Source organism: Actinoplanes auranticolor (assembly GCF_018332655.1).
Lineage (GTDB): Bacteria > Actinomycetota > Actinomycetes > Mycobacteriales > Micromonosporaceae > Actinoplanes > Actinoplanes auranticolor.
Window position 1 is genome coordinate 1 of the sequence record NZ_BOQL01000099.1, and the last position, 57134, is coordinate 57134.

Consider the following 57134-nt stretch of genomic DNA (forward strand, 5'->3'; position numbering starts at 1 on the left):
ACGCTTCATCGCCTCGTTCGTCGAGATCTGAGCTGCCGCCGGCATCGCATTCACCGTACGAGGAAGGTCGCGCAGTGCGACTCCTTGTCATCGGTGGCAGCGATGCCGGCATCAGCGCCGGGCTGGCCGCCCGCGAACGCGATCCCAGCGCCGAGGTCACTCTGCTGGTCGCCGACCGGTATCCGAACTTCAGCATCTTCGGCATTCCGTACCACGTCTCCGGCGACGTGCCGTATCGGCGATCACTGTCGGGCGGGGCACACGGCGAGCAGTCGGCGTCGGGGGTTCATGCTGGTCGCCGCAGGCGTTTGTCGACCGCCACGACCAGGCTGGCCGCGACGGCGATGCCGAGGATGCGCAGCCAGACGTCACCGCCGATGGGGGCGGTGCCGAACAGGGTGTTCATGGCGGGCAGGTAGGTGATGGCGATCTGGCCGATCGCCTGCACGGTGACCCCGACGATGATCCACCGGTTGGAGAACAGCCCGATGCTCCACGCCGAGTGGGTCAGGGAGCGGCAGCTGAACAGGTAGAACGCCTCGACCACAACGAATACGTTCATAGCCGCGGTGCGCGCTTCGGCCAGACTCGCACCGTGCGTGCGTTCGAACTCGAACAGCCACCATGAACCGGCGACCAGCAGCGCGGACACCAGCAGGATCCGCACCATCAGCGCCCTGGTGAGTAACGGCTGGTCCGGCTCCCGAGGCGGCCGGGTCATGATCCCCGGCTCCTTGGGCTCGAAGGCCAGCATCAGCCCGAGCGCGACCGCGGTGGTCATGTTGATCCACAGGATCTGAGTGGGCAGGATCGGCAACGCGGCGCCGAACATGATCGCGGCCAGGATGACCAGACCTTCACCGATATTGGTGGGCAGGGTCCAGGTGATGAACTTGGTGAGATTGTCGAACACGCCGCGGCCTTCTTCGACAGCGGCTTCGATGGTGGCGAAGTCGTCGTCGGTGAGGACCATGTCGGCGGCGTCCTTCGCCACCTCGGTGCCGCTGGCGCCCATGGCCACGCCGATACCGGCCTGCCGCAGTGCGGGGGCGTCGTTGACACCGTCACCGGTCATCGCGACCACATGCCCGCGGGCCTGCAGCGCTTCGACCAGCCGCAGTTTCTGCTCCGGGGACACCCGGGCGAACACTGTCGCCCGGTCGACCGCGTCCGGGAAGTCCTCCGCCGGCAAGGCAGCCAGATCGGCGCCGGTCAGCACCATGCCCGTGGTGGCGTCCGACCGGGGGAGGAGGCCGACCTGCGCGGCGATCGCGGTCGCCGTGGCCGCGTGGTCCCCGGTGATCATCTTGACTTTGATGCCGGCGGTGTGGCAGGCGGCCACCGCGGTTGTCGCCGCCGCGCGAGGCGGGTCGAGCATGGCTTGCAGCCCGGTCAGCACCATGCTTCCCGGCAGGCCGTCCTCGTCGAAGTCGTCGGGCCCGGCCGCCGGGCGCATGGCGGTGGCCAGGACCCGCAGTCCTTGCCCGGCCAGGTCGGCGGCCGCCTGCAGGACGGCCTCGCGGTCCACGGGCTGGACGGTGCCATCGGCGTCCATCTGAGAGCCGCTCAACTCGAGCATCCGCTCGACGCCGCCCTTGGCCAGCAGCACCTGCCCATGCGCCGCGCCGCTGGTGGTGTCGTGGTGCAGGGTGGCCATGTACTGACGTTCGGAGCTGAACGGGATCGTCGCCACGCGGGGAAGCAGCGTCTTGACCTGATCGGCTCCGAGGCCGGCCTTGCCGGCGACCACCAGCATCGCCCCTTCGGTGGGATCACCGGTGATACCCCACCGCCCGTCCTCCTGGGTCAGCCCGGCGTCGTTGCAGGCCCCACCGGTCAGCAACGACCAGCGCAGCGCCTGATCGGCATCGACGGAGACTTCCGTACCGGCAGCGTTGTGCAGGTCGCCGTCCGGGGCGTAACCGGAGCCGGTGACGTCGTAGGCGCCCCCCGGAGTCCACACGATCCGTACGGTCATCTGGTTCTCGGTCAGGGTGCCGGTCTTGTCGGAGCAGATCACCGTGGTACCGCCCAGCGTCTCGACCGCCGGCAACCTGCGGATCACCGCCCGCCGGCGCGCCATCCGCGCCACCCCGATCGCCAGAGTGATCGTGACCGCCGCGGGCAGTCCTTCCGGGATGGCGCCGACCGCGAGCGCGACCGCGGCGGTGAAGGTGTCTACCGCGTCGTAACCGCGGATCAGGCCGACGGCGAACGTCGCCGCGGCCAGGGCGAGGATGCCCACGGTGAGGATCTTGCTGAACCCGGCGAGCTTCTGCGTCAACGGGGTGTCCAGGACCTGCGCGGCGCCGACCAGGCGGTGGATCTGCCCGAGTTCGGTCTCCGCGCCGGTGGCGATCACGATGCCGGCGCCGCTGCCGGTGGTGACCAGTGTGCCCGAGTAGGCCATGTTGTGCCGGTCGGCGACCGGTATCGCCTCGGGCAGCACGACCTCGTCCTTGGTCACCGGGACGGATTCGCCGGTCAGTGCCGACTCGTTGATCCGCAACTCGGCCAGCCGGGTCAGCCGGAGGTCGGCGGGGACCTTGTCGCCGGCCTCCAGCAGGACGAGATCGCCTGGGACCAGGTCGTCGGAGGCGATGGTGCGCCGGTGGCCGTCGCGGATCACCGTGGCCTGCGTCTGCGCCATCGACCGCAGGCCTTCCAGTGCGGCCTCGGCCTTGGATTCCTGGATGAAGCCGATGATGGCGTTGACGATCACGACGCCGAAGATCACCGAGGAGTCGACGTATTCGCCGAGGGCGGCGGTGATGACCCCGGAGGCGATCAGTACGTAGATCAGCGGATTGTGGAATTGGCTCAGGATCCGCATGAGTAGACCGGCGCCCTTGGCCGGGGGCAGCGTGTTGGGGCCGTACCGGGCCAACCGCTCGCTGGCCTCCTGGTTGGTCAGCCCGTGGTGCGCGTCGGTTTCCAGCAGCAGGACCACCTCGTGGGCGGCGAGCCCATGGTGGCCGTTGGCGGCCGGTAGCACGGACGTGGTCATCGTGTCGCCTTTCCATGAGCGGTCGGTCTCCGCCGCCGCCTGGTCGTCGGATGGGGCGCAGCTGTCAGGTGGTGTGGGCGACGGTGGGCGTACGCTCGGCTGGTGCGAGGGCTCCGACGACCGGGACCGGCTGACGCGCCACCGCCTGCCTGCCGCGCCAGTCGTCGTCGGCGGTGTCGTAGTCGACCACCTCGACTGCGATGAGCCGGCCCAGGCGGCCCTGCAGCAGATCCAGTACGGCGTGTGGCGCGGCGTCGGATTCCGGCGAGCCGTCGATCCCGACGAGCACCCTCGCCCCGGCGAGGGCTGACTCCTGCTGCGGTTCGGCTGACGGTAGCCGCGGGGCGCGCTGGATACGTTCCGGGGTCATCACCGGCAGTACCGGGCCGAAGACCACAGCACTCAACAGCCACAGCGGGTCCCGGTGACCACGCCGGGCCATCCACAGCGCCGTGGCCAGTCCCGCGCCGACCCATAGCGCCAGAACCGCGGTGAGGATCTGTCCGCGCGTCATAGCCCTACCTTGACCGTTCCGCTTGCCCGGCGGGCAGAGGCGAAAGTCCCATCCGAACAGGGGCAAAGGCCGTTGGGAACCAACGACACGCACCGACAGTTCAACTGTGGTTGTCCCAGTCGTCTGGCTTCGGCGACGCCGCTGATTTCGTGGCCACTTGTCTCACTGCCGCTGTAGCGGACTCGTGTCGCACAGGTCGAGCTATCGAGTGTCCCGCAGCGAACAAGCCCATATGACAGGGCCGGTTGCCCCTAGCATAACGACCGATGCAGGACGGATGCTCGAGAACGACGATGGCTCGATGAAGACTGCTGGAAAGGAAATTCCATGGGTGAGTCCGCCGTGCGCGTGTTGGTCGGCTATGACGGGTCATTGGCGTCAGGCGCAGCGATCGAGGAATGCGCTCGGTTGCTTCCGGCCGCGCACGCTCTGGTTGCTCATCTCTGGACGCCTCCGTTCGCCAGCGAGCAGTTGCGGCGGCGGCTCTGGAAGGGAACGCGGCAGGTCGACGCTTTCGTCGACGCTGTCGAGCGTGAAGGGCAACGTGAGGCCGACCGGATTGCCGGGATGGGCGTCGCGTTGGCGCAGACCGCAGGGTGGACGGCCGAGCCGATGACGGTGCGCTGCTACGGTGGTGAGGGCTTGGAGTTGACCGAGCTCGCCCGCAAGATCGACGTGGATCTCCTGCTGTTGGGATCCCGCGGGCTTGGCGGCGCCCGCGCCGTGCTCGGCAGTGTGTCCGACATGGCGGTGCACTACGCCACCCAGCCGGTGCTGGTGGCACCGTACCCGTTGCTCGCCGCTGACGACGACGCCCTGGCCCACGGACCGGTGCTGATGGCCTGGGACGGCTCCGCGGGCGCGAAGACAGCGCTTGACGCCGCCGGGCGGTTGTGGCCGCAGCGACAGATCATCCTCACCAGCGTCGATCACCACGTCGACCCGCCTACCTCGCCCGGCGACCCGCAGATGACGACGCTGCAGGTGAACAGCCGGCATGAAGGTTCCCCGCCCGCGGTCGCCGACACGCTGGCCGCGGCCGCCCGAGACCACACAGCGGCGGTGGTGGTCGTCGGGTCACGGGGCCGGTCCGCGGTGCGCGAGATCATGCTCGGCAGCGTCGCCATGAGCATGCTGCATCGGGCCCACCGCTTGGTGATGGTCGTTCCCGGCCACCACACGGCCGACGTCACGCAACCGGATTCGTGACGGAGGGTGGCAGGGTGACCGGTCGTGTCGTCGGCGGGTACGACGGATCGCCCGCCGCGATGCTGCGCTGCGATGGGCGGAGGAGGAAGCCCGGCTACGCCGGGGCCCGCTCGTCGCACACACCATCACCAGCCACCACCACGACGGTGTCCCCGAGGCGCCCTGCCTGCACATCTCACCGGCGGATACCCGGTACGGGTGCAGCGCGAATCGGGCGATACCGCGACCTGCCTGCGCGCCGCGTGCACACCGCACGACCTACCCGTACTCGGCACGAAGGCCGGCCGACGCGCAACGAGCTCGTCCTTGGATCGGTCAGCCGGGCCCGCCTGACGCATGCGCCCTGTCCCGTCGTGGTGATCCGGGCACCTGACCAGCACTGCCGCACGCCAGGCCCAGCTACCCGCCGGAGTGCTTATCGCCATCCACGCGCAACCACTGGGCGCCGCCGACGCCGAGTTGTTCGCCGCCGCGACAGTACGACTGCGGCAAGAAGGCCATCAGCGGCTGGCCGCTGAGCTGACGGCCACCGGCGTGCATGCCGTACCCGAGGTCGTCCTCGGCCCCGGTCGTCGAGGCGCTGCTGCGCCGCAGCGCCCACGCGGAACTGCTGGTACTCGGCGGTCACGAGTCCTCCGCGTTCGCAGTCCTTGCGCGGCGCGGAGACTGTCGGCAGAGCCAGTCGCGGCTACGACGCCGGGAAACGGGTCAACGGACGAAAACGCCACGTCGCCGTCGACACCTGCGGACCACTCCTCGCGGTCCCGGTCACCGGCGCCGGAGTGCAAGACCGCGACGGCGCCCGCCCACTGCTCTGGGCCCTGCACGCCTGCTTCCCCGGCATCCGCCTGGTCTGGACCGACTCCGGCTACGCCGGGCAGCTGGTCGCCTGGGCCACCCAGCAGCTCAAACTCACCCTGCAGATCGTGACCGAACTCGCCGGGCAGACGCCTTCGTCGTCCTGCACCGCAGATGGGCCGTCGAACGGACGTTCTCCTGGATCAACCGCTGCCGACGCACCGTCCGTGACTACGAACGCTTACCTGAGCACCACGCCGCGATGGTCCAGTGGGCAATGATCATCATCATGACCCGCCGCCCCGCCCGCCACCACCACACCTGAAAGCCTTACTTACCAGGGTCTAAGAAATGGAACCTACCGTCGGCTCATGAGCAGCGGAGGACCAGGTGACCAGCATCGCGCCCGGCAGCCAGACAGTAGATCTTCCGCGCCGGTCACGGTCGCTCGGCGTCCCCAGGTGGCTGCCGCGCCCAACCCTCATCATTCGGCGACTGCTGCCATTTTGATCCGGTGCTCGCTCGGTGCCTGACATCCATCCCGATGTCCGCTTCCCAGCCGGCCGGTTCGCGCCCATGACATCGCCTACGCGCCGTGGCGGCTCCTCATCCGCCATCGGCGGTTTCGGACATCGTCGGCACCTGCATGATCCGGACGACCGACGCCAGCACCTAGGAGAAGAACGATGATGCTCGACTACCTGACGCCGTTGCTCTCCTCGCCCTGGCTCTACGTCATCGTCTTCGCGGCCGTGGCCATCGACGGATTCATCCCGGTCTTGCCGGTCGATGTCGCCGTCATCGGCCTGGGTGCGCTGTCGGCGACCGGCTCGCCGAACCTTGTCGCCCTGGCCGCTGTCGTGGTGGCCGGCGGGATCGCCGGCGACCGGGTCTCGTACCTGCTCGGCCGGAAGGCCGGCGGCCGGATCACCGACGGCAAACTCGCGGTGGTCAAGAAGAAGGCGGAGCGTGCGTTGATGCGGTACGGCGGAGTCGTGATCCTGGTCGGCCGGTTTCTGCCGTACGGGCGTACCGCCACCGCCCTGACGGCGGGCTCGATGTCGGTTCCCCTGGGTCGGTTCCGGCTCTTCACCGCGCTTGCGAGCGTGGCCTGGGCGGTCTATGCCATCGGCCTGGGCCGACTGGGTGGGGCGACCTTCGCCGGCTCGCCGCTGCTGGGCGCTGGGTGCGCGATGGCGTTCGGCGCGATCCTGACCAGCGGGTTCGCCCTGGCAGGGAAATGGCGCGGCACTGCGACCAACCAGCGGGCCGTGACCGGGACGGCGTCCCCCGATCCCCGCCCTGGTGGGAGATCCTCACGGCGCTGATCGGCTGGGCCAGAAGCTGGACTCTGCGTACCATGTTCCCTCGCGCGGAACCGCCTGCCTGGCGACTCCGGTGTCCCCGGCCGAACCAGGCCGATATGCCTGTTCCCCATCTGGTACAGATACAACGGCTCCGGCGACATCAACAACGCAGCCTCTTCGCCTGCGCTTCTAGATGACATCTGGATCGCAGATTCTCGGCGTCTGGCGTCTGGCGTCCGGCGTTCCGGTCCTGGCCCATGCCCGCGACTAGGGACGACTCCCGCAGCACCACGCCGCGATGGTCCAATGGGCCATGATCGTCATTGTGGCCCATTGGTTGGCCCGTCACCACCACCCCAAACCCTTATTTACCAGGGTCTGAGCGCCGTATTAACGGTCGCCTAAGGTTCGCTCGGTATGAATTATGCATCAGATAAGCGATGTAATCCGTATGGAGGAAGAAATTGATGGCAGCCAACGCAAAGCCGTTCGGGCATGTGTGGAAGTTCGGAGCGGCCACCATGGCGCTGGCGACGGCGTTCGCTGTCGCCGCCTGCGGGTCGGATGCCGACAACAGTGCGGCGCCCGCCGCGCCCCCCGCGGCCGGCTCGCACGGCGCGCACGCGGGCGCGTCGGCGGGTCCACCGCAGCCGCTGCGCGCCGGCGAGCGGTTCCTCGACCTGAAGATGGCTGAGGCCTACACACCCGCGCCGCCGGAGGGCGCCGTGGACGAATACCGGTGCCAGGTGCTCGATCCGGGCCTGACCAAGGCGCAGTTCCTGACCGGGACCCAGGTCATGCCGGAGAACGCCGCCATCGCCCACCACGGCATCGTGTACGCGGTGCTGCCGGGCAAAGCTGCCCTGGTGCGCGAGCAGGACGCGAAGTCCCCCGGCCCCGGCTGGCAGTGTTTCGGCGGGACCGGCGTGGACGGCGCCGACGTGGAGGGCGACGACGAGGGCGACGACTCGGGCGCGGCGTGGGTGGACACCTGGGCGCCGGGTGCCACGGAGACGCTGCTCGACCAGGACGCCGGCTTCAAGCTGGAGCCGGGCAGTCTGATCGTCTTCCAGATGCACTACAACCTGCTCGCGACCGACGGCAAGCCGGGCGGGTCGGACCGCTCGGCGGTGCGGCTGCGGCTGACCGACGGTACGCCGCAGACCCGGGAGCTCGAGACGTGGTCGCTCGGCGCGCCGACCGATCTGCCCTGCGCCGCCGACGAGTCGGGTCCGCTCTGTGATCGGGCGGCCTCGATCGCGGACGTGACGAAGCGGTTCGGGCCGGATGTCGGCGGATTCGCGGACGAGCAGGTGGAGGAGTGCAACAAGGGCGGCGCGCCGAAGCCCGGTGACACCCAGACCTGTGACCAGAAGGTGGAGGAGCCGGTGACGGTGTTCGCCGGTTTCGGCCACATGCACATGCTCGGGCGGGCCCTGAAGGTCGAACTCAACCCGGGCACGCCGAAGGCCAAGGTCCTGCTGGACGTGCCGCAGTTCGACTTCGACAACCAGCGGATGCAGAAGCTGCCGTCGCCGGTGGAGGTCGGTCCGGGGGACACGCTGCGGACGACGTGTACGCACGACGCGGGGCTGCGCAAACAGCTGCCGCAGCTGAGCAAGCTGCCGCCGCGCTACGTGGTGTGGGGCGACGGTACCGGCGACGAGATGTGCATCGGCATCATGACGGTCTCCCCCCGCACGTCCTGACGAAGCATCGAACGTGTGTGGGCTCACGGAGGTCAATCAGCCGGAAACAGCTCTGAGCTCACACACGTCCGCGCTGAACTCACAACCGTGCGGCGCCGTGGCGGTCGGACGGGAGGTGATGGGGACGACTGCAGGCCGGCCCGGCGCTTGACCACGAAAACCCACTCCTCACGGCACCCTCGAACGCCGCTGTTTCGGCTCGGGGGTGTTCGTCATGAGCGGACCGTCTGAGCCGCCGTTGATCCCCGCGGTAGTCCTGGCAGATCGGTTGGACACACCTCGCGCCGGAGTCCCTCCTCCGCCGGGCCGAGGGACTCCGTACCGTCGGTCATCCGTTCATCCTCCCGCCGCCGCGGGGCGCGCGACGTGGTACGCGAGACGGTGCAGCCGGCCCGCCGGCCGATGTGACTCGTGCTGCACAGGCGAACCTGGGGGTCGCCGCGCCGTCGCACTGTACGAGTGGCTCGAATCGTGGGCCGGCCCTGATCGGAGGTACACGTGAAGATCTGGATACCGCATAAGCTCGGCTTGACCTACCTGCACGATGTGCCGTACGACGTCCAGATCGAGGTGGCGGACGACCCGGCCGCCCTGCCCTCGGACCCGGGATCCGTCGGCTTCCTCGTGCCCACTTTCCTCAACCAGCCGCAGATGCACGACATCGTGCCGCGGATGCGCTCGCTCGAGGTTCTGCAGCTGCCGAGCGCCGGCTCCGACGGGTGGACGCACCTGCCACCGCCCACCACCGTCATCTGTGACGCGCGCGGGCTGCACAGTGCCGCGACGGCTGAATGGGTGCTGGCGGCCATGCTCGCCCAGCTCCGCGAGTTTCCGTTCTTCCGCTCGGCCCAGCTCGCCGGTGCGTGGACGCCGAGGCCCGGGCGCGACCTGGCTGGGCAGCGAGTGCTGCTCATCGGCGCCGGCTCGGTGGGCAGGGCCGTCGCCCGGCGCCTGAAGCCCTTCGAGGTCGAGCTGACCGTCGTGGCGCGCTCGGCCCGGCCGGCCGAAGGCATCCGGGCGATCGCCGAGCTGCCCGGTCTGCTCCCGTGCGCCGATGTGGTGATCCTGGCGGTCTCGTTGACCGAGGCGACTCGGCATCTGGCGGGACGGGAACTCTTGGCCGCCCTGCCCGACGGGGCGCTGGTGGTCAACGCCTCGCGGGGCCCGGTGGTGGACACCCCGGCGCTGCTCGCCGAGCTCGAGCGTGGCCGGCTGCGCGCCGCGCTGGACGTGACGGATCCCGAGCCGCTGCCGACCGGGCATCCACTCTGGTCACAGTCGGGCGCCCTGATCACGCCGCACGCCGGCGCGGTGACCGAGAAGCTGCCGGAGCGGGTCTACCGCTTGGTTCGCCGGCAGGTCGACCGCTGGCTCGCCGGGGAGCCGCTGAGAAACCGCCTCGCCCGCTAAAGGCGTCGGGGTGAACACCGAAGCCGGTGGAGCGTCCTGGTAGGCAGGCACGAAGGCGCATCGGGGCGGGGGTTACGCCATGACCGCCATGGAAAGTTCCGGCACCGCCGGGTCGATCGGCTGTCCCGACGTCGGTGGGAATGAGGAGACCGCCGCCACCACGGCGGTGACCGACTGGCTCGATGGCAAGGGACGGGCCTACGACACCGTCGGGGAGGTTGTCCGCGCCTCCGGGTCGGCTCGTCGGGCCGCCATGTGGGGCGGAGGGCATCCGTTTCTCGGAGGCGCTCGGCCGCGCGGGCGTCGACCGGAAACTCCGGCTCACTAGTGCGCCTACCCGGGTCCGAGGTGTGGTCATCGAGCATGTCGTTGACGAACACATACTCGCTGCCCTGCTGCGGCGGCGCCGCATCCGTCCGGGTGGGGCTCGTCCGGACCCGGACCAGTGGCGTTACCTACGCAGGGTCGTGGACGGCGACTCGCCGAAGCGGTTCCGGTACTCGCCGGCGAAGCGGCCCAGGTGGGTGAACCCGTGCCGCACCGCGATAGTCGTCACGGATTCCCTCGGATCCGCCACGGACAGCGCGCGGTGGACCGCGTCGAGCCGGCAGGCCCGCAGGTACGCCGTCGGTGTGGTCTGCATCTCCCGACGGAAGCAGTCCTGGAGTGCGCGGACGCTCACCCCGAGCGCCTCCGCGACGTCCGCGACCGTCAGTGCCTCGTCGTGGTGGTCCCGGATCAGGGCACATGCCCGCCGCGCCAGGCGCCCAGGGCTGTCCAGGTGAGCCGGCCGGGCTAGCAGGTCGCTGTAGGAATGGCGGTGGGTCAACAGCAGCTGGCTCAGGAGTCCCTGCTCGAAGCGGCCGGCGACCTGCGGATGGTCAAGGAGACACCCGCCCGCCGCCTGCGACAACTCGTCGGCGAAGAAGTCCACCCCGCGGAGCCACGCCTTCGCTGCGGACGTGTTCGTACTCATCCCGACGTCGAAGCGGACCGGGGCGTCCACCGGGCTGCCCAGCAGGCGGGCGAGTTCCCGGTCGACGGCGTGCCGGTCGGCGTAGAAGATCCGGTGCGGCGAGCCTTCTGACCAGTGCATGTCCGAGGCGTCGTCGGGCGACAGGACGGAGGCGAGGGCGGGCGTCGAAGCCACGGTGTGACCCCCGTGACGGACCACGGTGCTGCCCCGCAGGGGGACCTGGACGAGGTAAAACGTCTCCAACGCGGCGGGCCGGATCCGCACCGCCTGTCCGTAGTCCAGGTCGATGATGCCGATGCCGCCGAGGCGCCGGGCGGTCATCCGCAGTTGCACCCGGTGGACACCGAGCTGCGGGGTGAGCCGGTGCGGACAGAAGACTCGCCCGACCTCCGTACGAGCGCGCTCGATGTCGTCCGTGCTGACCGTCACGGCGTTCATCCAGCATCCTCCTGAACGGCACGGGGCGCGCGTCGGTCGTGTAGCTCGTGGCCGGCCGGTGGCCTGAGCCTGCTGCACCGAACATAGGACACGAGGGTGCCGGCTCGTGGCGTTGAGCGCAGATCCGACACGAGAAAGGTGCCGCCGGGTCGGACGCGCGTCGGATACGGCTTGCGTTCAGCGGATAGCGACCGTCCCGCCCCGATCGTTAACTTGCTGAGGCCGCGCCGCCCCTGCCGGCCCGGCATTCCGATCGGTCACCACCTGGAGGTTGTCATGAGGATCGCTGTTGTGGGTGCTGGATTCGCCGGACTGAGCACCGCGAAGGTGCTGCGGCAGAGCGGTTTCGACGTCACCGTGTTCGAGCGCGCACCGGACGTGGGAGGGGTGTGGAGCCGGACCCGCCGGTACCCCGGACTGCGTACCCAGAACAACAAGGACACCTACCATCTCAGCGACCTGCCCATGCCCGCACACTATCCACAGTGGCCCAGCGGCGAGCAGGTCCAGCAGTATCTCGAACGCTACGTGGAGATGTTCCGGCTCGGCGGCGTTCTGCGACTGTCCACCGAGGTCGTGTCCGCGGAACTGGTGGACGGTGAGTCGGCGTGGCTCATCACATCGCGACCCGCCGGCCACGAGGGTCCCGGAACCCTGGAACGGTACGACCACCTCGTCGTGGCCAACGGCATCTTCTCCGATCCCCTCGTCCCGCCCTTCGAAGGTCGCGCGGCCTTCACCGCGGCCGGTGGGCGCGTCCTGGCCGCCAGCCAGTTCCACGACCTGGAGGCGGCCCGGGGCCGGAACGTTCTCGTGGTCGGGTATGGCAAGTCGTCCTGCGACGTGGCCGTTCCCGTCAGCGAGGTCGCCGCCCGGACCAGTGTCGTCGCCCGTCAGCTGCTCTGGAAGATGCCCAGGAAGCTCGGCGGCGCGCTGAACTACAAGTACCTCATGCTTACCCGGATGGGTGAAGCCCTGTTCCGGTACATCAGGCCGAAGGGTTTCGAACGTTTCCTGCACGGTCCCGGCAACGGTCTTCGCCGCACCATGCTCGACAGCGTCGGGTCGGTCGCGACCAGGCAGCTCAAGCTGTCCCGGCTGGGCCTGGTGCCGAACGGAACCTTCGAGGACATCGCCCGCAGCACCGTGAGCCTGGCGACGGAGGGCTTCTTCGAGCGCGTCGCCGACGGCCGGATCAGCGTCCACCGCGACCAGGTGGTCAGCGAGCTCCTGACCGACGGCGGACGACCGGCCGCCCGCCTCGCGGACGGCACGGTGCTCCCCGCCGACCTGGTGATCTGTGGTACCGGATTCCGGCAGTGCGTGCCGTTCCTGGACCCGGCACTGTGCGCCCGTCTCGAAGACGGCGCGGGCAACTTCGAGCTGTACCGCCAGATCCTCCCTCTGGGCGTCCCTCACCTCACCTTTGCCGGCTACAACTCCTCGTTCTTCAGCCCGCTCAGCGCGGAGATGGCGGCTGTGTGGACCGCCGCCTACCTGCGAGGAGGGGTCACCCTGCCCCCGGAGGACCGGATGCGCGAAGAGATCCGGGCCCGCTTGGCCTGGATGTCGGAGCGGACCGACGGCCGGCACGCCCGCGGGACGAACATCATCCCGTTCTCCATGCACAACATCGACGAGGTGCTCGACGAACTCGGGCTCAACCTCGGTCGTTTCGCCCGTGCCCGGCAGTGGCTCCTACCCGTCGACCCGCGTTCGTACCGGAAGGTGACCCTCCGCATGATCCGGCGGACCGCCGCGACAGCGAACGGGCCGTCGCCTGCACCCGTTCCGGAGTCCGTGAGTGCTGCGTCGGCCGCCGGACGTCCTTGAGCTGGGCAAGGTCCGGCAAGTCGGTCAACGCGGCGAGAACGCCGGCGCCGGTCTCGGTCTTTCGTCCGCCTGCTGGAGTACGGCGCTCGCGACGTCATAGGTGCCGGCTGGCGTAGCGCCCGGGGTACGGAGCACGGCCATGCCGGTGACGGTCCTGCTCGTCCGGCTGGACCGTCGCGCCCGGCGAGGCGATGAACTCCGCATTCCTGCATCAGGTCGGCCGCGGGCACCGACGCCCGGCTCCGTACGCAGGTTCCGCGCACCATGGGCGCCACGATGCTCGCGGTGTCCGCGGTGCTGCTTGCCGGAGCCTTCCTCTGTGGCGTTGCACAACTCGTGCTGCGGCTCGCCGCGGTGGTGATCGAGGGGTGACCATCCGGCTGACGTCGCGTGGCGGTGCCTGGCGGCTGCCGTCCGCCGCCCATTTCGCTGAGCGCCACCAACTGGTCGTGATTCTCGCCTGGGCGAGTCCATCATCTCGATCAGGTCCGGTGCGCGCATCCACCACCTCGACGCGGGCGTCTTGGCCTCGGCCCTGCTCGCCGTCGGGCTGTCCGTGGCCATGTGGTGGAACGATTTCTCGGGCCTCGCGGGGGCAGCCCAACGTGCGGTGGCCAGCCGGGGGCGCGAGCCGGGCCTCCCTGGCCACCGCCGGCACGTACCTGCACGCCGGCATCGGCGGCGGCATCCTGATCGTCGCCGTCGGCGGTGGTTCCGTCGTCCGAGCCGGCACACGAAACAGGGCGCGTACCAGGCCGGAGCCGTGGGCTGGAAGCGGTGGGCGATCAGGCTGCTTCTGTTGCGTCAAGCCCCGAGTCCGTGGACACGGTGGCCCACACCACCTTGCCGCTGTGCGCCGGTACAGCACCCCACGCGGCGGCGATCGCATGAACCAGTCTCAGGCCCCGCCCTCGGGCGGCGACCGGCGCCGACCGCATGGTGTCCGCAGCTGCGTCCATGAGCGGATACCGGGAATCGCCGTCGCGGACGGCCAGATGCAGCCGGCCACCACGTCGGAACACGGTCACCACGAAGTCGGTGGAGGCATGGTCCACGGCGTTGGAAACCAACTCGGACATGATCAAAGCGGCGTCGTTTCGCAGGTCGGGCAGTCGCCAGGTGTGGCAGGCCTGGGCGACGAGGTCACGAGCCGCCCGCACGGATGAGGGCCGAGGCGCCAGGCGGACCTGCAGCCGGTCGGCTCGGGACACCTTGCCGGCGATCGCGATGCGGGCCTGCGACATGGTCGCGAACAACAGCGGGCTGGTCCCTTCCTGGTGCCGCAGCCGGTAGTTCAGCATCGTCGCCGGAGGCGAACAGAACGCCAGGTGTACCGGCGCCGGCCCGAGCCGTGCGGTCCGCTGCGCCGCCAACCAGTACGGCAGGCTCGCTCCGTGCAGATCGCCCACGTTGTGCATGTCGATGATGACGGCCTCGCAGGGACCGGCCAGGCACCGCCGCAGGCCGGCGGTGACCTGGTTGCCGAGCTGCTGCGACCATTGACCGCGCACGGTCATCTCGACGACCGTGGTGCTCGCGTCAGCGGTGACGTCTACCGACACCCCGCCCTGGTGCGTGCCGGTGGTGACGAAGTAGGGAGGCACGAGTGGCTGCAGCCACTCACGTGGTTCCATGGCGGTCACTACTGACTCTGGTTGCAGGTGAGGCCGTAGACGATCGATATATCGCCGAGCGGTGTGGTCAGCTCAGCGCTCCGTGCTTGATCACGGGTCCTCCTGCCGTCAGCAGCCGCGGGGATCTGGTCGGCGACGCAGCGGAGGTTACGCGGTCGGACCACGAGCGTGCCGGTCGGCGGGCACCACGCCGGCCCCGGCCGGGCAAAATGGGTGATAACGCCGCCTCGCGGATCCGGTTGCGGGCGGGCATCTAGCGTTGCGACGATCACTGCTGCTCCAGCTGCTCAGGACGGAAGCGCCACCGAGGTCTGGAGCGGCCAGCGACGATGAAACCACACCGGCACTACTGGGAACGGTATACCCACCGGAGGAAAACCGCTGGTGACAGCGATCCACAACGGGGGAAGATGCGTGCAGGACGACTCTGAGGCCCACTTCGGCCGGGAGTTCATCTGCGCTTGTCCGCAAAGTTGCCAACAGGGCGATGTGGATGACCCCGTATGCGGGACAGCGTCTGTAGCGGGGTGGTTTACCCTCGATGAAGGCGTTGGGCGTCATGTCCGTAGCCCGCTACCCCGGACCCCGGTAGTGCACCCGTCAGCGCAGGTGCCTATCAGGAGTTGCCGTGACCGCTGAGACCCGCGCCGGCGCCGCCCGGCCTCTGCCGTACCGGCCGGTGCAGCAAGACCCGTACGGCGACCACGTCGGACATCGCCGCGTTGATCGACTCGTCGCCGCAGTCACCCCGGGTGACCGGACCGCGTTCGGCATTCTGCACCGGGCCACCGAACAGCTACGCCTGATCAGTGCCGGTCCGGCACGGACGTGGCAGGCGGCGATCGACGATGCCCGCGATGGGCAGCGGTACGCGGAACTGGCGGTCCGGCTCGCCGCGCCTGTCCCCGCGGCTGACGAACGCCGTCCCCGCACTCGCGCCTGATGGCCACCGCGGCCCGCAAGGAGATTGACATGCAGGTGCGCGCCCCGTATCTGTTCAACGCCGACGACCGACACCACACGCTGAGCGTCACCGGTGACGTCACCACCGGCGTGGTGGAGATGGCGGTGCACGGTCGATGGTCGCAGCGTCTGGGCATGGACGTGTCCACCGCGATCCGCAAATGCCTGGCCGAGCACCCGGCGGCGGTCATCGCCGACCTGCGGGACACGGACGACCCGGACGGTGCCAGCATGCCGATGTGGCTGGCCGCGGGCCGGGCCGGAATCGTCATGCAGCCACCGGTGCCCCTGGCCCTGTGCCTGCCCACCGCGACGATGCTGGACCGCCGCCTACGGCGCCTCGGTGCGCAACACCCGTCCGTGTTCACCACCATGCCCGAGGCCCGCACCGCCGTGATCAGCCGCCTGTCACCGACCGTGACGCTGCAGGCGACCCTGCTGCCGCAGCCGGCCTCGCCCGACACGGCCCGCGACCTCGTCACCCATGCATGTCAGGACTGGCACCTGCCGAAGCTGCGGCAACGCGCCCAACTGGTGCTGTCCGAGCTGGTGGCCAACGCCGTGCAACACGCGGGCACCGCCGTGCTCGTCACCGTGTCGCAGCGCGGCACGGGCCTGCACCTGGCGGTCCGCGACGGCACCACCCGGCTACCGCGGCTGCTCGGCGCTACGCCCTCGGTCGCCGGGCAGCCGCCGTACGAGCGAGGCAACGGCCTTCGCATGGTGCACGTCTGCGCCACGGCGTGGGGTGCCATGCCAACTCCCGGCGGCAAGGTCGTCTGGGCCACCGTGCTTGCCGGCCCACCGGTGACGGCATGAGCGTGCGCAGGGCCGCCACTGCGGGCCGGCACCAGGCAGGGCGAGAACCGGATTCGTCGAGGGGCACGCGGCGTCGCTAGACTTCGACAGATCCGGGAAGGTTCCGTCCTCACTGCCCGCCCGTGTCGTGGCCCCTGGCGTGGAGGTACAGCGGTGTCACATCCAGTGCAGCGTGTTTCCGCTGTTCCAGCGGCGTGTCGGCGTGCCGGTGAGGGCGTGGCGTCGGGTGGTCGCCATGGATGATCGCGTCGCCATGATCCGCCACCTGATCGAGGGCGAGCCGCCGCCGCCGGACAACGGCGCAGGGTTGCTGCCTCGGGTCTGCGCCGTCGCCGCGCGCACGCTGGCGGCCTCGGGCGCGGGGATCAGCATGATGAGCGAGGCGGGGGCCCGGGGGGTCTACGCCGCGTCGGACCCGCTGACCGAGCACATAGAGGAGCTGCAGTTCGTTCTCGGGGAAGGACCGTGCTGGGATGCGTTTTCCACCCGGCGGCCGGTGCTGGTACCGAACCTCGACGGCGAGTCGGCGGCGCGCTGGCCGATGTACACCCCGGCCGCCCACGACAGCGGCATCCGGGCGGTGTTCTCGTTCCCGCTGCAGATGGGTGCCGCTCGTCTCGGGATCCTTGACATTTTCCGCCAGCGGACCGGGTCGCTGACCGGCGACGAACTCGCCACCGCGCTCGCCTTCGCGGACGTGACCATCACGGCTCTGCTGGACCAGCACGAGAACGCGGCGGTGAACAGTTCCGGTGAGGGCCTCGCCGAGGCGGTCGAGTACCGCGCCGAGCTGTTCCAGGCCCAGGGGATGGTCATGGTCCAGCTGGGGGTGCCCATCGGTGAGGCGATGGCCCGGATGCGGGCGTACGCGTACGCGCACGGCCGCCGCCTCGACCAGGTGGCCGCCGATGTGCTCGCCCGCAGACTGCACTTCGACCGGGACCGCCCATGACCGCGCACGTTACCGCCGGCCAGGCCGGGAGGCAGGCATGAAAACCGTATCCGCGCAGCAGCTCGCGAAGGTCTTCGTCGAGATCGCCGACACGCTGGTCGACGAATTCGATCTGCTCGACTACATGCACATGCTGACCGAACGGGTCGTCGAACTGACCGACGCGGCGGCCGCCGGCATGCTGCTCGCCGACCAGCGGGGCCGGCTCGAGTTCATCGCCGGTTCGGACGAGAACGTCAAACTGGTGGAACTGTTCCAGTTGCAGAACGAGCAAGGGCCCTGCCTGGAGGCGTTCGACTCCGGCGAGCCCGTCGTCAACGTGAACCTGGGCGAGGCCGGCGCCCGGTGGCCACGTTTCGCACCGCGCGCCGCCGCGGCCGGGTTCCAATCGGTGCACGCCTTCCCGATGCGGCTGCGCCGGCAGGTGATCGGAGCGCTGAACGTCTTCGGTGACACCTCTGGAAACGACTTCCAAGACGACGACATCGCGATCATGCAGGCTCTGGCGGACGCCGCCACCATCGGCCTGCTGCAGGAACGCACCGTCAGGCGCAGCGAGGCGCTCACCGAACAGCTGCAAGCAGCCTTGAACAGCCGGGTGATCATCGAACAGGCCAAGGGTGCGGTCGCGCAGGCCCGCGGCATCAGCGTCGACGAGGCGTTCACGGCCATCCGCGGCTACGCTCGGCGGCACAACCGCCGGTTGACCGAAATCGCCCAGAGTATCGTCACCGACCCGGAGACCCTGCAGCAGATCTTCCCGCAATGAGCCGGTCCGTGACGGGTGCCGGTCAGGCGCGCAGCGCGGGTGAGCATCGCCGGCCGCGGTGAGCATCCGGCCGATCTCGGGTCGTCGGCTCAGCGTGAGCGGCACAGTCCGGGCGACGTAGCGCAACCAGCTCCGGTCGTCGAGGCGGCGGAGCAGCAGCATGCGTGGGTCGTCGGCTGTTCGCCTGGGTTCCCCGCCAACGGACCCGGTCCGGAGAAGGTTGTCATGGACTGCGGCGTCGATGTCGGTGCTGGACAGGTCTCAGACTTGAGGCGGAGTAGGCCAAGGTTGGATTCCCATGCGCCCGGGCGATGTCTCGCGCGCTACCGCTGCCCTGGATCACAGCAGCGCGTTCTCGTAGGCGTAGATGACGGCCTGGACCCGGTCGCGCAGCCCCAGTTTCGTCAGCAGGTGTGAGACGTGCGTCTTGACCGTCTGTTCCCCGACGTACAGGCGCCCCGCGATCTCCGCGTTGGAGTAGCCGCGGGCCACCTCCAGGAGAATCTCGCGTTCCCGGGTGGTCAACCGGTCGAGGTCCAGGGGCCGGCTCACGGTTGCCGGGGCGAGGCCGTCGGCGAATCGGGTCACCAGACGGCGGGTCACTGACGGGTCGATGAGTGCGTCTCCGCGGGCCACGACCCGGATGGCGTTGAGCAGTTCCTCGACGGGCATGCTCTTGAGGCAGAAGCCGCTGGTCCCGGCGCGCAGGCCCCGGTAGACGTAGCTGTCGTCGTCATAGGTGGTGAGCAGCATGATGCGGGTATCAGTGCCGCGGGACAGGACGGTCTCGGCTGCGGTGAGGCCATCCATCCGGGGCATGCGTACGTCGAGGACCGCGACGTCCGGGCGTAGCCGTTCGATCTCGGTCACGGCGGCTTGTCCGTCGCCGACGTCGCCGACGCATTCGAGATCGGGCTGGGTCTCCAGGGCATTGCGGAACCCGGAGCGGAAGAACTCGTGGTCGTCGGCGAGCAGGACGCGGATCGAGATCGACAAGCTGAGGCGGTGAATCCGAAGGGGTCCTCGGTGGCTGTCGGCCACGACATCATCGCTTGACGCATGAGGTTAACGTCATTAACCTCTAGCAAACGCCGTTAACCAATCCTGCGGAGGTTGTCATGCCCGAGTCCTTGAGCATCGCCGGTAATAACCTCGCCTACGAGGTGACCGGGCACGGCCCGCTCGTCGTCCTGGCACACGGCATCGGCGACAGTCGGCATTCCTACCGGTTCCTCGCTCCAGCCCTGGCCGGCGCCGGGTACCGGGTCGCCAACGTCGACATCCGCGGCTGCGGCGACTCCAGCCTGGGCTGGGACGGCTACAGCCGCACCGACATCGCGGGCGACCTCATCGCCGTCGTGCGCCACCTCGGCGGCCCCGCCGTGATCATCGGCCAGTCGATCAGCGGCGGCGCGGCGACCATCGCGGCGGCCACCGCGCCCGACCTGATCAACGGCGTCATCGAGCTGGCGCCGTTCACCCGCGTACAACCCTTCGACCTCGGCGGGCTGATGCGGGTGAAGCGCTTCCGGACCGGTTACAGCCAGATGGGGCAGGTCATGGTCCTGGGAAGGCTGGCGAGCTGGAAGAAGTACCTCGATGTGGCATATCCGGCCAAGCCCGCCGACTGGGACGCCGAACTGAAGCGGATCGAGGCGAAGCTGAGCGAGCCCGGCCGGATGAAGGTCCTGCAGGCCATGTGCAAGACCAGCCCGACCGACGCCGGCGCGCAGCTGGCCAACGTCACCTGCCCGGTCCTGATCGTCGAGGGCAGCCTCGACCCCGACTGGGCCGACCCCCGCGCCGAGGGCGAAAAGATCATCGCTGACCTGCCCAGGGGTCTCGGCCAGCTCGCCGTCATCGAGGGTGCCGGCCACTACCCGCACGCCCAGACACCGGATCAGGTCCTCGCGCTGGCCCGGCCCTTCCTCGACAAGACGCTGGCCAATGCCTAGGGCCCGGCTCACCCCGCTATCGGTCACCGAGGCCGGCGCCGCCCTGATCGACGAGATCGGCTTCGAGAACTTCAGCATGGGCCTGCTCGCCGAACGACTCGGAGTCAAGACTCCCGCGCTCTACAAGCACATCACCAGCCAGGCCGATCTGGTCCATCGCATCGCGGCCCGGGCCCTGGCCGAGTTCGCTGACGCCATTCGCGACGCCATCCAGGGCCGGGCCGGCAGCGACGCCCTTGCCGCCGGAGCACAGGCGATGCGGACCTACGTGCTGGAACACCCCGGCCAGTACGCGACCGCCGATGCTGCCGCTGCCCGCCCGACCGGACCCGACGACCCGATCATCCCCGCCGTCGAGCGGGTCGTCGCCTCCTGGGCGGCCATGCTGCGCGGCTACCACCTGGACTCCAGTCAGGAGATCCACGCCCTGCGGATGCTCCGCAGCGCCCTGCACGGGTTCTCGACCCAGGAAGCAGCGGGCGGGTTCCAGATCGACGCATCCATCGACGACAGCTTCACCTGGATGATCAATTTTCTCGACCGCGGCCTGCAAGACATCACCGCCACCGCCACCGCCACCACCACCACCACCAGCAGCAGCGCCCGCTGACGGATCGTCGACGAACACGACCACATCCTCGCGGAGGACCGACATCAGCATCACCCGCGCACCCACGAGCACCCGGACACCACCACTCGGCGGCCACTGATGGTGAACATCGACGAAGAGCCCGAAGAGACCCGGATCGAGCGGCACGCGAGCTGGGCCGAGCTGTTCTTCGACCTCGTGGCGGTGCTGTTCCTGGCTCTGTGGCTGGCCTGGACGACGTTCATGCTGTACGGCAACGTCGCCGCCGGCCGGGCCAGCGTGCTGCGGCTGATGGTCGCCATGTTCGGCTTGTCCGTCGTCTACGGATACGCCGGCCTGCCGCACCTACGCGCCGGCGGGATCCCCACCCGCGCCGCCCTCGGTCTGCAGGCATCACGACCCCGCTCCTGCTCGGTCTGCTCGCCACCGCTATGAGCGGTCGAACGCTCGTGATCTACCTGGCCCTGACAGTCCTGGCCCACCTCTGGTTCGAACGACGACTCACCCCCCGATCCCGACCGATGAAGCTCCCGGCCGCCGGGTGGCTCATGAGCCCCTTCCAGTGAGCCGGCCGTCGCAATCGTCCAGGCGGGGCTGTACGAGCTTGACACCTCCTGGGCGCAAACACCCTCACCCGCGACATCCGCCACCTCTGAAACCGCCGTGGCTCACCCTCCGAACACACCTCTCCCTTCAAACGCGACTGACCAATTGGTTACGTAGACGGAAATGGAACACATCATGAAACCGCTCCGCCCCCTCGCCGCTGCCACCTTCATCCTGGGCGCGGCAATCTATCTCGCCGCCGAAGCGATCACGGCCGCGGCATGGAAATCGCCCAGCTACAGCTACGCCGACAACTGGATCAGCGACCTCGGATCCGCAACGCCCGGCGTGTTCCAAGGCCGCGAACTCAACTCGCCGCTGAACGTGGTCATGAACACCGGATTCATCGTTCAGGGCCTCCTCTTCGGGATGGCCGCCGTGCTGCTGTCGCGCACAATGAGCGGGCGGTCCCGGACCTTCACCGCAGTGACGGGGGTCGTGACCATGATCGGCTACATCCTGGTCGGAACCTTCCACGGCTCTCTCCAGGCGCAGCAGAACGGCACGCTTGCCCTGCACTTCACCGGAGCCACGCTGGCGATCGTCGGCGGGAACGTCCTCGCGCTCGTCCTGGGCATCCACTGGCGCAAGACTCCCGGGACGCGGCTGATCGGCCTCGTCAGCATCGTCCTCGGAGCGTTCGGCCTGGTCTCCGTAACCGCTCTCTTCCTCACCTTCGATGCCGGCCTGCCCTCGGGTGCGATCGAACGCGGCTCCGTCTACACCATCGTCATCTGGCAACTCGCCGTCGCCGTCGCCCTCCTGCGCACCCGGGCCGACTCCGGCGCACCCCACGTAGGCGCGACCAAGGCATCCACCAGCAACTGACCCGCCCCCTCCCCATCTCGTTCTCCGGCCAGGCCGTCCGTGAATCTCGGGGCTCATCTCGGTGCCTTGTCCGCGGTGGGTGGTCCTCCGGACCGCCCCGCGACGTCATCAGATGGCGGTCAGGGTGAGGACGCCGGTGTAGGTGCCCGCCGCGGTGTCGGTCGGCACACTCAGCTTCAGGGCCGCGTCGAGCTGGGCAGTGCCCCGGCCGGCACCGCCCGGCGCAGTCGCGAGCGGGGCACTGGCGCCGAGACCCGCGGTGGGCCGGCCGGAAACATCCGGTGCGGTGACCGGCCCGGCCACCACGCCCTGCTGATCACCCTGCTGCACGACCGACGGCGTCCAGCCGAGGTAACCGCCGGTGAACGCCTTGCCGTCGGAGGTGCGGAATCCGTCGGCCATCTGCCCTGAGGCGCTCCAGCCGGGCCGGCCGGAACGGGTGTCGGTGACGGTCACCGGCTTCAGCGCGCCGGTGCTCTCCCACCGATCACCCGAGGCGTTCAGCTCAGCCGCCGGCAGTGTGACAGCACGGTCCCCGTCGTCGACGCTGATCACCAGCGCACCGTCGGTCTCGCTGATCGTCGCGGTCACCGACTTCGACGCGCTGCCGCCCTGCTGGCCGGCGGCCACCTTGAGGGTCACCGCCGTGCTGGTGGCCACCACCGTGTCGCCGTCGTACAACGTGACCTGGTACTGGGCTCCGCTCAGTTCCCGGGTGGCGGTGAAACCGTACGCCGCGCCGGTTTCGCCGCCGACGGGGGAGAAGTCCGCGTCGCCGGGCCGCTTGGCGAACCACTGGTACGTGGTCAGCGGGCCCTGCGGGGACTGGACGGCCTGCAGTGTGACTGCGTCGCCCGGCTGGTACTCGCCGTCGGACAGCCCCGATACGGAGAGCGTCGGGCCCGGCTCACCGGCGCCGGTCACTCGCAGCACCACCGGCGTGGACTCGACGTACTTACGGCCGTCGTCGAAGGTGAGCCGGGCGAAGACTGTCGCGCCGTCGAGCTCGGCTGCGGCGGTCAGCGACAGCTGCGCGCTGTTCTGACCCGGCACCACCTGCGGGGTGTCCTCGCCGCGTTTCTGCGCGTACCACTCCCAGCGGGTCAGCACCGACGCCGGCGAGACCGAGGCGGTCAGCTGCACGTTCTCACCGGCCCGGTAACTGTCGGCCAGCCCGCCGACGGTGACCTTCTGCCGCGGTGCCGCACCGTGGTCGTCCACGTAGATCGTCGCCGGCTCGCTGGTGGCCAGCAGCTCACCGGCGGCCGTACGCAGCTCGGCCTTGACCTGAGTGCCGTCCAGGGCCTGCTCGGCGGGGACCTCGTGGGTCGCTGCCGTGATCTTCTCCATCACGACGAAGTCGGCCTGGTCGGCGCGCTTCCACAGCCACCGGTAGGTGTCGGTGTCACCGGCCGCCGGGTCGGCGGAAGCGCTGAGCCGGACCGGGCTGCCCTGGTGGTAGTGGCCGGAGAGGGAGTCCAGGAACAGCATCTGCTCGCCCGGCGCGGCGTCGGTGACCCGCAACTGCTTGTGGGCGCCCGCGACGGAGTACCCGCCGGCCGCGTCCATCGCCCAGACCGACAGCCACTTGCCGTCCAGGTCCGCGGTGACCGGCAGCTCGAGCGACCCCGAGGTGGCGTCGGGGATGGGGGTGAACGCCGTGTCGTCGCTGAGAGCCCATTCGTAGACCACGTCGTCGCGGGCGGGGTACAGCTCGGAGCTAGCTTCCAGGGTGTCCCCGGCACGGTAGACCGTGCGGACGCCGGACAGCATGAGCTCCCGGTAGAGAATCTCCGCCAGGAAGGCGGGGGAGCGGCCGATCACCGTGCCGGCGGCGTCGAGGATCTCGTACGCCCATTCGTTCTGGTTGAGCCAGCCGGAGTCGATCGTGTAAGCGCCGGGAGTGCCGGGAACAGGTTCGGGCAGCCCGTACTCCGGCACAGGCGTCCACTCGGCACCGCCGGGCACGATGCGGCTGACCCATCGGCTGGTCTCGCCGTCGGTCAGCGGGCGGTGCTCGACCGAGACCCGCACCGGGTCACCGCCGTAGTAGCGGGCCTGCAGGCCGGTGATCACGACCGGTTCGCCGGTTCCGGTGTTGGGCCCGTCGACGCGCAGGGTGCGCCGACCGCTCTCCTGCACCGTCTTGTTCTTCGCGTCGACGATCTCCACCCAGACCTCGGCCTCGTCGAGCGCGACGGTCGCGTCCCGGCGGAACCGGTCGGTCTCGCCCACGACGTATTCGGTGGTCTGCCCGGCGGTGCGGATGATCCACCGCCACTTCTCGCCGTCGTCCAGAGTGGCACCCACGATCCGCAGATCGATCTGCTCGCCCGCGGTGTAGCGGTCCGCGACGCCGGTGATGGCGAAGACCTCGCCGCCGGCCCGCTCGGTCACCGTGACCGTCACCGGATCCGAGGCCGACCGGGCGAACCGGTTGAGCACCTGGGGCACGAAGCGCGCGCTCAGCGACCGGCTGCCCAGCGGCAGGTCGCCGGTGGCCAAGGTGGCTTGCCCGCCGGATACCGCGGCGTGCCCGAGAACGGTGCCGCCGTCGAGGAACTCCACCCAGCCGGGGGCGTCCTGGGGTGTGACCGTGGCGTCGAGCGTGACGCGGTCACCGGCCACGACGGTGGTGGCGCTCGCCCGCAGAGCGACCGTGGTCCCGGCCGCCGCGGGCAGTCCGCCGACCACGAACGTGTAGACGGCCTGCGCCGTCTGCTGTTCGCCGCTTACGGTGACTGTGGCCCGCACGCTGATCCGGTAGGTGCCCGCGGTGGTGAAAGCCCAGTTGGCGTGCATGTGCGTGCGGCCGACGGCGAACGACTTCAAACCGTCCTCGTCGGAGGACCACAGGCGCTTGGCCCCGCCGAAACCGCCGGCGGTGAACAACTCGACGCTGCCCGGCCCCTCGAGGCCGGTCAGGGTGAACGTGGTCTGGTTGCCCTCGATCGCACCGGCCGGCACCGACTCGGTGGAGAAGCCGGGCCACAAGCGTCCGGGTCCGGGGTTGGACTCCGGTGCGATCCACACCTCACTGCCGGCCGGAGCGAGGAACTCGTACCCGGCCGGCACGGTGGCCTTCGCGTCGTCGGCCAGGTGGAACCAGATGTCCTCGGCGGCGAAACGGGTGCCGTTGCCTTCCGCGACGTCGGCTTTCGACGCCAGGGCCAGCCGGCCGTCGTCGAGGAACGTGGAGACCGCGTCGGTGTGCACTCCGGCGATGATCCGGTGCTCACGCGGCTGCGGAGCCGGCCCTTCGGCTGCGGTCGCGGTCGACGCCGGAGACAGTACGACGGCGACACCTACGGTGATCACCGCCAGAGCCCCCGCTCTGCGGCGGGGCAGAGCGGGCGCCCGGCGGCGCAGTGATTTCATGACGGTCACCAGGACCTGCTTTCGGTGAAGGGTGGGTGAAGGGGTGCGAGGAGGCGTGACTGGTCGCGGGCTCGTCAGGCGGCGAGCCGGGCGAGCACACCGTGGCGTGGCGCCACGAGGCTGGCGACGAGGAAAGCCGCGGTCAGGGTGAGCACGATGGTGCCCCCGACCGGCAGGTCCCAGGACCACGACAGGTAGAGGCCGATCACGGCGCAGCCGGCGCCGATGGCCGGGGCCAGCGCCATCATCACGCTCAGCCGGTCGGTGAGCAGCCGGGCGGTCGCCGCCGGGGTGATCAGCAGGGCGAGGACCAGGATGTTGCCGATGGTCTGTACCGCCATCACCACGGCGAGGGTGACCAGCACGTACAGCAGCAGGTCCAGCCAGAAGACGCGCAGGCCGAGGGCGCGGGCCATCTCCCGGTCCAGGGTGACGGCGACGAACTCCTTGTGCAGCAGCAGCACGGTGAACAACACGGCGATGGTGGTGCCGCCGACGACGTACAGGTCGCGGTCGGGGATGCCGGTGATCGAGCCGAACAGGAACTGCTGCAGCGATCCGGCGTAGCCGGGCGCCCGCGAGATGATCACGATGCCGAGGGCGAACGCGGCGACGAAGAAGATCCCGATGACGGAGTCCTCCTTGAGCCGCCGGTTCTGGGCGAACACGGTGACCAGCAGGGCGGTGACCACGCCGGCGACAGTGCCGCCGACCACGAGGCTGCCGGAGAACAGGAAGGCGATGGCGAGCCCGGGAAACACGGCGTGGGCGACGGCGTCGCCGATGAAGGCCATGCCGCGCAGCACGACGTAGCAGCCGACGACACCGCACATGATCGCGGCGAGGGTGGCGATGATCAGAGCCTTGGGCAGGAAGGCCAGGTCGGGATTGACCAGGTCGGTGAGGAACTGCAGCGGGGACACGTCACGCTCCGGCCGGCGTCAGGGAGAGGGCTTTGAGCAGGTGGCTACCGGGGCCGACCTCGAACGTCTCCATCCAGACGGCCGGGTCCTTGAGATCAGCCGCGGGACCGGTGGCGATGACCGTGCGGTTGAGCAGGATCAGCGTGTCGCAGGTGTAGGCGGCAGCGGCCAGATCATGGGTGGCCATCACCACCGCCCGTTCCTTGGCCAATGTGGTGAACAGCTCGGTGAGGTTCTCCTGGGCGGGCATGTCGAGACCGGTGAACGGTTCGTCGAGCAGCAGCACCGGCGGTGACACCACGAGGGCGCGAGCCACGAGCACCCGCTGGCGCTGGCCGCCGGAGAGTTCGCCGACCGGACGTTTACGCAGGTCGGCCAGTCGTACCTGGTCGAGGGCGGCCCAGACGGCCTGCCAGTGGGCGACGCTCGGGCGGCGGAACAGGCCGATGCGGCGGACCAGGCCGCTGAGCACGGCATCCTCCACACTGGCGGGAAAATCCCAGCTGAACTCGTGACGCTGGGGGACGTAGCCGGCGCCGGAGCTGATCACCGTTCCGCCGCGCAGCGGGATCAGGCCGAGAGCAGCGCGGATCAGGGTGGTCTTGCCGGCGCCGTTGGGGCCGAGCAGCGCGGCGAACTCGCCGGTGTCCACGCGCAGGTTCACGTCCCGCAGGACGGGTCGGCCACCGAGATCGGCGTTGACCGCGATCATCTCCAGGGCGGCGGTCATCGGCCGGCCTGGCGTTCGGCGCGACGGCGCACGGCGACCTGCCGCCAGACCAGGACGGCGATGAGCAAGGCGGCCAGGAGGCCCCCGGCGGCCAGGACCGGGAGGTAGCCCGTACCCGGGGAGGTTTCGTCGTCGGCCGCCGGTGCCGCGGCCGGGGCCGAGCCGGAAGGCAGTGGGGCGGTGAAGGCGGCGTTCAGCGCCTCGTCCGGGTCCGTGGCGTCACCGACGGCGAGGCGCAGGACGGTGCTGCCGCTGACGGTGGAGCCGTCGGCGAGGTCGGCGGAGATGTCCATGGCGACCAGGTAGGTGCCGGGCTTGCCGAAGACCCAGTTGGCGTGGGTGTGGGTGTTGGTCTCCACCCAGATCGGCTGGGGGTAGGGCTTGGCCGAACTCCAGAGGACCTGCGGGGCGCCGAGATTGCCGGACTGCAGGAAGACGGTGACGTCGCCGGGTCCCTGCACGCCGCGCAGGGACATGGTGACGCCGCGGTCGATCGCGTCGAGGACGCCGGGATCCTGGGTGTTCCAGCCGATCCAGACGACGCCCTGCTTCTCGGTCTGCGGGACGACGTGCACGTTCGTGCCGGGTGGGGCGCCGAGGAACGCGTAGACCTGGTCATCCGGGACCGGCTGGCGCGCCGTATCGCGCACCCGCAGGACGGTGTCGGCCGGTTCGCGCCAGACCGAGGGGACGGCGTGGTCGTCGTGGATCTGGATGGTCCACTTGCCGTCGCGGTAGCGGGGACCGATGTCGACGTGACCGGTCTCCAGGACGGCCCGGCCGGTGGCCTGGCCCTGGTTCGCGTCGAGGGTCTGGTCCAGGCCGCTGCCCGGTGGGGGCACCGTCGGCGTGGTGGCGAGCAGGGCGGCGGTGACCGCCGTGGCGATGTGGGTCAGCAAGAGAGGTTTCCTCAGGTCAGGCAGTGGTGGAGGGAATCGGCGTTGAAGCGCATCATCGCCACGTAGGAGGTCACCCGGTCGTCGAAGGCGTCGCCGTAGATGTCGCAGACCCGCACGTCGTTCTCGCGCGCCACCTCGACCAGCGTCGACGAGCGGGCACGCAGGTTCGGTTCCAGGAAGACCGCTCTGACATGCAGGTTGCGCAGGGTCTCGGTGAGCCGGCGACGGTCGGCCAGACTCGGCTCGACCGCCGGGTTGGGGGTGACGAAACCGGCGACCGGGATGCCGTAGGCCTTCGCCAGGTAGGCGAAGGCGTCATGGGTGGTCACCAGATGCCGGTTCGTCGCCGGTACGGCGTCGATCCGCTGCTGGACGTACGTGTCCAGGGCGCTGAGTTCGGTCAGGTACCGATCGGCGTTGGCCCGGAATTCGGCGGTGCCCTGCGGGTCGGCGGCGATCAGGCTGTCGCGGATCAGTTCGGTGTAGGCCTGGGCATTGCGGACGTCCTGCCACAGGTGGGGGTCGATCTCACCGTGCACGTGCCGGCCGAGGACGGCCTGCGGCAGCTGGTGGATCTGGGTGCCGGGGCGGCCGAGGAACCGGAAGCCGGGCCCGGCGGGCACCTCACGCAGGGCTTTGGCCGGGACTTCGATCACCGTACGGGCGGGATCGTGCCGCTGTCCGCCGTGCTCCTCGTCGGCCAGCAGAACGATCTCGCCGGTGTCGATGTCGGTGGTGACGTCGGTGTGGCCGTCGCGCAGCACGGTGGCCCCGCCGATGACCGAGTGCGGGTCGACGCCCACCGCGAAGGTCAGGCTCTGTTCACCGATCGGTACCGGTTTGCTGTCGGTGGTCACCGCCAGCTCGGCTCGCAGCGTCAGCCGATAGACGCCAGGTTCGGTGAACGCCCAGCTCATGTGGGTGTGGGCGTCCGGCGGCAGGTTCATGGTGTCGTCGCGGTAGCCGTTGGTGGGGTCGAAGCCGTCGCCGGAGTCCAGGAACGTGTCCGGATTGCCGAACGACTCGGTCAGATACGCGATCATCCGGCCGGGTCCGGTGACGTTCGTCGCGGAGAGGTGGATGTCGGAGGAGCGGGTGACGCCATGGCGTGCACCGTCTCCCTGGGCGCGCAGGCCGAGCCAGATGGTGTCCAGGGAGACGTCCTCGACCAAGGGGATGATCTCGGCGGCGTACTTGGTGGCCCCCTCGGCCAGCGAGATCTGCTCGACGCCGTCGGGCAGATTGGCGTCCAGCGTCTTGATCACGCTCTGCGCTTCCAGCAGCAGGTAGTTGCTGAAGGCGACGTCGGCGTAGACGATGTTGCGCACGTCGCGCAGGGTGGGCTCGTAGGCGTGCGCGTCGGCGTTGTCGGGGACGATCGAGTCGACCAGCACCCGGTCGCCGCCGACGTTGCGGACGAGATCGGCGAGGATGCCGGTGGTGGTGACGACCTGGACGCGGTGATCGGTGTCGGTGAGGGCGGGCGGTGCCGCACAGCCGGCGAGGGCGAGGGCGGCCAGCAACGCTACCGGCTTTCGGGTCATTAAGATTCTCCCAGGTGGGCCCGCTCCAATTGAGGTGGAGCGGGCCCACCCTGCTCACGGCAGCGTTACGGCAGGACAGTGAAGGTGAAGGCCTTCACCCCGGTGGTGACGGTGGCTCCGGTGGACAGCAGCTTGCCGGTCACCTCGAAGTTGACGGTGTAGGTGCCGGCCTTGGTGAAGCCCCAGTTGGCGTGGGTGTGCGCGTTGTAGGTGACGGTCCGGGTGTCCGGCAGGCCGTCGCTGGAGTCGAACAGCCGGGTCGGGGTGCCGGACGCGACGGTGTAGACGCTGACGTGCCCGGGGCCGCTGAAGCTGTTCAGCCGGAACGTCACCGAGTTCGCCTGGAAGACACCGGACGGGACCTCCGTGGTGTTCCAGCCGGCCCACAGCAGGCCGCTGGTGTTGCCCTGCGGCAGCACCCAGGCGGTACCGCCCGCGGTGCCGAGGAACGACCACGCGCTGCCGGCCGGCACCGTGATCTTCGCGGCCGCCGGAACCTGGAAGACCACGTCGGCGGGGGCCCGTTCGACCAGAGTCCCGCTGGTGCTGTCGCCGACGTTCAGCGTCAGCGTGCCGGGAGCGGTGTAGTCGACGTCGAGGACGTCGACGTGGCCGCTGGTCAGCGTGGTGGCCGCGTACGCCGGTGAACCGGCCGCCACCACCAGGGCGCAGGAGATCGCAGCTGCGGTCAGGATGCGCTTCACGGCTGCACCACGACCTTGTAGACGGCCGGGTCGGAAGTCACCCTGGTGCCGTCGGTCAGCGTTCCGGTGGCCTTGACCTTGATGAAGTAGACGCCGGCCTTGGAGAACGCCCAGCTGGCGTGCAGGTGCGAGCCGGCGTCGAGGGCCACGGCGTCGGGCAGGCCATCAGCGCTGTTGACCAGAACGTTCGGGTTGCCGACCGCGTCCTCGGTGAAGACCGCAAGACGGCCGGGGCCGTTGACCTTCTGCACCGCGAGGGTGACCGTGTCGCCGGCGAAGACGCCGGCCTCGATCTCCTCGGTGGCGATGCCGGGCCAGAGCAGCTCCTCGTTCTGGATCTCGGGGAGGATCCACGTCGTTGCGCCGGCGGCGCCGAGGAAGCCGAAGGCGGGATTGTCGGGAACGGTGGTCTTGGCGGCCCTCTTGACGAGGAAGACGACGTCGTCGACCTCGCGCTCCACGTCGGGTTCGACGGTCTCGTCGTGGACGCCGATCTCGAGGGCGCCGTCCTCGTAGGCGATGTCGACGATGTCGACGTGGCCGGCGCTCAGCACCACGGTGTCGGCGGCCTGGGCGGGCAGGGCGGTGCCCAGCAGGGCGGCGGCGAGGAAGCCGCTGCCGAGCAGCAGTCGAAGCGGTTGACGCAAGGGAATCTCCTCAGGCTGTTCCGGAACTGGCGAACCGGATGCCGGGATCATAATGGTTTTCATTTTCATGAGGAAGGGTCTGGAGTGGACACGTGACCAGCCTCGCCCCGTCGGCGCCGGGTGAGCAGGACGGCGGCCGTTCCCGCGACGAGCAGTAGTGCTCCGCCGGCGGCGATGGTCGTGATGTTCGCGCCGGTCCGGGCGAGCAGGCCGCTTCCGCCGTTCTGGCCGGCAGATCCCTTGCCGGTGGCGCTGTCCGTCCCGTTCCCGTTCCCGGCGCCGGCGTCCGTCGAGTCGCCGACCGCGAGGGTGAGCGTCCTGGTGTCGGACACGTTCTTGCCGGCGGTGGTGGTGGCGGTCATGTCGAACGTCAGCTGGTAGGTGCCGGCTCGGGTGAAGGCCCAGTTGCCGTGTGCGTGGGTGTTGGGTGCGATGCCGAGGCGCTGCGGCAGGGACTTGTCCGAGTCGAAGATCACCTCGGGAGCGCCGAACGAGCCGGTGAGGAAGAGCTTGAACTTGCCCGGTCCGCTGACCTGCTTGAGGCGCCAGTTGACAGTGCCTCTGGTGCCCTTGACCAGCGACTCGTGCTGGGTGTTCCACCCGGGCCAGACGATGCCGGACTGCTGGGACTGGGGCAGCAGGTAGACCTTGTCGCCGGCCTTGCCCAGGAACGCGTATCCGGGGCCGGCCGGCACGTCGATGCGGGCCTTGTCGGTGACCTTGAGCGTGACGTCGCTCAGTTCGCGCCAGGTAGCGGGAGTCGTGGTGTCGTCCTTGAGACGGATCCGCAGAGCGCCGCCGCTGAGCTGCGGTCCCATGTCGACATGCCCGTCGGCGATCACGCGCCGTCCGGTCGCGGGGGTGTTGGCGGCCGCGGCGGCTGTCGTACGGTTCGGGGCCGCGGCGGCGGCGCGGGCGGGTGCGGGGATCCGGGGTGCCGCGGCGGTCTCAGGTGCGGCGAGTGGCCGGGTCGGAACCGAGACGGCGTAGACGGCCTCGTCCTTGAGCGTTCGCGAACCGGTGCGCGCGGTGGCGCGCAACGTCACGCGGTACTCACCGGTGGCGTCGAACAACCAGACCACGCCGCCCAGCCGCTTTCCGGCGGGCAATCGGGCGCTGGTCCGGCCGTCGCTGTCGAGCAGCAGGGTGGGGCGTCCCCACTCGGACAGGGTGTAGGCCGCGAACGATCCGGGCCCGTCGACGGTGAGCAGGTCCAGCGTCACCGCGCCGCCGGCGACGTCGTCGGTGTCGATCGCGGTGGTGTCGAACGTGGAGAACGGTGAGCCGTCCTGCAGGGACCACACCGGTGCGCCGGGCCGGCCGAGAAAGGCGAAGGCGGGGTCGTCGGGGATCACGCCGACCGGGGAGCCGGAGGCGGTGAATCGCAGCGACTGCGGGTCGGTGACGGCTCGGCTCTCACTCCGGAAGCTCATCCGGAGCTTGCCCGATTTCACCGACAGCGCGACGAGATCGGCGCCTTCGGCCTGCGGCGTACCGGGCGCCGCGACCGCCGGGGCACCGGCGGTCAGCGCGACCACGAGCGACGCCGCGGCGACGGCGACGGTCCTGCGGATCATTTGCTGCCTTCCTTCTCCAGGATTGGGTTCTTCTCCGCTGAGCTCGCCTGGTCGCGGCCGCGCTGTTCGGCGGCGGAGAGGGCGGCCTGCATCCGGCGCGTTCGGCGGCGCCGGGTGAGCAGCCAGGCGGCGAGCAGCGCGGCGACGAGCGTCAGCAGGGCCAGTTGCGGCCACGGCACCAGCCAGAAGGTCCGGGTGGCGAGCGCGCGGACGGGGGCGGGATCGATCGATCGCCCGTCGGCCGGCCCGGGTGTGATGTCCACGGTCAGGCGCTCACGGAACAGCGGCGGCACCGCGTCGAGGGCAGTGGTGACGCGCAGCGTGCCGCCGGGCAGGATCTCCGGGATCACGGCCATTTCGGTGGTCCGGCCACCGAGCCCGAACGGCCCCTCGACCCGGGCCGTGGGACGCCCGCCGAGGCGTACGTTGCCGGTGTTGCCGATCGTGAAGGTGGCGGTGACGTGCGGCAGTCGCAGCGGGTTCCACGACGTCGCGGCATTGATCTCGACGTCGGTGATGCTGAGCGCGGGCTGCAGCGGCCCGGTGACGCGCAGGTAGACGCGGGCACCGACGCGATGGTCCACGGAGACCTGGTTGCCGTCGCCGTCGGTGGCTTCAGTGAGGATGGAGGCGACCACTCCGGCCGCGTGGTCGCCCGGTGTGGCGTTCGCCGGCACGGTCACGGTGAACGGCACGACGATCCGCGACGACGCCGGCAGCGCCAGCCGGTCCCGCGAGACTTTGATCCAGCTTCCCGCATCAGTGGCTTCGGTGTTGCCGGCGCGCAGGTCGAAGCCGCCCCCCGCGGTCGTGTAGGCGTCGTTCGGGTAGAGGCGCAGGGTGAGCGGGCGCTTCGAGTGGTTGGTGACCGCGACGTGGTCCGTGATACCGGCGCCCGGGTCCAGTTTGTAGTCCAGGGCCGGTCGTCCGTCCGGTCCCTTCGGACCGGACGGAGTGACGGACCAGGTCAGGGAGTCGGTCCCCGGTGCGGCCTGGACGGGCGCCGGGAAGGCGATGAGGGCTGCGACGGCCAGCAGGGCCGCGGCGGTACGCGTACGCATGAGGGGGTCTTTCGCATCGGTCGCGGGACGGCGCACGGCCGTCCCGCGACGTCGTAGAATTGCGGTCGGGCTCAGATGGCCGTCAGGGTCAGGGTGCCGGTGTAGGTGCCGGCTGCCGTGTCGGTCGGCACGCTGAGCTTCAACGCCGCGTCGAGCTGGGCGGTGCCCAGGCCCTTGCCGTTCGACGCCGTGGCCAGCACCGCACTGCCGCCCAGCCCGGTGTGCGGCTGAACGGTTCCGTACGGGTGCGAAACCGGTCCGGCCACCACGCCCTGTTCGCTGCCTTGCGTGGTGATGCTGGGTGTCCAGCCGAGGTAACCGCCCGTGAAGGTGGTGCCGTCGTCGCTGCGGAATCCGTCGGCGACCTGACCGGACGCCGTCCAGCCGGGCCGTGACGCGCGGGTGTCGGTCACCGTGACGGGCTTGAGAGCGCCGGTGCTCTCCCACCGGTCACCTGCCGGGGACAGCGCGGCGGCGGGCAGGGCGACGGTACGGTTCTCGGGATCGACACTGATCACGAGTGCGCCCTCGGACGCGTTGATGGTGGCGGTCACCGATTTGGCGGTGCTGCTGCCCTCGGCCGGGAACGCCACCCACAACCACACCTCGGCGCTGCCGGCCACGACAGTCTGGCCGTCATAGAGCCTGACGATGTACTGACTGCCGTTGAGGGCTCGCGTCGCGGTGAAGCTGTACGACGCGCCGGTCTCGCCCTCGATCGGCGAGAAGTCGTCCGCGCCGGGCTTCTTGCTGAACCACTGGTACTTCGTCAGCGCTCCCTGCGGTGACTGCACGGCCTGCAGGGTGACGGCGTCGCCGGGCTGGTACTCGCCGTCCGACATGCCGGTGATGCTCAACGCGAGGTCGCCGCCGCCGGACTGGAGGTCACCGACCACGAACTTGTAGTCCACCGGGCCGGTGGACAGCGTCGTGCCGTTGGCGAGGGTGGCGTCGGCCTGGAACTTCAGCGTGTAGGTGCCGGTCGCGGAGAACACCCAGCCGGCGTGCGCGTGGGTGTGCACCGGGACGTCCAGGCGGTCGGGCAGGCCGTCGTTGCTGCGGAACTTGATATTGGGCGTACCGAGGGAGTTGGTGTCGAACAGGGTCACGTCGCCGGGGCCGTCCACGCCGACCAGGCTCAGCGACACCTTGTCGCCGGTGAACACTCCCGAGCCGAGCGTGGTGGTGTTCCAGCCCGGCCACAGCAGGTTCGAGTCCTGGACCTGGGGCAGCATCCAGATCTTGCTGCCCGGCTGTCCCAGGAAACTGAACGCCGGCAGGTCGGGCACGGTCGTCTCGGCGGCGGGCAGCACCTGGAACGTCACATCGGCCGGGTCGCGTACCACCGCGGGGCTCACCGTGTCGTCCTTGACCTTGAGCTTCAGCGCACCGTTCTCGTAGTGCACGTCAACCGCGTCGGTGTGGCCCTTGCTCAGCACCACCGAATCCGCGGCGAGCGCGGGCGCGGCATGGAAGAGGGTGGCCGTGGCCAGGGTGAGACCGGCGATGGTGGACGCGACCCGTACGGAGGGTCTCTTCATGCACCGCTTCCTTTCTGGACAGATATTCTTAATGAAAACGAGTCTCATTTTCCAGAGGAAGCTAGCACGCGGTCGCCGGTACATGAAAACGATGTCGCTTTTCATCTGCGTGCGGGGGGTGCACGGCAGGCGCGACCTGGCCGAGTGGGCTGATTCGATGACGAAGCGCGACGGATCTGCCCAAGTGGGGCGACTGTCGATCGCTGCTGGAGCGGGTCGACGGCGGGCTTCCTGCCGGACCCCGCGGTCATCGCGAGGTCGCACCGTTGACCGTGGTTCAGTGAACCGCTCCGCTCGCCGGGGCGGTAGCCGGTGGCTGGTGGGATCGAGGCGGATCCGATGCTCACCGGTGCCTTCAGTCGAGCCGGGGTGCTGTGGTGGGCGACGGACGGCGGCGATGCCATCGCCTGGCAGACCCTCGGCCTGCGAACCGTATGACCCCGACGTCAGTGGTCGCTCGACGAGGCACAGCTGTCGCAGAGGCCGAAGATCTCGATGCTGTGGTTGACCTCGGTGAATCCGTGCTGCCGGGCGACGGCTGAGGCCCAGGTCTCGACGGCCGGTCCGGCGACTTCCACGGCCCGGGCGCAGGAGCGGCACATCAGGTGATGGTGGTGGGTGGAACTGCAGTGCCGGTACACCTGCTCGCCGTTCGGCTGGCGCAGGGCGTCTATCTCGCCCGCGTCGGCCAGCGAGCTCAGGGTGCGGTAGACGGTGGTCAGGCCGACCTTGATGCCACGGGCGTGCAGGTCGGCGTGGATGCGTTGGGCACTGCGGAACTCCTTCGTCTCGTTCAGCAGCGCGTGCACCTCCGCTTGCTGACGGGTGTGACGTGAAGGGCGCCGTGAGTCAGTCATCGTTCCTCCCGCACTGCCGGCAAGTCGCTCCCACCGGAACTGTACCGAAACGATAATCATTTCCGGCTCTTCGGGGCGGGGCGGGGGAGCGCCCATGAGTGAGGCATCAGGCGCGCAGATGCTGATGAGAGCATGTGTGCATGCCAGGGCGCCGATCGGTACGAACCTGCCGGGGAGCTGTTCAAGGCCCTTGCCTCGCCGGTTCGTCTGGCGATCGTGGACCTGCTCGCCGTGCGGCCCAGGTACGTGTATCAGCTCGTCGAACTCACCGGCCTGACCCAGCCGCACGTCTCGCAGCAACTGCGGATCCTGCGCCATGCCGGGCTTGTTCACGGTGTTCGGCAGCACCGCGAGATCGCCTATACGTTGCGCGACGACCATGTTGCTCACATCGTGCGTGACGCTCTCGCCCATGCCCGGGAGGCGCGTGCGGTGCCCGAGAAGCCCGGCCGGGGAGCGACGCCACGCCGAACTCGCTGAACCGTCCCGTGCACGCATGGTCACTTCACTATTAGACGATGTTAAGTGAAAACGATTACCGTTCCGCTTCTCAGGAACGGAGTTTTCTCGTGAATCACGTGCATCGATCTTTTGTAGCCGCGGCGACCGCCGCGGCGCTCGTCCTGCTCGGCGGATGCGGCTCGGGTGGCGACGACGCCACCTCGGGCGGCGGCAGCGCCTCCTCCGGCACCAAGCTCGCCGTGGTGGCCACGACGCCGGAGGTGGCCGACTTCGTGCGCACCATCGGCGGCGGTGACGTCGCCGTGACCCAGATCATCAAGCCGAACGTGGACCCGCACGACTACGAGCCGACGCCCGCCGACATCAAGGCGATCGGCGAGGCCAAACTGGTGGTGAAGAACGGCGTCGGCCTGGAGGAGTGGCTGGATCAGACGATCGAGTCCGCCGGCTTCAAGGGCACCGTCGTCGACTCCAGCCAGGGTGTGAAGCTGCGCGAGGGCGGCCACGAGGAGGAAGAGGGTCACGCCGAGGAGGCCGAGGCTGAGCACGCCGGCGAGGAGCACGACCCGCACATCTGGCACAACCCGCAGAACGCCAAGATCATGGTGACCAACATCGAGAAGGCGCTCGCCACGGCGGACGCCGCCCATGCTGCTGCGTTCGGTAAGAACCTCACCGACTACGCGGCCAAGCTCGACAAGCTGGACGCCGACAACGAGGCCGCCTTCGCCAAGATCCCCGCGGACCAGCGCAAGCTGGTCACCAACCACGACGCGTTCGGCTACTACGTGGAGCGGTACAAGCTGGAGTTCGTCGGCTCGGTCATCCCCAGCCTGGACACCTCGGCCGAGCTGTCGGCCAAGCAGCTCACCGACCTGGTGGCCAAGATCAAGGCGACCGGCACCAAGGCGATCTTCACCGAGAGCTCGCTGCCGCCCAAGAGCGCCGAGGCCATCGCGAAGCAGGCCGGCGTCAAGGTGGTCGGCGGCGAGGACGCGCTCTACGGCGACAGCCTCGGCGCCCCCGGCACTCCGCAGGGCACCTACCTCGGTGCCGAGGAGCACAACACCCGGGTCATCGCCTCCGGTCTGGCCGGCTGACATGGGCGAGGCCGCTCTTCGCTACGCCGGGGTCAGCGTCGGCTACCACGGCACACCGGTGCTGCGCGAGGTCGAGCTGACCCTGGCCGGCGGGCAGCGGCTCGCTCTGGTCGGCCCGAACGGCGCCGGCAAGTCGACACTGATCAAATCGATTCTCGGCCTGGTGCCCGTGCTCGCCGGTACGGCCACCGTGCTGGGAGGCACTCCGGCCGGTGCGCGACACCGCACCGGTTACGTGCCGCAGACCGACTCCCTGGACGCCGACTTCCCGATCACCGCCGCGCAGGTGGTCATGATGGGCCGCTACCGGCGCATCGGCTGGTGGCGGCCCACCCGGGCGGTCGACCGTCGCGCGGTCCGCGAGGCGCTCGACCGGGTCGGCCTGGCCGACCGCGGCGGGAGCCACTTCGGCATCCTGTCCGGCGGGCAGCGCCAGCGCGTGCTGCTGGCCCGCGCCATCGTCGCCGAGCCGGGGCTCCTGCTGCTCGACGAGCCGTTCAACGGTGTCGACGCGGTGAGCCAGGACGCCATCGTGCGGGTGCTGCGCGAGCTCAGCGCCGCCGGGACGGCCCTGGTGCTCAGCACCCACGACCTGACCGTCGCCCGTGAACTCGCCGATCTGGTGTGTCTGCTCAACGGCCGGCAGTGGGCGCTGGGCCCACCGGCGGAGGCGCTGACCGGGGAATCCCTGCGCCGCGCGTACGGCGGGCACGCCATCGACGTGGGCGACGGCCGTACCGTGCTGGTCGAACCATGATCGAGCCGTTCACCGTCCCGTTCATGGGCCGGGCCCTGGCCGAACTCGCCCTGCTCGCGCTGATCTGCGGCCCGGTCAGCGTGTTCGTCTTCGTCCGCCGGTTGTCGTTCGTCTCCGACGCGTTGACCCATACGGTGTTTCCCGGTGTCGTCATCGGTTTCCTCGCCGGTGGCATCGAAGGCATCGTCGTCGGGGCGCTGGTCGCCGGGGTCGTCACCGCGGTCGTGCTGACCCTGCTGACCCGCGGCGGGGCGCTGTCCGACGACGCGTCCACCGCCGTGGTGCTCACCGCCATGTTCTCCATCGGCGTGGCCCTGGTGTCACGGCGCTCCTCGTACACCTCGGACCTGACGAGTTTCCTGTTCGGGCGCATCCTGACCGTGACGACACGGCAGCTGGCCGAGACCGCCGTGCTGGCAGTCGTCATCCTCGGTTTCCTGCTCATCGGTGCGCGGGCCCTGATCTTCCGAACGTTCGATCCGGCCGGGGCCGCCGCGGCCGGTTACCGGATCGCGTGGCTCGACCTGTGGCTCAACATCATCGTCGCGCTCGTGGTCGTCGCCGCCGTCCGCGCCGTCGGCACCATCCTCGTCGTGGCACTGCTCATCGTCCCGGCAGCGGCCGCCCGCATGCTGACCGCACGGCTGACGGGCATGGCGGTCCTCAGCACCGGGCTCATCCTGCTCGCCGGCTACGGCGGCCTGCTCGCCAGCTGGACCGCCTCGGTCGACTACGGCGTCTCCCTGACCTCGGCGTCGGCCGTCGTGCTGCTGCTCGTGCTCGCTTACCTGCTGCTGCTCCCGATCGGCGTCCTGCGACAACGCCGGGTCCGACCGGTTCCGGCGAGAAGGGGATCACCACATGAACTGGTGGGATGACGCGCTGCACCGCGCCACGGCCGAAGTCGTGCTGGTCGGTGCGCTCGCCGGACTCGTCGGGGTGCAGGTCGTGCTGCGCCGGCTGTCCTTCTTCACCATGGCGCTGACCCACGCCACTTTTCCCGGGGTGGTGGCCGCCTCCATCATCGGCGTCAACATCTACCTCGGTGGCGTGGTGGCGGGCGCGATCATCGCGCTCGGCGTCGCCGCGCTCAGCCGCCGCAGCGGTCAGAACGCGGCCGCGGCGACGGGCGTCATGCTCTCCGGTGGCTTCGCGCTCGGCGCCGGGCTGGTCGCCACCCAGAGCGGCTTCAGCCGCGACCTGTCCTCGTTCCTGGTCGGCTCGGTCCTCACGGTGAGCCCGCAGGACCTGGTCATCACCGCGGTCGCGCTGGTCGTCGTCGCGGCGATCCTGCTGGCCTGCGCCCGCCCGCTGCTCTACACCGGCTTCGACCAGGGCGGGGCCCGCGCGGCCGGCTACGCCACCGGAGCCTGGGACGTCGTCCTGCTGCTCACCATCGAGGTAGTGGTCGTGACCGTCGTCCCGGCCGTCGGCACCATCCTTGCTCTGGCCCTCATCGTGGCCCCGGCGGCAGCGGCCCGCCAGTGGTCCACCCGGCTGGGCGTCATCACGGCCCTGGCCGTCACCTTCGGCATCCTCAGCGGTCTCGGCGGCCTGTACGCGTCGAGCCATGGGAACGTCGCCGCCGGCGCGAGCATCACTCTGACCGCCACCGCGATCCTGGCGCTGTCCACGGTGCTGTCCCGTGCGGTCAGAACCCGCGTGCCGGCGTCCCTCGGTTCCTCCGCGGTGCCCGCATGAGCGCCGAGGCGGTGGACCACATGGGGCCGGTACTGGAGCGAGCGGTGATCGTCCTGCGCGGCATGGCCTACGAGCACCGGCTGCACATCCTGATGCTGTTGCGAGGCGGCGAGAAGTCGCCCGCCGAACTGGCCGAGGCGCTGTCCGCGGACGTCACGTCCGTCGCCCACCATCTGCGGTTCCTCAAGGACGCCCGGCTCATCCGCCGTCAGCGCCGCGGTCGCAACGTCTACTACACCCTGCACAACGAAGCCACCCGGCAACTCGTCGCCGACGTGCTGCGCTACTCCGAGAACTCCGTCTGAGACCCATGGCTAGCCCGGCGGAACCGGCAGGCCGGCCCGGAACAGCCCCTGCTCCAACCACACCGCCGCGCGGACACCGTCGGCGGCGGCCTGGCTCACCAGGGTGAGGCCGTCGGGCAGGGCGGGGTGGCGGGCCAGGTCACCGACCGCGGTCACGCCGGGCACGGAGGTCTGGGCGAACTCATCAACACGGACGTAGCCGTCCGGCAGCAGCTCCACGGCGAGTTGAGTGGCGAGCGCGGTCTGCAGGCTGACCGGCGCGCGGTGAAAGACGACCTGCCGGGTCAGGCTCGTGCCGTCGGCGAACCGCAGAGTGAGGTCGTCGAGCTCGCCGCTGAGCTCGGCGACCGGCTCGGTGAGCACGGTGATGCCGAGGGCCTCCAGGTTCTTCAGGATAGGCAGGGGCAGTCGATGCCGGCCGTGGGTGGCCACCACGACGTCGTCGCTGTAACGGTCGGCGACGTAGGCGGCGAGCATGACCTCGGCGGGTTCGCGGCCCAGGACGGCGATGCTCTTGCCGCGTGCCTCCCAGCCGTGGCAGAACGGACAGTGCAGCACGCTGGTGCCGAAGCGTTCGGGCACGCCGGGGACATCCCAGGGCTGGTCGATCTGGCCGGTGGCCAGCATCAGACGGCGGGCGCCGTGCCGGGTACCGTCGTCGAGGGTGACGGTGAAGTCGTCGATGCTGCCCGCGAGGTTGGTGGCCCGTGCTTGCCTGATCGTCACGCTCGGGTAGGCCTCCAGCTCGTGACGGCCGGTGCTCAGCAGGGCCAGGGGCGAGAAGCCGTCCCGGCTGAGATACATGTGGATCCCGTCGGCGCGGCTGTTGCGCGGGGCCCCGCCGTCGACGATCAGCGTGCGGCGCTGCTGGCGGCCCAGGACCTGTGCGGCGCTGAGGCCGGCTGCCCCGGCGCCGATGATGATGACCTCGTGCCTGTCGGTTTCGCTCGTCACGTCCGCTACCCTATCTGAAAACGATTATTGTTTCCAGTAGTGATGTGGGGGCGGGCTGATGAGCGACGTGTACGAGACGTCGGGCGAGTTCATGGATGTCCTGAGTGGACCGATGTGGCAGATGCTGCGCGAGCCGGTGCTGGCAGCGCTCGGTGAGCCCCGCTCCGGACAGGGGCCGGTCGTCGACATGGGTGCCGGCACCGGTCTGGGCACGAGCGTGCTGGCCGCGGCCTGGCCGGACGCGGAGATCCTGGCCGTGGAGCCGTCCCCGATACAACGGGCCGTGCTGCTGGCGCGCGTCGCCTCCGACGCGGACCTCAGTGAGCGGGTCACGGTCGTGGCAGGCGATGCCACCGGCGTGCCGCTGCCGACACCGCTCGGCGCCGTCGTCGCACTCAACATGCTCGGCCACCTCGACCGGGCTTCCCGTGCCCGGTTCTTCTCCCGGGTCGGCCGCCGGCTGGCGCCCGGGTCGCCGCTGGTGCTCAACGTCCAGCCGCCGGCGACACCGACGGCCATCCCGTACTCCACGTTCGGCACAGTCGGGATCGGCCGGTACCGGTACGAAGGTGGCGGCAGCGCTGAGCCCCAGGGTGACGACACCGTGATCTGGTCCATGCGGTACCGGGTGCTCGACGATGCCGGAGCCACCGTGCGCGAGACGGCCGTGGACTATCCGTGGCATGTTCTGTCGGTCACGGACCTGCTCGCCGAGCTGGACGACGCCGGGCTGCACGGTGAAGCCGATACGTTCGACGTGGTTCTCCCGGAGCCATTTGCGGTCGGCATCCTCTTCGCGTTGTCCATGACGATGGGGATGTACTCCGTGCGCAAGCTCGCGAGCGGAGGCGACATCCCATACCGGTGAATGCGGCACGGGTAACAGGTGCAGCAACTTTGCGAGCCGCGGCGGCAGGAAGTACGGCAAGGTCCGGACTCGCTTCGCGTACCCTCCGGGCATCCGGCGCCAGCCGGGGCGCGCCGCTCGCCGGCCGCCAGCTCGTCGTCCGACGGGGTGTAGGCATGCGCAGGTAGCCGCAGAGTACGTTGATGCACCGCTGCCGCGCCGACTTTGCCCATCGACCCGATCATGTGGTGCTGGTTCAGAGCGCGGACGAATTTCCGGCTGCGAAACTGCGACCCGCGGTCGGTGTGCAGCACGCAGCCGGCCACCTCACGGCGCCGGGCGACGGCGTGGCGCAGGGCGTTGACCGCCGGCCTCGACTTCATCCTCGAGTCGATGGAGTACCCGACGATCCGGTTCGACCACACGTCCTTGATCGCACAGAGGTAGAGCTTGCCCTCGCCGGTGTGGTGTTCCGTGATGTCGGCCAGCCACGACTGATCCGGCCTGTCGGCGGTGGTGTCTCATGAGCGTGGTGCGGCTGTGCGGACGTGTGCGCGTTCGCCCTGTTTACCGACGAGGCTGAGGAACTCGACGGGTCCGGCGCTGGTGGCTCCGAACCAGTGGGGGGTGCGGGTGTCGAACTCGGCGGCCTCGCCGGGGCCGAGGATGAGGTCCTGCTGTCCGAGGACGAGGCGGAGTTTGCCGCTGAGGACGAAGGCCCAGTCGTAGCCTTCATGGGTGCGCAGGCGGGGTTCGTCGTCGTCGTGCCCGGCGGGCAGGACGAATTTGTAAGCCTGGATGCCGCCGGGCCGGCGGGTCAGGGGCACGATCGTCCTGCCGTCGGTGGTGGGTATGGGGCGCATGTTGATGCGGGGGTCACCGGTCTGCGGCGCGTCGACGAGTTCGTCGAGGGTGACACCGTAAGCGCGAGCCAGGGGTAGCAACTGTTCGAGGGTGGGCAGCCGGAGGCCGGCTTCGAGCCGGGACAGTGTGCTGATCGAAATACCGGTCTGCTCGGCGAGGTCGCTCAGAGTGATGTCGCGTTGTTGGCGGAGCTGCTTGAGTCGTGGTCCGACGGCGCCGAGGGTGTGTCTCGTCTGGTCTGTCATGCCGTCATTTTTCCATTCGGCAAATCTCTTTGCCACATCTCTGGCTGGTCCCGCATGCTCGATGAGCCAGGTGCCGAAGGCAACTGTGCTTCTGACGGGAGGTTGACCAGTGGCAGCTCAGATGGGTGAGATCCGCGATGTGGTGATCGTGGGAGGTGGCGCGGCCGGGCTCAGTGCCGCCGTGACGCTGACCCGGGCACGTCGCGCGGTGACCGTGGTCGACGCGGGTGAGCCGAGGAACGCCCCGGCCGACGGCGTACACGGGCTTCTGGCCTTGGACGGTGTGAAGCCCTCGGAGTTACTGGCGCGGGGACGCGAGGAAGTCCTCGGGTACGGCGGTGAGATCGTCGCGGGCGAGGTCGTCGACGTCTCGTGCACCTCGTCCGGGTTCCTGGTCGTGCTCCGCGACGGCGCGGTCCTGCAGGGTCGCCGGCTGCTGATCGCCACCGGTCTCGTCGACGAACTGCCGGACATTCCCGGAGTACGCGAGCAGTGGGGACACGGCGTCCTGCACTGTCCGTACTGCCACGGCTGGGAGGTTCGTGACCGCAGGATTGGAGTCCTGGTAACCGAACCGATGGCGGTGCACAAGGCGTTGATGTTCCGTCAGTGGAGCGCCGATGTGGTGCTGTTCGCCGGGGGCCATCAACTCGAGCCGCAGCAACGCGACGAACTGGAGGCGCTCGACGTTGCGGTGGTCGACGGCGGCATCTCACGCCTGGAGATCGCCGACGACCGGGTCAGCGGTGTGCGGCTGGACGACGGGCAGGTCGTCGCGGTCGACGCGGTCGTCGTGGCCACGCGGATGGTCGCCCGCACCGCACCCTTCGCCGGGATCGGCATCGAGCCGGTCCTGCACCCGGCCGGGGCGTTCATCGAGTCCGACGCGTTCGGCAAGACCGCGATCCCGGGCGTCTGGGTCGCCGGTAACGCCTCCGACATCTCCGCGCAGGTCAGTGGAGCGATCGCCGAGGGGGCCCGTGCCGGCCAGCACATCAACGCCGACTTGAGCAGGGAAGACCTGGACCGCGCCGTAGCAGCACGCGCCACCACGGCCGGCAACGAGGGAGACGTTCGATGACGCACGCGTTCGACAAGCCATACTGGGACCAGATCTGGCAAAGCGACCGGGCTGCGGCCATGGCTGCCGGACAGCCCAACCCGCATCTCGTGCGCGAGGTCGGCGATCTGGCACCCGGGACGGCCCTGGAAGCGGGCTGCGGTGCCGGAGCAGAGGCGATCTGGCTCGCCACCCGAGGCTGGCAGGTCACCGCCGCCGACATCGCGGCCGCAGCGCTCACCCACGCGGCCGAGCGCGCCACCGCTGCCGGCGTCGACGCGAAGGTGGACTGGGTCGAGGCAGATCTGTCGACGTGGGAGCCGGACGCCCGGTACGACCTGGTCACCACACACTATGCGCATCCCGCGATGCCCCAGCTGGACTTCTACGAGCGCATCGCGTCCTGGGTCGCCCCCAAGGGCATGCTCCTCATCGTCGGCCATCTCCACCACGATCAGAATGCCAGCTCCGGACACGGACACGGACACGGACACGGACACGGCGGGACCGAGCCGCCCGCGGCGGCATCGGTGACAGCAGCCGACATCACGACCCGCCTCGACCCGAGTGTGTGGGACGTCGTGACCGCCGAGGAATCGCACCGAAACCTGATCGGCCCCGGCGGCCACCCGGTTTCCGTCCACGACGTCGTCGTCAAAGCCAGCCGCCGCTAACCCTTTCCCCTGACAACGCCGGAGCCGGTCGGCTCCCGGCGTGCTTCCCCCTGCCCTCACGAAGGAATCCCATGAGCATCAACCCGCCCATGGCCGGTCACGCCGACCCCACCATCGACGACCCACGCCGGCGCCGCACGATCCTGATCGCGGTCTGCATCGCGCTGATGGCCGTCACCGCCTCGGTGACAGGCCTGAACGTCGCCCAGCCCGAGCTGGCCGTCGAGTTCGGCGCCTCGCAGAGCGACGTGCTGTGGCTCATCAACATCTACACGATGACGCTGGCCGCCCTGCTGCTACCGCTTGGCGCGCTCGGCGACCGGCGGGGACGCAAGCCTGTGCTGCTGATCGGCCTGATCATCTTCGGCGTCGCGAACGTGGCCGCCGGCCTGGCGACCTCCACCGAGATGATGCTCGCCTCGCGGTTGCTGTCCGGTGTCGCAGCCGCGATGATCATGCCGGTCACGCTTGCCGTGATCACCTCGACTTTCCCAGAGAGGGAACGTTCCAAAGGCATCGGGGTGTGGACCGCCGTGGCCGGTGGCGGCGGCATCCTCGGAATGTTCCTGTCCGCTCTGCTCGTCGACGTCGCCACCTGGCGGTGGCTGTTCGTCCTGCCCGTCGTACTCGTCCTGGCCGCGGTTGTGCTGACCGTCCGGTCCGTTCCGAACTCCCGCGAGCACATCGAGCACAGCTTCGACACCGTCGGATCGGTGACCTCGGTCATCGCCGTGCTCACCCTGATCTACGTCCTGCACGAAGGCCCGGTGAACGGGTGGACCGAGCCCGCGACGATGATCGGGCTCGCCGGCGGTCTGCTCGCCATGATCGGCTTCATCGTGTGGGAACTGCGCCACCCGGCACCGCTGCTCGATATCCGGCTGTTCGGCAAGCGCGGCCTGGCCAGCGGGTCGCTCGTGCTCCTGGCCGTCTTCGGAGTGCAGGCGGGCATCCTCGTCGTGCTCTTCCCGTTCCTGCAGGCAGTGCTCGGCTGGTCCGCGCTGCAAGCGACCTTGGGCATGATGCCCATGGCACTGGTGATGATGCTCTCCTCCGGCCTTGCTCCCAAGCTCAGCGCCCGGATCGGAAGCCGCTCGACCATGGCTGCGGGCATTCTCCTCGGCGGCGCCGGCCTCGCCCTGATGGCGATCCTCGTCTCCGTCGACGGCGGCTTCCTCTCGATCCTGCCCGGCATGCTCGCCATGGGCTTGGGCATGGGCCTGTCCATGACTCCATCGACCGAAGCGATCACCGGCTCGCTGCCACGCGAAAGTCAGGGTGTCGCCTCCGCGCTCAACGACGTGACCCGAGAGTTCGGCAACGCCCTCGGCGTCGCCCTGCTCGGCGCGGTCCTCTCCGCCGGCTACCGCAGTGCGATCGATCCCCGGCTCACCGGGGTGCCCGATGAGGTGGCCGACACCGCCCGCGAAGGCGTCGCGAACGCCGTCGCCATCGCCGGCGACGCCGGACCGCAGACCGGAGCACTGCTGCGGGCCGCCGAGCAATCATTCGTCGAGGGCTGGCAGCACTCCATGTGGGCCGGAGCCGCCGTCATGGCCGCGCTCTTCATCTACGTCCTCGTCCGAGGTCCCCAACGGGTGGCAGCAGCCGACGAACGAACCGAGACCAACTCAAACGTCCCTGACATGATCACCGGGTAACGCTGTCGGATCCGGTCAACTCCAACGCGGGCCGGCCTGCGTTGGAGTCGCCTTGTTCACCGAGCCCGACAGGTCTTGACCAGCTTCGAGCCCGAGCAACCTTAACCGGCTGCCCCGCGAGATGCTCACTGCATGACGAGAGAGTATGTGGGTTCCGTGCCCGACGCCGAGTGGCGGCGGATACTCACCGATTTCCTGGCCCGGGCAGACGAGTTCCGAGTGCATATGCCCGACGGCTACGGGGAGCTCTGCTATGGCCGAGCGGCCTTCCAGGCTCTGCCGGGGGTGAAGGTGCGACCGTGGAGCGGCATGCGCGACGCCATCGAGATAGTGGGTCCCCTGACGCCGGCCGCGACGGACCTGTTCCTGCGACTCGAGGTCTCTCTCGAGTCCTTCGACACGGACGAGAAGCTGTGGGATTACGAGCTCGTGGAGAACGGAACGGTGGTGCTCTCGATCGGCGACTTTCACGACCTCATGATCGAGGTCGGGGACTGAGGTCGTGCGTAGGCGATCGGGGCGCCTCATGACGAGGTAGTCGTCCCTGGATCCACCGGACGCACACGCTCGGAAGTCCGTCATGCTGGGCCACCACCGGGCCGTGGCGCTGATGTCGGCCGCTTCAATCCTTCGAGCATCTGCCGCAGCGCCTGCAGGCACTCATGTCGTGCGGTCGCCGGGTCGGCGGCCGTCACGATGTACCGGGTGGTTTCATCGAGTGCGCCCATGATGAGGTGTGCCAGTGGATCGACCGGCCGCGGCGAGAAAGCGCCGGCCTCCATCTCGGACCGGAGCGCGGCCTGGATGAGGCCGAGCCCGTACCGGGCACTGAGCTTTCGCCACGCCGATGCCCCCAGCACGGTCGGCGCCTCGTGAATGATGCGCTGCACCTCGGGCCGGGCGCAGACCACGAGCAACTCGTGGGCCCCGGCTATCAGGCGGTCGACGGGGTCGGTGGTCGAGGCATCCAGCCTGGAGGCGACCTGCGTGACAGCTCATCGTTGCGGGCACCGGCCGTGCCGGCGGTCACGTCGGCGAACGTGCGTCATCATAGGGCGGTCGCGCAGGAAGAACGGTTTGGCAGGGGTTGACCAGGCCGTGAAGCAGTCCCGCGCCGCACCCGCGGGCGACGACACCCGAGCACGTGGATCCGGTTAGTCGGTCAGCGTCGATCAATTATGGCTCGGGGTGGCGTTGAAGAGCCTCGGTGAACCAGGTGAAGATCGGGGCGAGCGAGGTCGTGGTGGGCGAGCCGTTAATGGTGGCGATCAGGTGCCAGTACCGCTCCACCCGTGGATCGTTGGCGATGGCCAGTCGGGTCGAGAGTTTGGCGCGGTACTCGCCGCTGTCGTTGGCCCCGAATGTATCCGCGTACCGAGCGACCAGCTCGGCGACCACCGGCGCAGCCTGTGCTGACGCGGGCTGGACCCCGTCGGCTATCGCCGCTGCAACCCGGTCGGCGACGTGGATGGTCAGCTCGTGATGCAGCCCTGTCTGGTCACCGTCGGCGCGTTCGGCCGCCTGGTATTCGGCCATCCGCCGGACACTGGCTCTGAAATCGGTGTCCTGTACCAGCTCCGCCAGCTCGATCCAGCACTCGACCTGCTCGGCCGTCGGCTCGTCCGGCAGGTCCGGCACCGCCGAACGCAGCAGCTCCACCAGCTGCGGGTTGGCGTCGACGCCGCCGTACGTGCTGTCGATGAAGTCGTGGATGAGCCGGTGACGTTCGGCCTCGGACAGTTGCACGATGCGGTGCATGAGCTCCATCTCCTCAGGGCTGGAGTTCCGTTTCGCCACCACACGAAGAACCGCTCGGCGCAGTCGAAGTAACCGGATCTGCACGTCGAGCGCCTCGGCGTGGGCGGCTGCGGCCTGCGACACGGTGATCTCGTCGGCGAGCACCCGGTGGATGCTGGCCAGATCGACGCCGAGCTCGCGCAAGGTGCGGATGAGATCAAGACGAGCGACCGCGGTCAGGTCATAACGGCGATGGTTGGCGGAACTACGGTGTGTGGGCGGCAGAACGCCGGCATCGGAGTAGAACCTGATCGTGCGTACCGACAGACCGGTCCGCCGAGCCAGGTCCCCGATTGAGTACAGCGTCCCGTGATCCACGCCGATGAGCCTCCAACCTCCACCAGGTGGAGATACAACCCCGCGATCATCTCCGACGAACGCGTCAACCCACCTCCGACGAGGAAGGCCCGTCCGGAGACCAGCCTGGTCACGGTTGCCATGGAAGCTGTTTCAGCGCTGTGTCTGACCGGCGGACTGTCGGAGGCGATGGTCCAGCACCCAGAACCGATTCCCCGGGTGTCCCGTTCGTCGTTACGGCATCCGGGTTGGCTGCCGATAGTAGTAGCGATGACTGACGCCGAGGGGGCCGAGCGCGACGCCGGGGCAGTGCGGCCCGGTGGCACCGTACTGTATGAGAGCGAACGCGCCCGGGTGATCCGGTCGCCCGCCGCGGGCGGGGAGCCCGGTGGCGTGATCTGGAAGGAGCCCCTGGGCCCGGGCGCCGCCGAACGGCTTCGCCGGGAGGTGGCCATTCTCTCCCGGTTGGCCGGCGTCCCGGGGGTGGCCCAACTGGCGAAGGCGGCTCCGGGCGCGACCGGATTCGCGCTGATCGATGTCGGTGGCGTCTCGCTCGCCGACTTGCGGGGCCTGAGCCGGGCCGGTCACGGGGTGCGGACCCGTACCGAAGTGCTCGATCTGGTCTCCTTCGCGTTGAGCCTGGTCCAGGTGCTGGCGGGGGTGCACCGCGCGGGAGTGCTGCACCTGGACGTCAACCCCGCGAACATTCTGGTGGCCGGGCCCGGGCAACAGCCGTTCCTGATCGACTGGGACCTGGCGTCGACCGCACCGGAGCAAGTGCTCGGCTTCGTGCACGAGACCACGCTCGCCGGGACGCCGGCCTACCTGGCCCCCGAGCAGACGGGCCGCACCGGCCGAGGCGTCGACCACCGCACCGACCTGTACGCCGTCGGTGCGACCTTGTACGAGCTGGCGGTGGGCGCGCCGCCGTTCGGGGAGCAGAGCGCCGACATGCTCGCACTCATCCACGATCACCTGGCGCGCATCCCCACCGCGCCCAGTGAGGCGAACGAGGCGGTGCCGACGATTCTCTCCGACATCATCCTGAGACTGCTGGAGAAGGAACCGGACCGGCGGTACCAGAGCGCCTCAGGGCTGGTGCACGACCTTGCGCGGCTGCGGGCCGCTCTGCTCGCAGCCGACCCCATCCAGGACGTCCGGTTCGTCCTTGGCGAGCACGACTTCCCGATGCGGATCTGCGCGCCGTCCCGGCTGGTCGGCCGGGAGGCCGAGCTGGATGCGCTGCGGAGGGCCTTCGACCTTGCCATGACCGGTCAGGAACGGGTCCTGCTGATCACGGGCGGTCCCGGGGTCGGCAAGACCGTGCTCGCCGGGGAGCTGCGGCCGATCGTGGCGGCAGCGGACGGTTGGTACGTCCAGGGCAAGTTCGACCAGTACCGGCAGGACGTCTCCACAGACGCGGTGGCGCAGGTGATGCGGGCCCTCGGCCGGCTTCTGCTGGCCGAACCGGAGGCGCAGGTGAGCGCGGTGCGGGCGCGGATCGCGCGGACCGTCGGCGCGGACGCCGGTCTTGTCGCCGCGGTCTGCCCCGAGTACGCCATCCTGCTCGACGTGGTGCCCGCGCAGCTCGATGTCGGCGACACCCGTCGATTGGCCGTTCGGTTGCGCCAGGCCGCACTGGGCGTCCTTCGTGCCGTGGTCTCGCCCGAACGGCCGATCGTCATGGTGATCGACAACCTGCAGTGGGCGGGCGCGTACCCGATCGAATTCCTGGACGCAGTCCTGACAGCCGAGGATCTGCCCGGCCTGCTGTTGGTCGGTGCTTACCGGGACTGCGAGGTGGACGGTTCCCCGTTCTCGGCCATGCAGGCACGCTGGGCGCGACTCGACGTGGCCCCGGCGCGGCTGAACCTGGTGAACTTGCCGCCGGCGCACCTCGGCACCCTGCTGGCGGGCATGTTGCGGATGCCTGACGAAGGGGCCGCCGACCTCGCCGACGCGATCAACGTGCACACCGCCGGCAATCCGTACGACACGGTGGAGTTGGTCAACGCCCTACGTCGCGAGGGGATCCTCAGAGCCGACGACGCCGGCTGGCGATGGGATGCCGGCGAGGTCCGGACCCACATCGGCATCGGTGACATCGCCCATCTGCTGGCCGAGCGGATCGGACATCTACCCGCCGGCACGGCGCAATTGCTCGAGGTCCTCGCCTGCCTCGGCGGGGAGGTGGAGGTAGCCCTGTTCGCGGTCGCCACCGGCCTCGACGTGGCCGACGCGGTCGAGTCACTGATGCCGGCCCTCGAGGACGGTCTGCTCGTGATGGTCCACGACGCTGCGCAGGCGGTCCGGTTCCGGCATGAGCGGGTCCAGCAGGCCGCGATCGCCCGGCTGGGCGCGCAACCACGCTCCTTGTTGCACGTGGAGCTGGCCCGGCGGCTGGCCGCGCACGCGCACCTTCAGGAGGCCGCAGCCGAGCAGTACCTGGCCGGTGTGGCGGACGTGACGGACGCGGCGGAGCAGTACCGGGTGGCCCAGCTGTTCCAGGCGGCGGCGGCGCAGAGCCGGCTCATCAACCAGCCGCAGGCAGAGCGTTTCCAGGCAGCCGCACTCACCCTGCTCCGGACCGGCCCGACCGACCCCTCGGGCGCGGCGAACGAGCTGGTCACGCGTTTGTTGATCGACCGGCACGCGTCGTTGGTCAATCTCGTGCGCCTGGAAGAAGCCGATCAGCTCTACGAGGAGATCAAGCGGCGCGTACCCGACCCGGTTGATTCGGCCGTGACCGCCGCTCTGCAGATGACGAGCCTGACCCGACGGGCCCGCCCGCACGAAGCTGTGACTTTGGGTATCGATCTGTTGACCGAACTCGATTTTCCGCCACCTGCCCCGGACTCCATCGCCGCGGAGCTGGAGCGCGGCATGGACGTGCTCTACCGCTGGGTCGCCGAAGGCCCGTCACCCGACGAGCTCGACCGGTCGGAGTCCGGCGATCCGCGGGCCGTGGCCGCGGCCCGCCTCATTGCACGGATCGTTCCCGCCGCCTTCTACTTTCAGCATCCGCTGTTGCCATGGTTGATGTTCACGGCACACCGGCTCTGGGCCGAGCACGGCCCCAGCCGGGAGCTTGTGCCCTGCTTGGGCGCCATCTCCGTGCTCGGCATCTCGATCCGGCAGGACTACGCGCTCGGCTACCGCGTCTGCCGGCGGGTCTTGAGCGTCAGCGAGGCCCACGCCTACGAGCCGGAGACCGCACAGCTGCGCGACACCCTCGCCACCTTCGGCACGCCTTGGTTCGAGCCCCTCGAGGAGGTGGCCCGGCTGTCCCGGACCGCCCGCGAGTGTCTGCTGCGCTACGGGGAACTGCAGTTCGCCTCCTTCGCCTACATCAACACCTTGTGGGCGATGCTCGACTGCGCCCCGACCCTCGATGACTGCGTGGTCGAGAACCGCGCGGCGATGGCTCTGTGGGCCCGTAGCGGCGACGAGAGCCTCACCGCGGGCGGCCGGAGTTACCAGCAGTTCCTGCGCTGTCTGCGCGGCGAGACCGATGCGCCGGGGAGCTTCGACGACAGCGAGTTCGACGAGCTCGCGTACCTGGCCGAGACTTCCGAGAACTCGGCCGCCGTCTGCAAACTGCACTACCTCCGAGCGCTCGCGGCGGCCGTCTTCGGCGATGTCGCAGGGCTCACCTCGTACTCGGCGTCAGCGATCCGCCTGGTGCACCATCGCCCAGGGCTGTACTCGTCGGCGATGATCTATCTCCTGCACGGACTGGCTGTGGCGGCGGCAGCCACCGCGGCGCCACCGAGCGAGCGGCCCGCTCTGCTGGCCGAGTTCGACGCCGACCGGAGCTGGCTGGCGGCCCGCGCCGGCACCGCCCCCGAGAACTTCGCACACCTGGTGAGCTGGCTCGACGCCGAGCGTGCCTGGGCCCAGGACGACTTCCGCAGCGCCGTCCGGCACTTCGACGCGGCGATGAGCCGGTCCGGAAGCCGCCGTCCCGGGCACGCGGCGATGATCACCGAACGGGCCGCACGCTTTCACCTGGCCCACGGCCTGGACCAGGTCGGCCGGATCCTGCTCGCGGAGACCCGCGACCGGTACGACCGCTGGGGAGCCGACGCCAAGGTCGTCGCGCTGCACCGGGAGTTCCCGTCCCTGCGGTCGTCGCACGGCCGGGCCGGCAACCGGTTGCGCGGCTCCGCACACAGCACCATGGCCTCGTCCGACACCATCGACCTGCTGGCGGTGGTGAGGGCCTCGCAGGCACTCAGTTCCGAGACGAACCTCGACACCCTGCGGATCCGCGTCGTGGAAGTACTCACCGCGCTGACCGGCGCGACCTCCGTGCGGCTGCTGCTGTGGAACGAGGACGCGCGGGACTGGTTCCTGCCGGCCTCCGACGGCCAGAACGGCCGGGATCCGGAGGCCGCCCTGCGCGCGGGAGAAGCCGGCGCGGCGGGAATGATCTGCCTTTCCGCCTTCCGGTACGCCGAGCGCACCCGGGAACCACTCGTCGTACCGGACGCGACCTGCGACGACCGCTTCTCCCGCGACCCGCACCTGAAGGGCATGAGCAGTTGCTCACTGCTGGTCATGCCGATCATCAGCCGGGGCACGCTCCGGGCGATGCTGCTGATGGAGAACACGCTCAGTCCCGGCGTCTTCAGCAGCTATCGACTGGACGCGGTCGTCCTGATCGCCGGACAGCTCGCGGTCTCGCTCGACAATGCCCTCGCAGAGCGGTTCCGGTCGCTGGTCCAGCGCTCCTCCGGGCTCACGCTGGTGTGCGATCGCGAGGGGATCCTGACCTACGCCAGTTCCGCGTCGGCGGACATCCTGGGAGCCCAGGACGTGTCGCTGGTCGGTCGCCCGGTCGTCGAGCTGGTTGATCCGCAGGACCGCGACGGGTTCACCGCGTGGATCGGCGACGGCGGGCCGGACAGCCAGTTGCTCGAGTGCCGGGTGACGCGCACCGATTCGGGCCCGCGCTGGGTGGAGATCAGCCGCACCGATCTGACCGCCGATCCCGCGGTCGCCGGGTTGGTCCTGCACCTGCGGGACGTGAGCGAGCGGCGACACCTGGAGAGCGAGCTGCGGCACGCGCAGAAGCTGGAGTCCGTGGGACAACTGGCCGCCGGCGTGGCCCACGAGATCAACACCCCGATCCAGTTCATCTCGAACAACCTGCTCTTCATCGCCGAGTCCATCGACGGCATCACCGCACTCCTGGAGGAGTACCGGCAAGCCATCGCCGATCCGATCGGCCCGGATCGGCTGGAGGCGCGGCGGCAGGCGTTCGCGAAACGGGAGGCGGACCTCGACCTGGAGTTTCTGCGCGAGGAGCTGCCGTTGGCGGCCGGTCAGGCCCTGGAAGGCACCGAACGGGTCTCCAAGATCGTCCGCGCGATGAAGGCGTTCGCGCACCCCGGCGGCGACCAGAAGAGCCTCGCCGACGTGAACGAAGCGATCCGCACCACCCTGACCATCGCGAACAGTGAGATCAAACTTGTTGCGGACGTCGTGCTGGACCTCGACGACCTCCCCCCGGTGTGGTGCAACGTCGGAGACATCAACCAGGCCGTCCTCAACCTGGTCGTCAACGCCGCCCACGCGATCGGCGAAGCCGGTGCGACCGGACGCGGACGCGGCACCCTCACCGTACGAACCCGCGCTGAAGAGGGGGTCATCGTCATCGAGGTCGAAGACACCGGGAACGGGATCCCGCCCGAGATCGCCGACCGGGTCTTCGAGCACTTCTTCACCACCAAGCCCGTCGGCGTCGGTACCGGGCAGGGCCTGGCGCTCGCCTACACCCTCATTCACGACCGACACGCCGGCACCATCACCTTCACCTCCGAACCCGGGATCGGCACCACCTTCACCATCCGCCTACCGCAACCTGCCGGCAGCAACCAACCGTCCTCAGCTCAGACCAGCCGCCCCCTCTTGGCTGGGCCGCACCCTTCAACCCGCTCGGGTTGAACCTCGTGCTGTGCAACACCGCTACCGGGGCCGTCCACCTCAAGGCGCTCAGCGCCGGTCCGCGCCGCTGGGCTGCGGGCACCACGACCCACACCCGTTCCCGTCCGCCGTGTTGGCCGGGAGAAGCCACCGCGTGCGTATCCTGCGGTCAGGGCCTTTCGGCTCCACGACGATGCGGCGGTGGGTCATGCTTCACATCTCGTTCCTGCGGGGACTGAACGTGCCCGGTCGGTCGGTGAAGATGGATCACCTGCGCGGCCTCTTCACCGATATGGGTTTCACCGGGGTTCGCAGCTACATCCAGAGTGGCAACGTCTTCTTCGAGTCCGACGAGACCGATCAGGACGTGCTGGCGCGGCGGATTCGTACCCGGCTGAGTGAACGACTCGGCTACGACGTAGCGGTCTGTCTGCGTACGGTGCCGGCCCTGGAGGCCGTGGTGGCGCTCGACCCGTTCCAGGCCGTGACGCTCGCTGATGACCTGCGGTTCTGCGTCGTCTTCACCACCGCGCCGGTGCCGGACGATCTCGATTTGCCCCTGGTCTCGCCGAAGGGCGACATGGAGATCGTCGGGGTGAGCGACCACGAGGCGTTCGTGGTCTGGCACCTGATCGGAGGACGGGCGCCCGCGGCCAAGGGTTTCCAGGAGCGGATCCTCGGACGGGACGCGACCACCCGCTACTTCCACACGGTCGTCAAGATCTTGGCCGCGGCCCGGTGGACCTCGCCTGCGTGCACGGATGGGGTCGATGACCGCGGGTGAGGCGGGTGCTCGGGTCAGCCGAGGCGTGGTGGCAGGTCAGCGGGCCGAGCGACTCACTGGATTGCGTGTTGTCGAGTTCCTTCTCCCGCAATCGGTAAATGATATGTTTTGCCCACAATACTGTTGAGGTCGTCTTGACGTTTTCATCGTGTCCCGCCTTGCCCCTGGACCCCGGACGGACGGACACGCGCTGTCGACGGCGATCGTGTGGGGGATCACCTTCGGGGTAGGGGCTGTCGTTGTTCAAGATCTTGGTGGTCGACGACGAGCCTGACCTTCGCTACCTCCTGCGCAGAATTCTCAGCCGGGCGGGTCATGAGGTCACCGATGCCGGTCACGGTGCCGCCGCGTTGCAGGCCGTGCGCGCGTGCGCCCCGGATCTGGTGATCACCGACATGATGATGCCGGTGATGGGCGGGGCCGAGCTGATCCACCGGTTGCACACCGACCCGGCCACGGCGCGGATCCCGATCCTCGCGGTGACCGGGGACGCCCACCTCGCCGGCGGCGCGGACGCGGTGCTGCCCAAGCCCTACCGGTCGGCCGAGATCCTGGCGGCGGCGAACGCACTACTGGCACAGAAGGCGGACCACGAATGATGCGCATGACAACCGGTGTTGCCGGCCTCGACGTGGTCCTCGGGGGTGGTCTCGAGCCCGGCTCGGTCACCGTACTGGCCGGCGCACCGGGCGCGGGTAAGACGATCCTGGCCCAGCAGATGTGTTTCGCCAACGCCAGCGCCGAGCGCAAGGCGATCTACTACACGACCCTGTCGGAGCCGCATTCCAAACTGGTCCGGCACCTCGATGCGTTCGACTTCTTCACCCCGCAGGCGTTGGGGTCAACGGTGGAGTACCTGCACCTGGGCGATCTCATCCGCGACGACCGGCCCGGCCGGATGGAACCGCTGGTCGACGAGGTGGTCCGCAAGGCGATGGACGAGCAGCCCGCCGTGGTGGTCATCGACAGTGCGAAGGCGCTGCGGGACTTCACCGGCGAACGGGAACTGCGGATGGCGTTCTACGACCTGACCAGTCGCCTGGCGCATACCGACGCGGCGCTGCTGCTGATCGGTGAGTACACCCCCGCCGAGATGGCCGCCGACGTCGAGTTCTCCCTGGCCGACACCATCATCCACCTTGTGTATGAGCCCCGCGAGCCGATCGACCGGCGGTGGCTGCGGGTGCTGAAGATGCGCGGCACCAATCACCTGGAAGGCAAACACACCTTCCGCATCGGCGCGTGCGGCTTCGAGGTGTTCCCCCGCATCGAGACCGTCGATCCCGGCGCCCCGGCACAGGTCACAGGCCGGATCTCCAGTGGGGTTCGCGGCCTCGATGAGCTGATGGGCGGCGGGATCGGCGCCGGTGAGGCCACCGTCCTGCTCGGCCCGTCCGGGATCGGTAAGACGATCTTCGGGTTGCGCTTCGTCGCCGAAGGCGTGGCCCACGACGAACGCTGTCTCTACGTCACTTTTCAGGACACCCCCGACCAACTGATCAAGATGGCGGCGGGATTCGG

50 protein-coding genes and 3 pseudogenes (1 of these 53 running past the window's edge) are annotated in these 57134 nt (G+C 69.4%); 31 read left to right on the forward strand and 22 right to left on the reverse strand.

Annotated features, from left to right (window positions below; all coding sequences use genetic code 11):
• From Aau02nite_RS44885 to Aau02nite_RS44895, 3 genes and pseudogenes are all read right to left on the reverse strand, one after another.
• A partial coding sequence (locus tag Aau02nite_RS44885; RefSeq protein WP_212994819.1) for a hypothetical protein occupies nucleotides 1-205 on the reverse strand: 205 nt, incomplete at its 3' end.
• Nucleotides 206-286: 81 nt separating this feature from the next.
• On the reverse strand, nucleotides 287-3007 hold the full coding sequence (locus Aau02nite_RS44890) for a cation-transporting P-type ATPase (protein ID WP_212994820.1): 2721 nt from the start codon (nucleotides 3005-3007) through the stop codon (nucleotides 287-289).
• 133 nt (nucleotides 3008-3140) lie between these two features.
• Nucleotides 3141-3521, reverse strand: a pseudogene (locus Aau02nite_RS44895) (universal stress protein); the annotation flags it as partial.
• A gap of 327 nt (nucleotides 3522-3848) precedes the next feature.
• Between Aau02nite_RS44895 and Aau02nite_RS44900 the strand changes: the two are divergent.
• From Aau02nite_RS44900 to Aau02nite_RS47995, 7 genes and pseudogenes are all read left to right on the forward strand, one after another.
• Nucleotides 3849-4730, forward strand: coding sequence for a universal stress protein (locus Aau02nite_RS44900; RefSeq protein ID WP_212994821.1), 882 nt, complete (start codon nucleotides 3849-3851; stop codon nucleotides 4728-4730).
• A gap of 650 nt (nucleotides 4731-5380) precedes the next feature.
• A pseudogene (locus Aau02nite_RS47175) lies at nucleotides 5381-5608 on the forward strand (transposase); the annotation flags it as partial.
• Between the two features lie 83 nt (nucleotides 5609-5691).
• On the forward strand, nucleotides 5692-5853 hold the full coding sequence (locus tag Aau02nite_RS47180; protein WP_438841238.1) for a transposase: 162 nt from the start codon (nucleotides 5692-5694) through the stop codon (nucleotides 5851-5853).
• Between the two features lie 361 nt (nucleotides 5854-6214).
• Nucleotides 6215-6856 (forward strand): DedA family protein, encoded by a 642-nt coding sequence (locus Aau02nite_RS44910; protein WP_212994823.1) that lies wholly within the window; start codon nucleotides 6215-6217, stop codon nucleotides 6854-6856.
• A gap of 446 nt (nucleotides 6857-7302) precedes the next feature.
• The gene (locus Aau02nite_RS44915; protein WP_246595927.1) at nucleotides 7303-8544 is read left to right on the forward strand and encodes a monooxygenase; all 1242 of its coding nucleotides are present in this window, start codon (nucleotides 7303-7305) and stop codon (nucleotides 8542-8544) included.
• A gap of 498 nt (nucleotides 8545-9042) precedes the next feature.
• Nucleotides 9043-9954, forward strand: a complete 912-nt coding sequence (locus Aau02nite_RS44920) for a 2-hydroxyacid dehydrogenase (protein ID WP_212994824.1) — start codon at nucleotides 9043-9045, stop codon at nucleotides 9952-9954.
• Between the two features lie 79 nt (nucleotides 9955-10033).
• Nucleotides 10034-10282 carry a hypothetical protein gene (locus Aau02nite_RS47995; protein WP_212994825.1) on the forward strand — a complete coding sequence of 83 codons (249 nt, stop codon included), beginning with the start codon at nucleotides 10034-10036 and terminating at the stop codon, nucleotides 10280-10282.
• A 123-nt stretch (nucleotides 10283-10405) separates the two neighbouring features.
• Here the strand turns inward: Aau02nite_RS47995 and Aau02nite_RS44930 are convergent, their stop codons facing one another.
• Complete coding sequence (locus Aau02nite_RS44930) at nucleotides 10406-11368, reverse strand: AraC family transcriptional regulator (RefSeq protein WP_212994826.1); 963 nt, start codon at nucleotides 11366-11368, stop codon at nucleotides 10406-10408.
• 276 nt (nucleotides 11369-11644) lie between these two features.
• On the opposite strand from Aau02nite_RS44930, the gene Aau02nite_RS44935 reads away from it, so the two are divergent.
• Complete coding sequence (locus Aau02nite_RS44935; RefSeq protein ID WP_212994827.1) at nucleotides 11645-13201, forward strand: flavin-containing monooxygenase; 1557 nt, start codon at nucleotides 11645-11647, stop codon at nucleotides 13199-13201.
• 785 nt (nucleotides 13202-13986) lie between these two features.
• On the opposite strand, the gene Aau02nite_RS44940 is transcribed toward Aau02nite_RS44935, so the two are convergent.
• The gene (locus Aau02nite_RS44940) at nucleotides 13987-14835 is read right to left on the reverse strand and encodes an ATP-binding protein (RefSeq protein ID WP_212994828.1); all 849 of its coding nucleotides are present in this window, start codon (nucleotides 14833-14835) and stop codon (nucleotides 13987-13989) included.
• 628 nt (nucleotides 14836-15463) lie between these two features.
• Between Aau02nite_RS44940 and Aau02nite_RS44945 the strand changes: the two genes are divergently transcribed.
• The 4 genes from Aau02nite_RS44945 (at nucleotide 15464) to Aau02nite_RS44960 (ending at nucleotide 18338) form a co-directional block, all read left to right on the forward strand.
• Entirely contained in the window at nucleotides 15464-15778 is a 315-nt protein-coding gene (locus tag Aau02nite_RS44945; RefSeq protein ID WP_212994829.1) for a hypothetical protein, read from the forward strand.
• A 29-nt stretch (nucleotides 15779-15807) separates the two neighbouring features.
• The gene (locus Aau02nite_RS44950) at nucleotides 15808-16617 is read left to right on the forward strand and encodes an ATP-binding protein (RefSeq protein ID WP_212994830.1); all 810 of its coding nucleotides are present in this window, start codon (nucleotides 15808-15810) and stop codon (nucleotides 16615-16617) included.
• Nucleotides 16618-16852: 235 nt separating this feature from the next.
• A complete protein-coding gene (locus Aau02nite_RS44955; protein ID WP_212994831.1) occupies nucleotides 16853-17569 on the forward strand; it encodes a GAF and ANTAR domain-containing protein in 717 nt (238 codons plus the stop codon).
• Complete coding sequence (locus Aau02nite_RS44960; protein ID WP_246595928.1) at nucleotides 17526-18338, forward strand: GAF and ANTAR domain-containing protein; 813 nt, start codon at nucleotides 17526-17528, stop codon at nucleotides 18336-18338. The genes Aau02nite_RS44955 and Aau02nite_RS44960 overlap by 44 nt, the downstream gene beginning before the upstream one ends.
• A gap of 339 nt (nucleotides 18339-18677) precedes the next feature.
• On the opposite strand, the gene Aau02nite_RS44965 is transcribed toward Aau02nite_RS44960, so the two are convergent.
• Entirely contained in the window at nucleotides 18678-19334 is a 657-nt protein-coding gene (locus tag Aau02nite_RS44965) for a response regulator (protein ID WP_307857987.1), read from the reverse strand.
• A 122-nt stretch (nucleotides 19335-19456) separates the two neighbouring features.
• Here Aau02nite_RS44965 and Aau02nite_RS44970 point away from each other — a divergent pair, with 122 nt between their 5' ends.
• From Aau02nite_RS44970 to Aau02nite_RS44985, 4 genes are all read left to right on the forward strand, one after another.
• Entirely contained in the window at nucleotides 19457-20293 is an 837-nt protein-coding gene (locus Aau02nite_RS44970) for an alpha/beta fold hydrolase (RefSeq protein ID WP_212994832.1), read from the forward strand.
• Nucleotides 20286-20903 carry a TetR/AcrR family transcriptional regulator gene (locus tag Aau02nite_RS44975; RefSeq protein WP_212994833.1) on the forward strand — a complete coding sequence of 206 codons (618 nt, stop codon included), beginning with the start codon at nucleotides 20286-20288 and terminating at the stop codon, nucleotides 20901-20903. The genes Aau02nite_RS44970 and Aau02nite_RS44975 overlap by 8 nt, the downstream gene beginning before the upstream one ends.
• A 99-nt stretch (nucleotides 20904-21002) precedes the next feature.
• Nucleotides 21003-21317, forward strand: coding sequence for a hypothetical protein (locus Aau02nite_RS44980; protein ID WP_212994834.1), 315 nt, complete (start codon nucleotides 21003-21005; stop codon nucleotides 21315-21317).
• Nucleotides 21318-21623: 306 nt separating this feature from the next.
• On the forward strand, nucleotides 21624-22316 hold the full coding sequence (locus Aau02nite_RS44985; RefSeq protein WP_212994835.1) for a DUF998 domain-containing protein: 693 nt from the start codon (nucleotides 21624-21626) through the stop codon (nucleotides 22314-22316).
• A gap of 108 nt (nucleotides 22317-22424) precedes the next feature.
• Here the strand turns inward: Aau02nite_RS44985 and Aau02nite_RS48200 are convergent, their stop codons facing one another.
• From Aau02nite_RS48200 to Aau02nite_RS45040, 11 genes are all read right to left on the reverse strand, one after another.
• Nucleotides 22425-25694 (reverse strand): choice-of-anchor M domain-containing protein, encoded by a 3270-nt coding sequence (locus tag Aau02nite_RS48200; RefSeq protein WP_498368223.1) that lies wholly within the window; start codon nucleotides 25692-25694, stop codon nucleotides 22425-22427.
• A 74-nt stretch (nucleotides 25695-25768) separates the two neighbouring features.
• Entirely contained in the window at nucleotides 25769-26617 is an 849-nt protein-coding gene (locus tag Aau02nite_RS44995) for an anchored repeat-type ABC transporter permease subunit (protein WP_212994837.1), read from the reverse strand.
• A 1-nt stretch (nucleotide 26618) separates the two neighbouring features.
• A complete protein-coding gene (locus Aau02nite_RS45000; protein ID WP_212994838.1) occupies nucleotides 26619-27347 on the reverse strand; it encodes an anchored repeat-type ABC transporter ATP-binding subunit in 729 nt (242 codons plus the stop codon).
• Complete coding sequence (locus Aau02nite_RS45005) at nucleotides 27344-28246, reverse strand: choice-of-anchor M domain-containing protein (RefSeq protein WP_246595929.1); 903 nt, start codon at nucleotides 28244-28246, stop codon at nucleotides 27344-27346. The genes Aau02nite_RS45000 and Aau02nite_RS45005 overlap by 4 nt, the downstream gene beginning before the upstream one ends.
• Nucleotides 28247-28257: 11 nt before the next feature.
• Nucleotides 28258-29790: an anchored repeat ABC transporter, substrate-binding protein gene (locus Aau02nite_RS45010; RefSeq protein WP_212994839.1), complete on the reverse strand. Its 1533-nt coding sequence runs from the start codon at nucleotides 29788-29790 to the stop codon at nucleotides 28258-28260.
• Nucleotides 29791-29855: 65 nt separating this feature from the next.
• A complete protein-coding gene (locus tag Aau02nite_RS45015) occupies nucleotides 29856-30494 on the reverse strand; it encodes a choice-of-anchor M domain-containing protein (protein ID WP_212994840.1) in 639 nt (212 codons plus the stop codon).
• Nucleotides 30491-31141 (reverse strand): choice-of-anchor M domain-containing protein, encoded by a 651-nt coding sequence (locus tag Aau02nite_RS45020; RefSeq protein WP_212994841.1) that lies wholly within the window; start codon nucleotides 31139-31141, stop codon nucleotides 30491-30493. The genes Aau02nite_RS45015 and Aau02nite_RS45020 overlap by 4 nt, the downstream gene beginning before the upstream one ends.
• A gap of 65 nt (nucleotides 31142-31206) precedes the next feature.
• Nucleotides 31207-32718: a TIGR03773 family transporter-associated surface protein gene (locus Aau02nite_RS45025; protein WP_212994842.1), complete on the reverse strand. Its 1512-nt coding sequence runs from the start codon at nucleotides 32716-32718 to the stop codon at nucleotides 31207-31209.
• A complete protein-coding gene (locus Aau02nite_RS45030) occupies nucleotides 32715-33779 on the reverse strand; it encodes a WxL protein peptidoglycan domain-containing protein (RefSeq protein ID WP_212994843.1) in 1065 nt (354 codons plus the stop codon). The genes Aau02nite_RS45025 and Aau02nite_RS45030 overlap by 4 nt, the downstream gene beginning before the upstream one ends.
• A 71-nt stretch (nucleotides 33780-33850) precedes the next feature.
• Entirely contained in the window at nucleotides 33851-35320 is a 1470-nt protein-coding gene (locus tag Aau02nite_RS45035) for a choice-of-anchor M domain-containing protein (RefSeq protein WP_212994844.1), read from the reverse strand.
• A gap of 446 nt (nucleotides 35321-35766) precedes the next feature.
• On the reverse strand, nucleotides 35767-36177 hold the full coding sequence (locus Aau02nite_RS45040; protein WP_212994845.1) for a Fur family transcriptional regulator: 411 nt from the start codon (nucleotides 36175-36177) through the stop codon (nucleotides 35767-35769).
• Between the two features lie 132 nt (nucleotides 36178-36309).
• Between Aau02nite_RS45040 and Aau02nite_RS45045 the strand changes: the two genes are divergently transcribed.
• From Aau02nite_RS45045 to Aau02nite_RS45070, 6 genes are all read left to right on the forward strand, one after another.
• A complete protein-coding gene (locus Aau02nite_RS45045) occupies nucleotides 36310-36657 on the forward strand; it encodes an ArsR/SmtB family transcription factor (RefSeq protein ID WP_212994846.1) in 348 nt (115 codons plus the stop codon).
• 89 nt (nucleotides 36658-36746) lie between these two features.
• Complete coding sequence (locus Aau02nite_RS45050) at nucleotides 36747-37739, forward strand: metal ABC transporter substrate-binding protein (RefSeq protein ID WP_246595930.1); 993 nt, start codon at nucleotides 36747-36749, stop codon at nucleotides 37737-37739.
• Between the two features lies 1 nt (nucleotide 37740).
• On the forward strand, nucleotides 37741-38496 hold the full coding sequence (locus Aau02nite_RS45055; RefSeq protein ID WP_212994848.1) for a metal ABC transporter ATP-binding protein: 756 nt from the start codon (nucleotides 37741-37743) through the stop codon (nucleotides 38494-38496).
• Nucleotides 38493-39374 carry a metal ABC transporter permease gene (locus Aau02nite_RS45060; RefSeq protein WP_212994849.1) on the forward strand — a complete coding sequence of 294 codons (882 nt, stop codon included), beginning with the start codon at nucleotides 38493-38495 and terminating at the stop codon, nucleotides 39372-39374. Before Aau02nite_RS45055 ends, Aau02nite_RS45060 begins: the two co-directional genes overlap by 4 nt.
• Entirely contained in the window at nucleotides 39358-40197 is an 840-nt protein-coding gene (locus Aau02nite_RS45065; protein ID WP_212994850.1) for a metal ABC transporter permease, read from the forward strand. Before Aau02nite_RS45060 ends, Aau02nite_RS45065 begins: the two co-directional genes overlap by 17 nt.
• Nucleotides 40194-40502: a metalloregulator ArsR/SmtB family transcription factor gene (locus tag Aau02nite_RS45070; protein WP_246595931.1), complete on the forward strand. Its 309-nt coding sequence runs from the start codon at nucleotides 40194-40196 to the stop codon at nucleotides 40500-40502. The genes Aau02nite_RS45065 and Aau02nite_RS45070 overlap by 4 nt, the downstream gene beginning before the upstream one ends.
• A 9-nt stretch (nucleotides 40503-40511) precedes the next feature.
• Here the strand turns inward: Aau02nite_RS45070 and Aau02nite_RS45075 are convergent, their stop codons facing one another.
• Entirely contained in the window at nucleotides 40512-41456 is a 945-nt protein-coding gene (locus tag Aau02nite_RS45075) for an NAD(P)/FAD-dependent oxidoreductase (protein WP_212994851.1), read from the reverse strand.
• Between the two features lie 58 nt (nucleotides 41457-41514).
• On the opposite strand from Aau02nite_RS45075, the gene Aau02nite_RS45080 reads away from it, so the two are divergent.
• Complete coding sequence (locus Aau02nite_RS45080) at nucleotides 41515-42324, forward strand: SAM-dependent methyltransferase (RefSeq protein ID WP_212994852.1); 810 nt, start codon at nucleotides 41515-41517, stop codon at nucleotides 42322-42324.
• A 191-nt stretch (nucleotides 42325-42515) separates the two neighbouring features.
• Here the strand turns inward: Aau02nite_RS45080 and Aau02nite_RS45085 are convergent.
• Together Aau02nite_RS45085 and Aau02nite_RS45090 are read right to left on the reverse strand one after the other, a co-directional pair.
• A pseudogene (locus tag Aau02nite_RS45085) lies at nucleotides 42516-42818 on the reverse strand (transposase); the annotation flags it as partial.
• 6 nt (nucleotides 42819-42824) lie between these two features.
• Nucleotides 42825-43412, reverse strand: a complete 588-nt coding sequence (locus tag Aau02nite_RS45090; RefSeq protein ID WP_212994880.1) for a helix-turn-helix domain-containing protein — start codon at nucleotides 43410-43412, stop codon at nucleotides 42825-42827.
• A 121-nt stretch (nucleotides 43413-43533) separates the two neighbouring features.
• Between Aau02nite_RS45090 and Aau02nite_RS45095 the strand changes: the two genes are divergently transcribed.
• From Aau02nite_RS45095 to Aau02nite_RS45110, 4 genes are all read left to right on the forward strand, one after another.
• A complete protein-coding gene (locus Aau02nite_RS45095) occupies nucleotides 43534-44493 on the forward strand; it encodes an NAD(P)/FAD-dependent oxidoreductase (protein ID WP_212994881.1) in 960 nt (319 codons plus the stop codon).
• Nucleotides 44490-45146, forward strand: coding sequence for a class I SAM-dependent methyltransferase (locus Aau02nite_RS45100; protein ID WP_212994853.1), 657 nt, complete (start codon nucleotides 44490-44492; stop codon nucleotides 45144-45146). The genes Aau02nite_RS45095 and Aau02nite_RS45100 overlap by 4 nt, the downstream gene beginning before the upstream one ends.
• Nucleotides 45147-45217: 71 nt before the next feature.
• A complete protein-coding gene (locus Aau02nite_RS45105; RefSeq protein ID WP_212994854.1) occupies nucleotides 45218-46807 on the forward strand; it encodes an MFS transporter in 1590 nt (529 codons plus the stop codon).
• Between the two features lie 132 nt (nucleotides 46808-46939).
• Nucleotides 46940-47305, forward strand: coding sequence for a hypothetical protein (locus Aau02nite_RS45110; RefSeq protein WP_212994855.1), 366 nt, complete (start codon nucleotides 46940-46942; stop codon nucleotides 47303-47305).
• Between the two features lie 80 nt (nucleotides 47306-47385).
• Here the strand turns inward: Aau02nite_RS45110 and Aau02nite_RS45115 are convergent, their stop codons facing one another.
• Nucleotides 47386-47778: a TetR family C-terminal domain-containing protein gene (locus tag Aau02nite_RS45115; protein WP_369076765.1), complete on the reverse strand. Its 393-nt coding sequence runs from the start codon at nucleotides 47776-47778 to the stop codon at nucleotides 47386-47388.
• 205 nt (nucleotides 47779-47983) lie between these two features.
• On the reverse strand, nucleotides 47984-48922 hold the full coding sequence (locus Aau02nite_RS45120; protein WP_212994857.1) for a helix-turn-helix domain-containing protein: 939 nt from the start codon (nucleotides 48920-48922) through the stop codon (nucleotides 47984-47986).
• Between the two features lie 120 nt (nucleotides 48923-49042).
• Here Aau02nite_RS45120 and Aau02nite_RS45125 point away from each other — a divergent pair, with 120 nt between their 5' ends.
• From Aau02nite_RS45125 to Aau02nite_RS45140, 4 genes are all read left to right on the forward strand, one after another.
• Nucleotides 49043-54850 (forward strand): AAA family ATPase, encoded by a 5808-nt coding sequence (locus tag Aau02nite_RS45125; protein WP_212994858.1) that lies wholly within the window; start codon nucleotides 49043-49045, stop codon nucleotides 54848-54850.
• Between the two features lie 187 nt (nucleotides 54851-55037).
• Complete coding sequence (locus tag Aau02nite_RS45130; RefSeq protein WP_212994859.1) at nucleotides 55038-55613, forward strand: DUF1697 domain-containing protein; 576 nt, start codon at nucleotides 55038-55040, stop codon at nucleotides 55611-55613.
• A 239-nt stretch (nucleotides 55614-55852) separates the two neighbouring features.
• Complete coding sequence (locus Aau02nite_RS45135; RefSeq protein WP_212994860.1) at nucleotides 55853-56212, forward strand: response regulator; 360 nt, start codon at nucleotides 55853-55855, stop codon at nucleotides 56210-56212.
• 5 nt (nucleotides 56213-56217) lie between these two features.
• On the forward strand, nucleotides 56218-57134 hold the 5' portion of the coding sequence (locus Aau02nite_RS45140) for a DUF7125 family protein (protein WP_307857988.1). It continues 556 nt past the right edge of the window; only the first 917 of its 1473 coding nucleotides appear in the window; it begins with the start codon at nucleotides 56218-56220; its stop codon lies off the right edge, out of view.

Coding starts and splice junctions, on each gene's coding strand:
- Aau02nite_RS44890 (WP_212994820.1), bottom strand. CDS start 3,007: ATGACCACGTCCGTGCTACCGGCCGCCAACGGCCACCATGGGCTCGCC.
- Aau02nite_RS44900 (WP_212994821.1), top strand. CDS start 3,849: ATGGGTGAGTCCGCCGTGCGCGTGTTGGTCGGCTATGACGGGTCATTG.
- Aau02nite_RS44910 (WP_212994823.1), top strand. CDS start 6,215: ATGATGCTCGACTACCTGACGCCGTTGCTCTCCTCGCCCTGGCTCTAC.
- Aau02nite_RS44915 (WP_246595927.1), top strand. CDS start 7,303: ATGGCAGCCAACGCAAAGCCGTTCGGGCATGTGTGGAAGTTCGGAGCG.
- Aau02nite_RS47995 (WP_212994825.1), top strand. CDS start 10,034: ATGACCGCCATGGAAAGTTCCGGCACCGCCGGGTCGATCGGCTGTCCC.
- Aau02nite_RS44930 (WP_212994826.1), bottom strand. CDS start 11,368: ATGAACGCCGTGACGGTCAGCACGGACGACATCGAGCGCGCTCGTACG.
- Aau02nite_RS44935 (WP_212994827.1), top strand. CDS start 11,645: ATGAGGATCGCTGTTGTGGGTGCTGGATTCGCCGGACTGAGCACCGCG.
- Aau02nite_RS44940 (WP_212994828.1), bottom strand. CDS start 14,835: ATGGAACCACGTGAGTGGCTGCAGCCACTCGTGCCTCCCTACTTCGTC.
- Aau02nite_RS44950 (WP_212994830.1), top strand. CDS start 15,808: ATGCAGGTGCGCGCCCCGTATCTGTTCAACGCCGACGACCGACACCAC.
- Aau02nite_RS44955 (WP_212994831.1), top strand. CDS start 16,853: ATGGATGATCGCGTCGCCATGATCCGCCACCTGATCGAGGGCGAGCCG.
- Aau02nite_RS44960 (WP_246595928.1), top strand. CDS start 17,526: ATGTGCTCGCCCGCAGACTGCACTTCGACCGGGACCGCCCATGACCGC.
- Aau02nite_RS44970 (WP_212994832.1), top strand. CDS start 19,457: ATGCCCGAGTCCTTGAGCATCGCCGGTAATAACCTCGCCTACGAGGTG.
- Aau02nite_RS44975 (WP_212994833.1), top strand. CDS start 20,286: ATGCCTAGGGCCCGGCTCACCCCGCTATCGGTCACCGAGGCCGGCGCC.
- Aau02nite_RS44980 (WP_212994834.1), top strand. CDS start 21,003: ATGGTGAACATCGACGAAGAGCCCGAAGAGACCCGGATCGAGCGGCAC.
- Aau02nite_RS44985 (WP_212994835.1), top strand. CDS start 21,624: ATGAAACCGCTCCGCCCCCTCGCCGCTGCCACCTTCATCCTGGGCGCG.
- Aau02nite_RS48200 (WP_498368223.1), bottom strand. CDS start 25,694: ATGAAATCACTGCGCCGCCGGGCGCCCGCTCTGCCCCGCCGCAGAGCG.
- Aau02nite_RS45000 (WP_212994838.1), bottom strand. CDS start 27,347: ATGACCGCCGCCCTGGAGATGATCGCGGTCAACGCCGATCTCGGTGGC.
- Aau02nite_RS45010 (WP_212994839.1), bottom strand. CDS start 29,790: ATGACCCGAAAGCCGGTAGCGTTGCTGGCCGCCCTCGCCCTCGCCGGC.
- Aau02nite_RS45025 (WP_212994842.1), bottom strand. CDS start 32,718: ATGATCCGCAGGACCGTCGCCGTCGCCGCGGCGTCGCTCGTGGTCGCG.
- Aau02nite_RS45030 (WP_212994843.1), bottom strand. CDS start 33,779: ATGCGTACGCGTACCGCCGCGGCCCTGCTGGCCGTCGCAGCCCTCATC.
- Aau02nite_RS45035 (WP_212994844.1), bottom strand. CDS start 35,320: ATGAAGAGACCCTCCGTACGGGTCGCGTCCACCATCGCCGGTCTCACC.
- Aau02nite_RS45040 (WP_212994845.1), bottom strand. CDS start 36,177: ATGACTGACTCACGGCGCCCTTCACGTCACACCCGTCAGCAAGCGGAG.
- Aau02nite_RS45045 (WP_212994846.1), top strand. CDS start 36,310: ATGTGTGCATGCCAGGGCGCCGATCGGTACGAACCTGCCGGGGAGCTG.
- Aau02nite_RS45055 (WP_212994848.1), top strand. CDS start 37,741: ATGGGCGAGGCCGCTCTTCGCTACGCCGGGGTCAGCGTCGGCTACCAC.
- Aau02nite_RS45060 (WP_212994849.1), top strand. CDS start 38,493: ATGATCGAGCCGTTCACCGTCCCGTTCATGGGCCGGGCCCTGGCCGAA.
- Aau02nite_RS45065 (WP_212994850.1), top strand. CDS start 39,358: ATGAACTGGTGGGATGACGCGCTGCACCGCGCCACGGCCGAAGTCGTG.
- Aau02nite_RS45070 (WP_246595931.1), top strand. CDS start 40,194: ATGAGCGCCGAGGCGGTGGACCACATGGGGCCGGTACTGGAGCGAGCG.
- Aau02nite_RS45080 (WP_212994852.1), top strand. CDS start 41,515: ATGAGCGACGTGTACGAGACGTCGGGCGAGTTCATGGATGTCCTGAGT.
- Aau02nite_RS45090 (WP_212994880.1), bottom strand. CDS start 43,412: ATGACAGACCAGACGAGACACACCCTCGGCGCCGTCGGACCACGACTC.
- Aau02nite_RS45095 (WP_212994881.1), top strand. CDS start 43,534: ATGGGTGAGATCCGCGATGTGGTGATCGTGGGAGGTGGCGCGGCCGGG.
- Aau02nite_RS45100 (WP_212994853.1), top strand. CDS start 44,490: ATGACGCACGCGTTCGACAAGCCATACTGGGACCAGATCTGGCAAAGC.
- Aau02nite_RS45105 (WP_212994854.1), top strand. CDS start 45,218: ATGAGCATCAACCCGCCCATGGCCGGTCACGCCGACCCCACCATCGAC.
- Aau02nite_RS45110 (WP_212994855.1), top strand. CDS start 46,940: ATGACGAGAGAGTATGTGGGTTCCGTGCCCGACGCCGAGTGGCGGCGG.
- Aau02nite_RS45125 (WP_212994858.1), top strand. CDS start 49,043: ATGGAAGCTGTTTCAGCGCTGTGTCTGACCGGCGGACTGTCGGAGGCG.
- Aau02nite_RS45130 (WP_212994859.1), top strand. CDS start 55,038: ATGCTTCACATCTCGTTCCTGCGGGGACTGAACGTGCCCGGTCGGTCG.